The 49,990-nt window shown below is 62.2% G+C and carries 44 protein-coding genes and 4 pseudogenes; 14 read left to right on the top strand and 34 right to left on the bottom strand.

Features of this window, described 5'->3' with window-relative positions; translation table 11 throughout:
• The 3 genes and pseudogenes from CIC12_RS17465 to CIC12_RS17455 form a co-directional block, all read left to right on the top strand.
• A pseudogene (locus tag CIC12_RS17465) lies at nucleotides 1–656 on the top strand (histone deacetylase family protein); the annotation flags it as partial.
• Nucleotides 657–759: 103 nt separating this feature from the next.
• Complete coding sequence (locus CIC12_RS17460; RefSeq protein ID WP_168665335.1) at nucleotides 760–1,863, top strand: porin; 1,104 nt, start codon at nucleotides 760–762, stop codon at nucleotides 1,861–1,863.
• A 91-nt stretch (nucleotides 1,864–1,954) separates the two neighbouring features.
• Nucleotides 1,955–2,128, top strand: a pseudogene (locus CIC12_RS17455) (transposase domain-containing protein); the annotation flags it as partial.
• Between the two features lie 461 nt (nucleotides 2,129–2,589).
• Here CIC12_RS17455 and CIC12_RS17450 read toward each other — a convergent pair.
• A complete protein-coding gene (locus tag CIC12_RS17450; RefSeq protein ID WP_168665333.1) occupies nucleotides 2,590–3,516 on the bottom strand; it encodes a DMT family transporter in 927 nt (308 codons plus the stop codon).
• Nucleotides 3,517–3,668: 152 nt separating this feature from the next.
• Here CIC12_RS17450 and CIC12_RS17445 point away from each other — a divergent pair, with 152 nt between their 5' ends.
• Nucleotides 3,669–4,394 carry an AraC family transcriptional regulator gene (locus CIC12_RS17445; protein WP_168665331.1) on the top strand — a complete coding sequence of 242 codons (726 nt, stop codon included), beginning with the start codon at nucleotides 3,669–3,671 and terminating at the stop codon, nucleotides 4,392–4,394.
• Between the two features lie 279 nt (nucleotides 4,395–4,673).
• On the opposite strand, the gene CIC12_RS17440 is transcribed toward CIC12_RS17445, so the two are convergent.
• The gene (locus tag CIC12_RS17440) at nucleotides 4,674–5,552 is read right to left on the bottom strand and encodes a cupin domain-containing protein (RefSeq protein WP_238812682.1); all 879 of its coding nucleotides are present in this window, start codon (nucleotides 5,550–5,552) and stop codon (nucleotides 4,674–4,676) included.
• A gap of 176 nt (nucleotides 5,553–5,728) precedes the next feature.
• Here CIC12_RS17440 and CIC12_RS17435 point away from each other — a divergent pair, with 176 nt between their 5' ends.
• Complete coding sequence (locus CIC12_RS17435) at nucleotides 5,729–6,214, top strand: MarR family winged helix-turn-helix transcriptional regulator (protein WP_168665327.1); 486 nt, start codon at nucleotides 5,729–5,731, stop codon at nucleotides 6,212–6,214.
• Nucleotides 6,215–6,259: 45 nt separating this feature from the next.
• On the opposite strand, the gene CIC12_RS17430 is transcribed toward CIC12_RS17435, so the two are convergent.
• Entirely contained in the window at nucleotides 6,260–7,048 is a 789-nt protein-coding gene (locus CIC12_RS17430) for an SDR family NAD(P)-dependent oxidoreductase (RefSeq protein WP_168665325.1), read from the bottom strand.
• A gap of 161 nt (nucleotides 7,049–7,209) precedes the next feature.
• Between CIC12_RS17430 and CIC12_RS17425 the strand changes: the two genes are divergently transcribed.
• Both CIC12_RS17425 and CIC12_RS17420 read left to right on the top strand, forming a co-directional pair.
• Entirely contained in the window at nucleotides 7,210–8,526 is a 1,317-nt protein-coding gene (locus CIC12_RS17425; RefSeq protein WP_168665426.1) for an MFS transporter, read from the top strand.
• Nucleotides 8,526–9,323: an SDR family NAD(P)-dependent oxidoreductase gene (locus tag CIC12_RS17420; protein WP_168665323.1), complete on the top strand. Its 798-nt coding sequence runs from the start codon at nucleotides 8,526–8,528 to the stop codon at nucleotides 9,321–9,323. The genes CIC12_RS17425 and CIC12_RS17420 overlap by 1 nt, the downstream gene beginning before the upstream one ends.
• A 541-nt stretch (nucleotides 9,324–9,864) precedes the next feature.
• Here CIC12_RS17420 and CIC12_RS17415 read toward each other — a convergent pair.
• The 6 genes from CIC12_RS17415 to CIC12_RS17390 form a co-directional block, all read right to left on the bottom strand.
• Nucleotides 9,865–11,124, bottom strand: coding sequence for an MFS transporter (locus tag CIC12_RS17415; RefSeq protein ID WP_342030545.1), 1,260 nt, complete (start codon nucleotides 11,122–11,124; stop codon nucleotides 9,865–9,867).
• 114 nt (nucleotides 11,125–11,238) lie between these two features.
• Nucleotides 11,239–12,402, bottom strand: coding sequence for an acetyl-CoA acetyltransferase (locus CIC12_RS17410; RefSeq protein WP_168665322.1), 1,164 nt, complete (start codon nucleotides 12,400–12,402; stop codon nucleotides 11,239–11,241).
• A complete protein-coding gene (locus tag CIC12_RS17405) occupies nucleotides 12,399–12,794 on the bottom strand; it encodes a Zn-ribbon domain-containing OB-fold protein (RefSeq protein WP_168665321.1) in 396 nt (131 codons plus the stop codon). The genes CIC12_RS17410 and CIC12_RS17405 overlap by 4 nt, the downstream gene beginning before the upstream one ends.
• Nucleotides 12,795–12,805: 11 nt before the next feature.
• Nucleotides 12,806–14,062 carry a CaiB/BaiF CoA transferase family protein gene (locus CIC12_RS17400; RefSeq protein WP_168665320.1) on the bottom strand — a complete coding sequence of 419 codons (1,257 nt, stop codon included), beginning with the start codon at nucleotides 14,060–14,062 and terminating at the stop codon, nucleotides 12,806–12,808.
• A 64-nt stretch (nucleotides 14,063–14,126) separates the two neighbouring features.
• A complete protein-coding gene (locus CIC12_RS17395; RefSeq protein ID WP_238812681.1) occupies nucleotides 14,127–14,573 on the bottom strand; it encodes a MaoC family dehydratase in 447 nt (148 codons plus the stop codon).
• Nucleotides 14,574–14,575: 2 nt separating this feature from the next.
• A complete protein-coding gene (locus tag CIC12_RS17390; protein WP_168665319.1) occupies nucleotides 14,576–15,049 on the bottom strand; it encodes a MaoC family dehydratase in 474 nt (157 codons plus the stop codon).
• A gap of 127 nt (nucleotides 15,050–15,176) precedes the next feature.
• Here CIC12_RS17390 and CIC12_RS17385 point away from each other — a divergent pair, with 127 nt between their 5' ends.
• Together CIC12_RS17385 and CIC12_RS33885 are read left to right on the top strand one after the other, a co-directional pair.
• Entirely contained in the window at nucleotides 15,177–15,938 is a 762-nt protein-coding gene (locus CIC12_RS17385) for an IclR family transcriptional regulator domain-containing protein (RefSeq protein WP_168665318.1), read from the top strand.
• A 121-nt stretch (nucleotides 15,939–16,059) separates the two neighbouring features.
• Nucleotides 16,060–16,134, top strand: a pseudogene (locus CIC12_RS33885) (IS6 family transposase); the annotation flags it as partial.
• A 115-nt stretch (nucleotides 16,135–16,249) separates the two neighbouring features.
• Here the strand turns inward: CIC12_RS33885 and CIC12_RS17380 are convergent.
• The 4 genes and pseudogenes from CIC12_RS17380 to guaB all read right to left on the bottom strand — a co-directional run.
• Nucleotides 16,250–16,910: pseudogene (locus CIC12_RS17380) on the bottom strand (tyrosine-type recombinase/integrase); the annotation flags it as partial.
• A 222-nt stretch (nucleotides 16,911–17,132) separates the two neighbouring features.
• The gene (guaA, locus tag CIC12_RS17375; RefSeq protein WP_168665317.1) at nucleotides 17,133–18,716 is read right to left on the bottom strand and encodes a glutamine-hydrolyzing GMP synthase; all 1,584 of its coding nucleotides are present in this window, start codon (nucleotides 18,714–18,716) and stop codon (nucleotides 17,133–17,135) included.
• A 215-nt stretch (nucleotides 18,717–18,931) separates the two neighbouring features.
• The gene (locus CIC12_RS17370) at nucleotides 18,932–19,693 is read right to left on the bottom strand and encodes a hypothetical protein (protein ID WP_168665316.1); all 762 of its coding nucleotides are present in this window, start codon (nucleotides 19,691–19,693) and stop codon (nucleotides 18,932–18,934) included.
• 6 nt (nucleotides 19,694–19,699) lie between these two features.
• The gene (gene guaB / locus CIC12_RS17365; protein ID WP_168665315.1) at nucleotides 19,700–21,160 is read right to left on the bottom strand and encodes an IMP dehydrogenase; all 1,461 of its coding nucleotides are present in this window, start codon (nucleotides 21,158–21,160) and stop codon (nucleotides 19,700–19,702) included.
• Between the two features lie 393 nt (nucleotides 21,161–21,553).
• Between guaB and CIC12_RS17360 the strand changes: the two genes are divergently transcribed.
• On the top strand, nucleotides 21,554–22,531 hold the full coding sequence (locus CIC12_RS17360) for a DMT family transporter (protein WP_168665314.1): 978 nt from the start codon (nucleotides 21,554–21,556) through the stop codon (nucleotides 22,529–22,531).
• A gap of 70 nt (nucleotides 22,532–22,601) precedes the next feature.
• Here the strand turns inward: CIC12_RS17360 and CIC12_RS17355 are convergent, their stop codons facing one another.
• Nucleotides 22,602–22,934, bottom strand: a complete 333-nt coding sequence (locus tag CIC12_RS17355; protein WP_168665313.1) for an RnfH family protein — start codon at nucleotides 22,932–22,934, stop codon at nucleotides 22,602–22,604.
• On the bottom strand, nucleotides 22,931–23,368 hold the full coding sequence (locus CIC12_RS17350; RefSeq protein WP_168665312.1) for a type II toxin-antitoxin system RatA family toxin: 438 nt from the start codon (nucleotides 23,366–23,368) through the stop codon (nucleotides 22,931–22,933). Before CIC12_RS17350 ends, CIC12_RS17355 begins: the two co-directional genes overlap by 4 nt.
• Before the next feature lie 112 nt (nucleotides 23,369–23,480).
• Here CIC12_RS17350 and smpB point away from each other — a divergent pair, with 112 nt between their 5' ends.
• Nucleotides 23,481–23,927, top strand: coding sequence for an SsrA-binding protein SmpB (gene smpB, locus CIC12_RS17345; protein ID WP_042323149.1), 447 nt, complete (start codon nucleotides 23,481–23,483; stop codon nucleotides 23,925–23,927).
• A gap of 119 nt (nucleotides 23,928–24,046) precedes the next feature.
• Here the strand turns inward: smpB and CIC12_RS17340 are convergent, their stop codons facing one another.
• From CIC12_RS17340 to ppsA, 3 genes are all read right to left on the bottom strand, one after another.
• A complete protein-coding gene (locus CIC12_RS17340; RefSeq protein ID WP_168665311.1) occupies nucleotides 24,047–24,985 on the bottom strand; it encodes an SPFH domain-containing protein in 939 nt (312 codons plus the stop codon).
• An 88-nt stretch (nucleotides 24,986–25,073) separates the two neighbouring features.
• A complete protein-coding gene (locus tag CIC12_RS17335) occupies nucleotides 25,074–25,529 on the bottom strand; it encodes an NfeD family protein (RefSeq protein ID WP_168665310.1) in 456 nt (151 codons plus the stop codon).
• 171 nt (nucleotides 25,530–25,700) lie between these two features.
• Nucleotides 25,701–28,106, bottom strand: a complete 2,406-nt coding sequence (ppsA, locus tag CIC12_RS17330; protein ID WP_168665309.1) for a phosphoenolpyruvate synthase — start codon at nucleotides 28,104–28,106, stop codon at nucleotides 25,701–25,703.
• 524 nt (nucleotides 28,107–28,630) lie between these two features.
• On the opposite strand from ppsA, the gene ppsR reads away from it, so the two are divergent.
• The gene (gene ppsR / locus CIC12_RS17325) at nucleotides 28,631–29,446 is read left to right on the top strand and encodes a posphoenolpyruvate synthetase regulatory kinase/phosphorylase PpsR (RefSeq protein WP_168665308.1); all 816 of its coding nucleotides are present in this window, start codon (nucleotides 28,631–28,633) and stop codon (nucleotides 29,444–29,446) included.
• Between the two features lie 156 nt (nucleotides 29,447–29,602).
• Here the strand turns inward: ppsR and CIC12_RS17320 are convergent, their stop codons facing one another.
• The 16 genes from CIC12_RS17320 to rpsB all read right to left on the bottom strand — a co-directional run bounded on the left by CIC12_RS17320 (nucleotide 29,603) and on the right by rpsB (nucleotide 45,900).
• Nucleotides 29,603–30,388 (bottom strand): TrmH family RNA methyltransferase, encoded by a 786-nt coding sequence (locus CIC12_RS17320; RefSeq protein WP_168665307.1) that lies wholly within the window; start codon nucleotides 30,386–30,388, stop codon nucleotides 29,603–29,605.
• A gap of 72 nt (nucleotides 30,389–30,460) precedes the next feature.
• Nucleotides 30,461–31,219 (bottom strand): ribonuclease HII, encoded by a 759-nt coding sequence (rnhB, locus tag CIC12_RS17315; protein ID WP_168665306.1) that lies wholly within the window; start codon nucleotides 31,217–31,219, stop codon nucleotides 30,461–30,463.
• Nucleotides 31,216–32,385: a lipid-A-disaccharide synthase gene (gene lpxB / locus CIC12_RS17310; protein ID WP_168665305.1), complete on the bottom strand. Its 1,170-nt coding sequence runs from the start codon at nucleotides 32,383–32,385 to the stop codon at nucleotides 31,216–31,218. The genes rnhB and lpxB overlap by 4 nt, the downstream gene beginning before the upstream one ends.
• Before the next feature lie 3 nt (nucleotides 32,386–32,388).
• On the bottom strand, nucleotides 32,389–33,177 hold the full coding sequence (gene lpxA, locus CIC12_RS17305) for an acyl-ACP--UDP-N-acetylglucosamine O-acyltransferase (protein WP_168665304.1): 789 nt from the start codon (nucleotides 33,175–33,177) through the stop codon (nucleotides 32,389–32,391).
• A 109-nt stretch (nucleotides 33,178–33,286) separates the two neighbouring features.
• Nucleotides 33,287–33,751 carry a 3-hydroxyacyl-ACP dehydratase FabZ gene (fabZ, locus tag CIC12_RS17300; RefSeq protein ID WP_012433437.1) on the bottom strand — a complete coding sequence of 155 codons (465 nt, stop codon included), beginning with the start codon at nucleotides 33,749–33,751 and terminating at the stop codon, nucleotides 33,287–33,289.
• Between the two features lie 215 nt (nucleotides 33,752–33,966).
• The gene (gene lpxD, locus CIC12_RS17295) at nucleotides 33,967–35,091 is read right to left on the bottom strand and encodes a UDP-3-O-(3-hydroxymyristoyl)glucosamine N-acyltransferase (protein WP_168665303.1); all 1,125 of its coding nucleotides are present in this window, start codon (nucleotides 35,089–35,091) and stop codon (nucleotides 33,967–33,969) included.
• Nucleotides 35,092–35,184: 93 nt separating this feature from the next.
• On the bottom strand, nucleotides 35,185–35,706 hold the full coding sequence (locus tag CIC12_RS17290) for an OmpH family outer membrane protein (protein WP_174772087.1): 522 nt from the start codon (nucleotides 35,704–35,706) through the stop codon (nucleotides 35,185–35,187).
• Between the two features lie 47 nt (nucleotides 35,707–35,753).
• Nucleotides 35,754–38,057, bottom strand: coding sequence for an outer membrane protein assembly factor BamA (gene bamA / locus CIC12_RS17285; protein ID WP_168665302.1), 2,304 nt, complete (start codon nucleotides 38,055–38,057; stop codon nucleotides 35,754–35,756).
• Nucleotides 38,058–38,123: 66 nt separating this feature from the next.
• Nucleotides 38,124–39,518 (bottom strand): RIP metalloprotease RseP, encoded by a 1,395-nt coding sequence (rseP, locus tag CIC12_RS17280; protein ID WP_168665301.1) that lies wholly within the window; start codon nucleotides 39,516–39,518, stop codon nucleotides 38,124–38,126.
• Between the two features lie 7 nt (nucleotides 39,519–39,525).
• Entirely contained in the window at nucleotides 39,526–40,731 is a 1,206-nt protein-coding gene (locus CIC12_RS17275) for a 1-deoxy-D-xylulose-5-phosphate reductoisomerase (protein WP_168665300.1), read from the bottom strand.
• A gap of 10 nt (nucleotides 40,732–40,741) precedes the next feature.
• Complete coding sequence (locus CIC12_RS17270) at nucleotides 40,742–41,563, bottom strand: phosphatidate cytidylyltransferase (RefSeq protein WP_168665299.1); 822 nt, start codon at nucleotides 41,561–41,563, stop codon at nucleotides 40,742–40,744.
• A complete protein-coding gene (gene uppS, locus CIC12_RS17265; protein WP_168665298.1) occupies nucleotides 41,557–42,339 on the bottom strand; it encodes a polyprenyl diphosphate synthase in 783 nt (260 codons plus the stop codon). Before uppS ends, CIC12_RS17270 begins: the two co-directional genes overlap by 7 nt.
• Before the next feature lie 139 nt (nucleotides 42,340–42,478).
• Complete coding sequence (frr, locus tag CIC12_RS17260; protein ID WP_012433445.1) at nucleotides 42,479–43,039, bottom strand: ribosome recycling factor; 561 nt, start codon at nucleotides 43,037–43,039, stop codon at nucleotides 42,479–42,481.
• 100 nt (nucleotides 43,040–43,139) lie between these two features.
• Nucleotides 43,140–43,853 carry a UMP kinase gene (pyrH, locus tag CIC12_RS17255; RefSeq protein ID WP_168665297.1) on the bottom strand — a complete coding sequence of 238 codons (714 nt, stop codon included), beginning with the start codon at nucleotides 43,851–43,853 and terminating at the stop codon, nucleotides 43,140–43,142.
• A 218-nt stretch (nucleotides 43,854–44,071) separates the two neighbouring features.
• Nucleotides 44,072–44,953 carry a translation elongation factor Ts gene (gene tsf / locus CIC12_RS17250; RefSeq protein ID WP_121317542.1) on the bottom strand — a complete coding sequence of 294 codons (882 nt, stop codon included), beginning with the start codon at nucleotides 44,951–44,953 and terminating at the stop codon, nucleotides 44,072–44,074.
• Nucleotides 44,954–45,147: 194 nt separating this feature from the next.
• Entirely contained in the window at nucleotides 45,148–45,900 is a 753-nt protein-coding gene (gene rpsB, locus CIC12_RS17245) for a 30S ribosomal protein S2 (protein ID WP_168665296.1), read from the bottom strand.
• Between the two features lie 539 nt (nucleotides 45,901–46,439).
• On the opposite strand from rpsB, the gene map reads away from it, so the two are divergent.
• Both map and CIC12_RS17235 read left to right on the top strand, forming a co-directional pair.
• Complete coding sequence (gene map, locus CIC12_RS17240) at nucleotides 46,440–47,249, top strand: type I methionyl aminopeptidase (protein ID WP_168665295.1); 810 nt, start codon at nucleotides 46,440–46,442, stop codon at nucleotides 47,247–47,249.
• 30 nt (nucleotides 47,250–47,279) lie between these two features.
• On the top strand, nucleotides 47,280–49,859 hold the full coding sequence (locus tag CIC12_RS17235; RefSeq protein WP_168665294.1) for a [protein-PII] uridylyltransferase: 2,580 nt from the start codon (nucleotides 47,280–47,282) through the stop codon (nucleotides 49,857–49,859).
• The last annotated feature ends 131 nt before the right edge of the window (nucleotides 49,860–49,990 follow it).

The following is a 49,990-nucleotide window of genomic DNA, read 5'->3' as shown; positions in this document are numbered from 1 at the left end:
AAAACACATTCGAAGGCGCGTACTGGTCCGCTCAAACCGCCGCGGCCGCCGCCGATGCCGTGCTTGCTGGCGCACCCAAGGCGCTCGCGTTGTGCCGCCCGCCGGGTCATCACGCGCAACAGGACCGCGCGTCCGGCTTTTGCTTCTTCAACAACTCGGCCATCGCAGCCACGCGGCTACGGCGACGCTACGCTCGCGTAGCGATCATCGACTTCGACATGCATCACGGCGATGGCACGCAGGGCATCTTCTATGCGCGCGGCGACGTCTTCACCGGCTCGACTCACGCCGATCCGCGAGAAACGTTTCCTTTCTTCAGCGGCTCGGCGGCTGAACGCGGCGTCGGTCCCGGCGAAGGCGCAAATCTGAACATACCGCTTACGCGCTGCGCGACCGACGACGACTTCGTCGGCGCCGTCACCGCGCTGATACAACAGGCGCGCGAGTTTCAGGCCGAAGCGCTCGTAATCGCAGCGGGATGGGACGCGCATCGCGACGACCCGCTCTCGCCGTTCGACGTGACGACCGATGCATACGCGCGCATCGCAGACCTGATTAGCGAGCAGCGTTTGCCCACCGTCGTGGTTCAGGAAGGCGGTTACCACCTCCGCGCGATCGAAGACGCGTTGCTGGCATTTCTCATCGCAATGCACTAAGCGACGCTAGCCGCACCCGCCATTTTTCCGTATGAGGCTCGCCGCGCGCGTGCCTCGGGGATGCTCACGACCAATCGTTTTTCAACAACAGCAAGGGGATAACATGAAAGGCAAGATTGCGCTCGCCGCGACCGCGGCGTCGTTAGTATCGCTCGCTCACGCGCAGGGCTCGGTCACGTTGTATGGGATACTCGACGAGGGCATCACGGTCGTCAATAACGAGGGCGGCTCGCACAATGTGAAGATGGAGAGCGGCGTCTATCGCGGAAGCCGCTGGGGTCTCAGCGGAACGGAAGACCTGGGCGGCGGATTCAACGCGGTGTTCAAGCTCGAAAATGGATTCAGCCTCGACAACGGCTCGCTCGGCCAGGGCGGGCTCATGTTCGGCCGGCAAGCGTATGTCGGATTCAGTTCGCCGTACGGCACGCTCACTTTCGGCCGCCAGTACGATGCGACGACCGACTTCGCATGGGACTTCAACGTAGCGGCGGTCGCATCGGGCTACGGGTTCCACCAGGGCGACCTCGATCGTACGCTCGGCGACCGGCTCGACAATTCGGTGAAGTACCGCACGCCCGACTTCCACGGCTTGTCAGCGATCGCGATGTACTCGTTCAGCAATACGCCGAGCGATTTCCACAAAGGCAGCGCGTGGAGCAGCGGCGGCTTCTATGAACACGGGCCATTCAAGGCGGCAGTCACCTATACGTATCTCGCGGGCACCACATTCGATCCGTATGCGGCAATGGGCATGCGCACGTTCATGGGCCGCACCGTCGTGATCCGGCAGGGTGACGATGTCACACCGATCGAAGAGTCATTCGCACTCGATTCGCTCGGCACGCTCGGCGTCGGCGCGAGCTACGCGATCGGTAACGTGACGCTGATCGGCAACCTGACCAACACGCGCCTCAAGTACCAGGGCGATGCCACCGTGATGCAAGTATATGAAGGCGGCGTCACCTGGCAGGCAACGCCCGCGCTGCTGACCGCAGTGGCCTACCAGCACACGCGCTTCGAAGGGAACAAGTGGCATCAGGTCAGCGCGGGCGCCTATTACAGCCTCTCCAAGCGGACCCAGATGTATGCGTCTGTCGACTATCTGAAGGCTTCGCAGGGCGTCGATCCGGTCACCGCGTATGACTTTGCGCCGTCGCATGTGAGCTGGCAAGGCAACGCTCGCGTGGGGATACTCCACAACTTCTGAGCGGCCTGACACGGCCATCGGCGGTGGCCGCCCGCGACACGCCGCGCCCGCTTGCGGACGCGACGTGTGTCGCGGGCTTCGTGTGTTTCGCGTCGCTGGCGCAAATGCCGCCGCCAACCTTTATTCGCTCGTGCAGACCTGCAAAGCCAACGGCATCGAGCCGTACCATTACCTCATCGCGCTGTTCAAGGCTCTGCCGCACGCACACACCGGCGACGACTACGAGGCTTTGCTGCCCTGGCGGTTAAATTCAAACGTGGTCTGACGGATGTTGCATGGCACCGCACACGGGACGCTGTCTATTGCGCGCTTAAGAAAAAGCTCGCTCACTCGGTGAACAGGACGTCTGGTTACTGACAACGACTGCGGAGCGCTTTTTTGAGCGAGCTGGCTATGAGCGGATAAGCCGCGATGAGGTACCTGGCGAAGTGCGGCCGTGCAGGCAGTTTACAGTTTTGTGCCCGTCAACCGCCACGTGCATGCACAAGAGGCTCCTACCGAAACCCTCGCCGGCCGTGGTCGAACGGCCGGTATCAAGCTGATTCCCGTCGCTCGATCCAGATTCGTCAACGGCTCTTTTTGGCCGCGCTCGGCCTCATGCAAATGGCATCGGTTGCTCGAATCTCACCGGGTCGCCACCGACAGCACGCGACCCAGTTGAGCTATCCAGCACGCTAGGCCCGAATGGCTGTTTCGGCCCGGGGAACAGACGCATCCCCGAAACGCTCATCGTCCTGCCGATTTTTGCATCGCTGTGTGCGCTGTGTCGGTGAACAATGGCCGACGCAGAGTCTGGGCCAACAACACCCCAAGGACGGACGCCCCGCCTCCGAGCAGGTGATATACGTGAAGGTGCTCACCAAACCATCCGACGGCAATCGCCGCCGTTGCAACCGGCAGCAGGTTCATGAACATGCTGCATTGATTAGGGCCGAGATGCTTGATCCCCTGCATCCAGAAAAACGGCAAGACAACCGATGCGAGTGTTCCCGCGTAGACAATCAACGGCAAACTCGCCCGGTTTGGAATTGCCGCATGCACCGGCAGTCGCAGTTCAAGAAACAGCATGAAGACCAGTGCGGCGATGGCCTGAAGATACGTCGACTGCCACGACGGCAATCCAACGTGCCAACGGCGTACCAGAATTCCATACAGCGCATAGACAAGTGTTGCCAGCAGCAACAGCAGATCGCCGGCATGCACACCGCCGGCCAAAAGTGCGACCGGGTTTCCCGAACTGATCAGATAGACCAGGCCACCGAATGACAGAACGCCGCCACACAGCATTCCGACGGTTGGCACCGCCCGCAGTAGCGCAACAGAAAGAAGCATCGTCAGCAACGGAACGAGCGAGGTCAAGATCGCCATGTTTGTTGCGGTAGTGGTCTTCGCTGCCTCATATGACAGGCACTGAAACAACGCCATCGCGAGAAAGCCGAGGAATGCGAGCTTCGGTAGTTGCGGCCAGATAGCGGCGCGATTTCGCCATGCTGGTTTAAAGACGAACAGGGTCATCAGTGCAACAGCAAGTACGAGCCGCCAGAACGTAATGGCCGTCGGATCGATCGTATTCGCAGACAGTTTCGATACCATCACATTGCCGGCCCAGAGCAATATCGCGGCAAGCGGAAACAGGAAGTGAAGATCAGGCATGAGGAAGCGCTCCGTGGAAATAAACGAAGCCTGATCATGCCGGTGGGCGTACAGTCCGTCTCACGCTAAAATGACTCAATTTATCGCAAAAATGTCAGCCTATGATTCCGCGTCCGCCTCATGACATCCATGTTCCTTTCGAGCGTACACCGATGCCGGTCGCGGTGCTGGCCGCCGACTATCCGCACGGTGCTTTTGTGGCATCGCATAGGCATCGTCGGGCGCAATTGCTTTATGCGGTCGAAGGAGTGATGTTGATCGAGGCGCAGGCGGGGCGCTGGGTCGTGCCGCCGACGCGTGCCGTGTGGCTAGATCCAGGGCTGGACCATACTGTTCGCATGAGCGGTAACGTCAAGATGCGCACGGTATTCGTCGAGCCCGGTACTGTCGATCATTTGCCGAGCAGCAATTGCGTGGTGGTGGTTCATCCGCTTCTGCGCGAATTGATCCTCGCCGCAGTGGATGTGCCGGTCGATTACGCTCGCGGTAGTCGCCATGAACTGGTGATGCAACTGCTACTCGCCGAGTTGACAGCAATTCCTCGGCTACCGCTCTATCTCGCATGGCCGACCGATCCGAAACTTCGCACGGTATGTGACACGGTCATGGCCTCGCCGGATCAGCGCCATGCCGTCGCGGAGTGGGCCTGGACGCTCGGTATCGCAGAAAAGACCTTGCACCGGATGTTTCATCGCGAAACAGGGATGACGTTCGGGCGCTGGCGCCAGCACGCGCGATTGTTCCTGGCACTGGAGCAATTGGCTCTCGGAGCGAAAGTCGTCGATGTCGCGCTTGAACATGGATATACGAGTCAGAGCGCGTTCGCGGCGATGTTCAAACGACACTTTGGCGTTGCACCTTCGGCGTTTTATAATTAATCCGTTGAGTCAGCACCGACCGGATTCGCATGTACAGCGGACACAGGGCAACGTGACAGGAATGACTCAAATCGGCCGAACTCGGAAATCCGGCCGATGCCATCGAGCGCTTGTAGTACCGCCACGTCGAACTGCCTTAGACAACCCGCTACTGTCGTTCGGACCGGCCGGGGCAATGACTGGTCTCGAGTTTCGACCGGACGCCCGCGGCATCGTTAGCTTTTCAGATGCCTCATCAACGTGCTGAATCATTCCTTTCCCGACGCCTGAATTGCCGGTTCATCGCCCCATGTCAAGCGGGGCCCGGTTGCCGAACCGCAACGGGTCGCCGTGCGCGGAAGTGAATCCGTAGAGTTCCGGACTTGCCGGCCCGTCCTCCCACGTGGACGGCCCGTCCGCCCACACCAGCATGCTCGCGCCGTAACGCGAGGAAAACGTCACCTGCGTGCCAGGTTCCATCACCACGAAATCGCCGGCCTTCGCGTCGGATACCACATCGCGCGCGACGAATGACACATCGCCCGCGAGAACGAACGCATCTACGAGCGAGCTGAGTCGGTGCGCCGGGACCTCGGTGCCCGGCAGCAACATCAGTTGCGTCATGCGGCGCACGACTCGCGTATGCGAGTAATCGTAGACGAGCCGGCGAGTCAGGCCAGCCACGCGAGTCGCGCTGATCTGCACCCTGTCAAGCTCGATGCTCAGATCGGGGAGATGCTCGGGAAACTCGTTTTCAAAGTCGGTGTGCCGGTTGCCGGCATGCAGGGAGTGCTTTACGTCGGGTCCATACGCGACCGGACCTTCCATGCGACCCACGGTCAGCGTGGGCAGATAGGCAATCGCGTCGTGCGTCGAACCGGCGAAATTAACGCCAAGTTGGCCGGCACCCGTCGTTCCCTGAAAGTCGGTCAGCCCGCCCGACAGGAAGTAGCTGAAGGCGGTGCCGAGGTGCTGATGTACCCCCGTACGCGCCATCGTGTCGAACGACATGAAGCCAAACGAATGCCCTGTACGATCGTCGCGCCGCACGATCTTCTGCGCAAGTCCACTCTTACCCACGCCTTGCCATGCGGTCTCCGACACGTCGAAGACGTATACACCGGCTTCACGCAGACCGCTCGACACACCGCTAAGTTCTACTGGACCACCGTTCATCATCGCCTCCGGGGGAGCGCGGCGTCGCAGCGCCGTGCCAACGGCCGCCTATCACCACACTCGGTTTCAATGTATTATCGTTTGATATAATATAGGCCCGGTGCCCGGCTTCGTCAAGGGCTCGTAATCAAGCCAACCCGCTGCCGTAAAATCGTTTCTCTAGAGCGTCAACCACTGACATGCAATTCAAAGAACTCACTGCGTATCGCATCCGCAGGGTCGCCGAATCGATCCTCGACATGGCCGAAGAACTGTTCGAGCGGCATCTGGAAATTCGCGTTCTCGACTGGCGGGTGCTCGTCAAGCTGGCAGACGCACCCGGCAGCATTCCCACCGAAATCGGCCGCGACATGCTGCTCACGCCAGTACAGACGGGGCGCAGCCTGCTCAGGCTGCGCGAACTGAACCTGGTCGTCGCCGTGCCTGACCCGAACGACGGCCGCGCGACGCGCTACTCGCTGACGAAGCCCGGTCGAACCGCTTACGAAGCCGGCATGAAGATCGTGCTCGAAGTGCAAGCCTTTGCGCTGCGCGACCTGAATGCGGTCGAAACCGTCGCGCTCAATGGCTTGCTGGATCAACTGATGAACAGCACCGCCTACTCGTCCGCCGACGTAGACCGGCTTTCGGCAGCGCTGTTCGGTGAGCGGCGTGACCGCGCGTGAGAAAGCCGTTCGGCGCTGAACGCGTCGCCAGCCCGACAAAGACGCTCACTGCCGCGCGCGCTGGTATGACTCGAATGACGCGCCGGTGATCAACGAAAGTCCGCCATCGATGTCAAGCGAGGTGCCGGTGATCATCCTTGCCGCCGGACTGCCGAGAAACAGGATGGCCTGCGCAACGTCGTCCGGGCTCAGCCAGTCGCCCAGCGGTACCATCGCGGCCACCTTTTGCCGCTCCTCTTGCGGGATCGCGCGTTGCGTCATGGCGGTCAGCACGGGACCCGGACACACCGCATTGACGCGGATCTTGTCGCTGGCCAGTTCGAACGCGGCGTGTCGCGTAAGACCCAGTATGCCGGCCTTGGCCGCCGTGTAACTGACGCCGCCCGTGTAGGACACGCGCTTCGCCGCCAGCGACGCCACGTTGACTGCAGCGCGCCCAGTTCCCGCCCTCAGCAGCGGCACCATGTGCTGCAGACAGAAGAAACTGCCAGACAGATTGATGGACAGCACGCGCTGCCATTCCTCGGCGGTCGTTGTCTCGAACATGCCGCGGGACACGATTCCGGCGCTGTTGACGAGCAGATCGACACTGGCGACCGACGCGCCGATCGCCTCGACCGCATCCCGTATCGACGCCTCGCTCCCGATATCGACCTCCACCACCGTCAAAGGCCAGTCGTTGCCGGCGTAGTCCTCACGCATCGTCTCCAGTGCACCCCGGTCACGGTCGAGCGCCACCACCTGCGCGCCTAGGCTGGCCGCAGCCTGCGCCGTCGCCAGTCCGATCCCACTTGCCGCTCCTGTTATTGCGACGGTCTTGCCGCTGAAGTCCATGTCTCCTCCGGAAAAATGTGTCTCTGGCAACGCGTGCCTCGATTAGGGATTGTCCCGACACCACAACCGCGCCATGCCGGCACAACCAGGTATATATTATCAATTGATACTAATCTACGCCGGTGCATGGGCGTATGTCAACGAGATTCAGGGAGACAAAAATGAGCGGAGCCCTCGGAACGACCTTTCCCGCGCCTGTTGACCGGGCGACCGATGCCAGGATTTTCTGGCGGCTGATTCCAATCATTCTGGTCAGCCTCGTCATCAACCAGCTCGACAAGGTCAACGTCGCGTTCGCGAAGCTGCAGATGGCGCCGGATATCGGACTGTCCAATACCGCTTACGGGCTCGGGGCGGGCATCTTCTTCATCGGCTACTGTCTGTTCGAAGTGCCAAGCAATATGCTGTTGCATAAGGTCGGCGCGCGCGCGTGGATTACCCGGATCCTGGTGACCTGGGGCGTGCTGTCCGCCTGCACGATGTTCGTGACGGGGCCGAGGTCTTTCTACCTTGTGCGCTTTTTGCTGGGCATCGCGGAAGCCGGTTTTGCGCCCGGCATCATGCTCTATGTCAGCCAATGGTTCCCCGCCCGCACGCGAGGCCGGATCATCGCGATATTCATGACCGCGCTGCCGATCTCCGGCGTGATTGGCAGTCCGCTGTCAGCGTGGCTGATGACGTCCGCGCCCGACTCATTGGGCTTGCGTGGCTGGCAGTGGATGTTCCTGGTTGAGGGCGTGCCTGCCGTGCTGTGCGGCATCGCTTTCTGGCTTTTGGTGCCCAACACCATCGACGATGCCACCTGGCTCGACGAGTCGGAAAAGACGGCCCTGAAAGCGGAGGTCGGGCAGAGCGCAGACCATGCAGGCAGCTTTGCGCGCGGTTTGTCGGACGCCCGTGTGTGGATGCTGTGCGCTATCTATTTCGCGTTTGTCGCCGCACTGTATGGCGTGAGTTTCTGGCTGCCGACGCTTGTCAAGTCGCTGGGCTTTGTCGGCATCCGGGAGATCGGCGCGATGACGGCGCTTCCTTACGCCGCCGCCATCCTAACGATGCTCGTGCTCGCCTGGAACTCGGACCGTACTGGCGAGCGGCGCAAGCACCTTGCGCTGGCCGGTACGTTCGGCGCCGTGTGTCTGATCCTGAGCGTGATATTGCGGGCGACGCCGATGTGGTCGTTCGCGGCACTCATCGCGGCGATGGCCGGCATTTTGGCGACGATTCCCCTGTTCTGGAACCTGCCCACTGCCTTCCTTAAGGGAGCGACTGCCGCGACCGGCTTCGCGCTAATTACGTCGATCGGCAATCTGTCGGGCTTCGTCGCGCCTTACGTCGTCGGCGTCGTTACCGACGCGACCGGCAACACCGCTTCGGGAATGTATGCGCTGGCGGCTGCCGCGATCGTCGGTGTGCTGCTCGTGTTCACCATCCCGGCTGGCCTGGTGAATCGGACTATATTGCCAAGGGAGAGCAAGTAATGGACTACGTCACCGATAACGCAGACCGTGCGTGCGGCGGTCATGCCACCCGTGTAGCGATGGTCACGGGCGGTGCGAACGGAATTGGCGCGGCCATTTCGCAAAGGCTTGCGAGCGAAGGGTTCACCGTCATCGTCACCGATATCGACCTCGAAGCGGCGCAGCACCTTGCACGTGAAATTACGGCGAATGGCAATCGGGCCGATCCGGTCCGGCTCGACGTATCGGATGCGCATTCGATCGGCAGTGTCTTCGCACAGCTGGAGGGCGAATACGGCCGCTGCGACATACTGGTCAACAACGCGGGCATAGCCGGCGTCGCGTCGTTTCTCGATTGCCCGCTTGAACTCTGGCTGAAGGTTCAGGCGGTCAATGTCACGGCGCCCATGCTGTGTGGTCAGCGCGCGGCACGGCTGATGGCACGCAACGGGTGGGGACGGATCATCAACATTGCGTCGATCAGCGGCGTGCGCGCGGGCATTGGGCGGACCGCGTATGGAACGTCGAAGGCCGCATTGATTGGACTGACGCGGCAGATGGCGATCGAGCTGGCCGAATCCGGCATTACCGCGAATTGTGTCGCCCCAGGTCCTATCGAAACGCCGCTCACGCGCGATCACCACTCGGCCGAGACACGCGATGCCTACCGTAGATCCGTGCCAATGCGACGGTACGGACAGCCCTCAGAAATTGCAGACACTGTCGTGTTTCTCTGCTCGCCCGGCGCGGCCTACATCACGGGGCACACAGTCCCCGTTGACGGTGGATTTCTGGCTGCCGGAATCCTCGACAGCTAACCCCCGGCGGAGGGACGAAACGTGAGCATGTCACGAGAAACTATTATTTTGCCCGGAACGCCAGCAACTGCGATGCTCAGGTAGCCAAGCTATAGCGGTCACTCGGACATATCGCGCCACTGGCCGTTCACGGCCGGCTACTGCCTGATGGCGACCAGCGGCAGCCGACCCTGAACTGCCCGTCGATCCGGGTGACCTCCCCGGCAGCTTTCAAAGTACAACGGCCATTCATTCCTTGGGTTCGCTAGCCGGCGGGCCGGTCACGTCTACCACCTTCGGCGATTCAAAATCATTTGACGAATTCGGTCATATCGGCGCCCATGGAATGTTTCCGGCAGAGTTTGCAGACATCATCCGTCGCGGCGAGTGAGCCCACTATCCCGTCGTGCTGAAAATTCATACCGTTGAACGCGCTCGTTCGTCCCGTGCGATTGACCAACTCTGTAGCTCTGACAGAGCTGGGACTGCTTGAAAGCGAGCGAGGTCTCACGCTCTGCATCGCTTGAGTGAGGTTACGATCTTCATAAGCTACGAGGAAAAGCTACTGCCTTCCCTTGGCAGCGGGAATACAAACCAGCAACGTCACCATCCCAATTGCCAACAGGATCGCTATAACATCGAGGCCAACGTACAAACTACCTGTGTGCACCTTGACCGCTCCGATCATCGCGGGGCTGACCGCACCGCCAAATGAACCGATCGAACTGATCAGCGCGAGGCCGCCCGCTGCTGCGGATTGACTCAGATAGGCACTCGGAATGGTCCAGAACAGGCTAAGCACGCTGAAAATGCCGACAGACGCGATCGTCAATAACGTGACAGTCAGTGCCAGACTACCGACTGCCAGCGGCAGCAAAAAGAAACATGCCGCGGCCGCGAACCCGCACAGCGCGACATGCCAGCGGCGTTCCAGGTACTTATCTGAACTATAGCCAACGACCACCATCCCGATCGTCGAAACAAGGGAAATTGCCCCGCTGGTCCATCCGATCGAACTCACGGTCTGTCCGGCAATGGCCTTCAGCACGGTGGGGCCCCACAACAGGATTGTGTTCAGCGAGCAGAAATAGGCAAAGTAGATGAAAGCTAGCAAATACACTTTCGGATCACGCAACGCATCGCGAAAAGTGCCCTCCGCTGCGGGTCGCGACTGACGGTCTGTCGCCAGGTCCGTCAGGACCCAGTTCTTCTCTTCATCGCTCAACCACCGCGCCTTTGCCGCATTGTCCGAGAGATAGAAGTACGCAACGACTCCGCATACCACTGCGGGCGCGCCTTCCGTGAGAAACAGCCATTGCCAGCCATGAAAACCTCCGACGCCTTGGAACTGTGCCATCACCCATCCCGATAGTGGCCCAGAGATGATGCCGCCGACGGGAACCGCCATGACAAACAGACTGGTCATCCGGCCCCGCAGACGATCCGGAAACCAGTAGGTCAAGTACAGCAGGATTCCCGGGAAAAAGCCGGCCTCTGCAACGCCGAGCAGAAAACGCAGGACGTACAGGTGCAGTGCGCTCTGTGCAAACATGAGCAGACAAGTAACCATGCCCCAGAGCACCATGATCCGTAGCAGCGTGCGCCGTACACCCACGCGTTCGAGCAGAAGGTTGCTTGGCACCTCGAAAGCAACATAGCCGATCGAAAAGACACCCGCAGCTATACCATAGACAGCGTCGTCAAGCTTCAGGTCGTGCAAGAACTGGAGCTTCGCAAAGCCGATGTTGAACCTGTCTATCGTTGCCAGCATGTAGCACAGCAACAGGAACGGTATTAGCCGCCATGCAATCTTTCTGTACACGGCATGCTCCGCGGGTACGACAACAGCTGGCATAGATGACATACCTGGTCTCCAGAGTGGTAGTTATTTGGGCGTTTTGTCGCTCGTGCTATTCATCGCCGGCGGCCTTTGATCTCAGGACACCGTGGCTGCACTGCCAAGGATCACGGTGCTCTGGCTCGACAATGTGCCGCCGTTGCCATGCGCGATCGCGGTCTCGCAGCCAGGGACCTGGCGGCGGCCTGCTTCGCCACGTATCTGACGCACAGCTTCGATGAGAACGAATACGCCGTACATGCCCGGATGACAGTACGAGAGACCGCCGCCATTTGTGTTCACGGGAAGTGCCCCACCCGGTGCGATGGCACCGTCGGCAACGAAGCGGCCACCCTCGCCCTTCGGACAAAACCCGAGGTCTTCCAGGAACAGCAGGGTAGTGATCGTGAAGGCGTCGTAGACTTCAACCACATCAATATCCCGCGACGTGAGCCCGGACATCGTGTACGCGGCGGCACCCGAGCGCGCCGCGCCGGTGATGGTCAGATCCGCCATGCTACTGATGCTGTAGTGGCTCAGATCTTCCCCGACGCCGAGCACATACGCGGGACGCGCTGCGAGATTCGCGGCGCGTTCGGCCGATGTCATGATGAGTGCTCCGCCGCCATCGGTGACGAGACAACAGTCACGCACGGTCAGGGGACTGCTGACCATGCGGGCGCCTAACACCTCGTCGATCGTGAGAGGCTGTTTTTCCCATGCAGACGGGTTGAGGAGAGCCCACTGCCTTGCGGCCACGGCAATATGTGCCAGATGTTCGCGCGTGGTGCCGTACTGATGCATATGGCGGGCTGCCGCCAGTGCGTAAGAACTCGACGTGTAAATCGGCCGGTATGGTGACTCGTACGGATTGGCGTCGGGAGCGGCAACGTTCGCTCGGCCGACACTACGTTGCGTACTGCCGTAGGCGATCAATGCAACCTCACACAGGCCGGACTGGACGGCGGCTTGCGCATGCGCGATCATCGACATGAAGCTGCCCCCTCCGATATTCGTGCCATCGTGATAGCGCGGCTTGACACCGAGGTATTCGCAAAGCGCGAGCGTGGGCATTCGACTTTGCGACGTGGTCGCAAAGACGCCGTCCACATCGCGCAACGACAGGCCGCAGTCCTGCAGGGCACGGTGGGTTGCCTGCGCCATCAGATCAATGGCCGAAAGGCCCGCACCAACCTCGCCGAGATCGGATTCTGCTACGCCCAAAATGGCGCAAGCGCCGCGTTTGAGTATGGATCCGGTCATGCTATCTCCGCATCGAAGACGGGGTACGGTGGTTGTCCATCAGCGGGACGATGTACACGAGCCCGCACCCGCATGCCAATGCGGACCGACTCGGCCGGCAAGCCCTCGACCCGGCTCATCAGGCGAAAGCCCTCGTCCACGTCGATAAGCACGACGTTGTAAGGCGGTTCCCCACGCGGACTGATGACGGTGACGGCATAAACGGTCCCGAGGCCGGTGCTGATACGCCATGTCAGATCCGGGTTGCCAGAACGGGGCCCGACGACGCGCGGATAGAACACAGCCTCGCCCGTTGCGGCGTCGTGCTGGTAGGCCAGTTGCCCCATACCCAGATAGTCACGGAAGACGGCCAATGGCGAAGCGGAAGGGGAAATATTGACGGTGCTGGTCATGAAAACGTCCTTCAGATGACGCAGTTCGCACGGTAGTCGGCGATTTCCTGCTGCGTACAACCGAGCAGTTCCTGAAGCACCGCATCGGTTGAGTCGCCGAGAGTCGGTGGCGCTCGACGGTAGGACGGCGGGGTATCGCAGAGCCGTAGTGGGCTGGCGATGGTGGAGACAGTGCCCCCATCGGCTTGGCGCATATCAACTCGCAGCGCACGATGCTGGACCTGCTCGTCCTCGAACACTTCCCGGTAGTCATTGATAGGACCGCACGGCACGCCGCGTGCATCGAAGCGTTCGATCCATTCCGCCTTGGAGCAAGTCAGCATCGCGCGCGCCAGTTCGGGCACGAGTTCATTGCGTCCGGTGATGCGCCCAGTCACATAACGCCAGCGCGGATCGTCGGCCAGATCCGGACGCTCAATTGCATCGCAATACTGTTGCCATTGGGTGTCGTTGCCGACGGCGACCACCATCTCTCCGTCACCGACGGTGAACACCTGATAAGGAACGAGGCTCGCGTGGGCATTGCCATAACGATGCGGCACCTTGCCGTTGGCGAAGAAGCCGGTCACCTGGTTGCCACCCAATGCGACGATGCAGTCAAGTAACGCCATGTCGATGTACTGCCCCCTGCCCGACACTGTCCGGTACTGAAGCGCTGAAAGGATCGCGATCGTGGCATACATGCCCGTGATGACGTCGGCAATCGCGATGCCGGCCTTCTGCGGTCCACCGCCGGGCAACGCGTCCTGTTCGCCGGTGATGCTCATCAGACCGCCCTTTGCCTGGAATACGAAGTCGTAACCGGGCTTGTTCGCGCTGGGACCGTCCTGACCGTAGCCGGTGATCGAACAGTAGACCAGCCGGGGGTTGACCTCGCGCAAGCACTCGTAGTCGAGGCCATAGCGCTTCAGATCTCCGACCTTGTAATTTTCGATCACCACATCGCTTTTCGCAGCGAGCTGGCGCACCAGCGCCTGACCTTGCGGCGAGGCGATATCGACTGTGATCGACTTCTTGCCGCGGTTAGCCGCGGCATAGTACGTCGAGTTGCGAGTGTCAGCTCCGTTTGCGTCCCGGATCCAGGGCGGCCCCCAGGCGCGAGTGTCGTCGCCGATGCGCGGCCGCTCGACCTTGATGACTTCCGCCCCCATATCGGCCAGGTTCTGGCTGCACCAGGGTCCGGCAAGAATGCGGGAAAGATCAAGCACACGGATGTGCGACAGGGCCTGCGGGCGCCCCTCGGCTACTGGCGTTTCTTCCAATGACATGGTCAGGCTGTCTCAATGTTGTTATCGGGAATGAACGTGGGCGCCCCGGCCTAGGAGGCATCGATCAAAGCACGGCCGGAAACTCCACCATCGCCTCGCCAACCGCAATGGTTTCGCCGCGCTGATTGGACACCTGGACGTCGAGCGTCGCCCAGCGTCCTTTTTTAGTCACCTGCACCACCGTGATCGTGGCGGTCGGCGTGATCGTGTCACCCGGTTTGACCGGCGCCTTCCAGCGGGTTTCCAGCCGGCGCTGAACGCCGCCGCGCGGATAGAGCCAGTCGGTCAGCATCTTCGTGATAACGCCAAAGTTGTTCATGCCGTGCATGATGATTCCACCGAAACTCGTCCGGCCGAAACTGCCCTTCATGTACTCGTCATCAAGGTGCAGCGGATTGAAATCCAGCGATGCTTCGCAAAATTCGCGGATGGTTTCGCGGGTAGGCGAAAAGGGGGTGCCGTCGATCTGCTGCCCCGCCTGCAAGGTGTCAAATGCGTTTGTCATGGTCATCCTCAGAAAGCGCGAATCGTCCAGCCGCGGCCGGAGCAGATCACCTGGTTGTGCTGGTTGAAAAAAACGTTGTCATGAACGACGAACAAACGATCTTTCTTGATGAATTTGTCGAGTGCGCGCGCTTCAAGGCGGATAGTGTCGTCCGGGCGGGCGGGAACGTTGTAGCTCCACGACTGACCAGCGTTGATGGTGCCGGGACTGCGCATCCAGTCGTCGGCAGGCGTGCAGGAGAACATCAGCAGGATGTGAATCGAAGGCGGTGCGATCAACCCTTTGTAGGAACTCTGTTTCGCGTACTCCTCATCGAAGTACAGTGGATGCGTGTCGCCCAACACCCGGCACAGCTTCTGGATTGCTTCCAGCGTGAGCGTGTAAGGCAACGTCTTGCGCGGCTCGCCAGGGATGATGTCGTCCCAGGTCTTGCGCAGTTCGGCGTCCTTCCAGAAATCTGTCTCGAAAATTTCGGCTTTCATGAGGTTTCCATATCGAGTTGATGGATTGCTATTAGTTCGATACAATGTCCGCTAAGCGGATATATATGTCCGCCTAATGGTCATAATCGCAACTTAAATCTGAGATGTCAAGGCTCACGGAGAAAGCATGGCAACGCCTGAGAGTGAATCGTTCGTCCGCACATTCGCGCGTGGTATCGCGGTGATCGAAACGATGGGACGCGGTGCAACGCACCAGACGCTGGGAGAGATTGCCGACGGTGTCGGTCTGCCGCGAACCGCCGTGCGACGATTTCTGATGACTCTGATTGAGCTGTCTTTCGTGAAGTCCGACGGAAAGCAATACTGGCTCACGCCGCGCGTTCTGCGGCTAGGGCTTTCGTATCTGGGCACGCTTCCCTATTGGCGTGAGGCCCAAGTGGCGCTTGAGGAACTTTGCACGCGCATCAAGCAGTCGTGCGCCCTCTCTGTACTCGACGGCGAGGACATCGTTTACATCCAGCGTCAGCATTCAAAACGGATCTTGCCCATGAGTCCGACCCTAGGAAGCCGGTTACCCGCACATGCCGTGTCGATGGGGCGGGTGATGCTTGCCGGTCTCCCTGACGAAGAGTTGAACCATTACCTCGAAATGGCCACGCTCAAGCATCTGACCGGTGCCACCGTGATGGACAAAACAATCTTGCGGGAACGAATTCTTGCCGCACGAAGCGACGGATACTCATGGATTGACGGGGAACTCGATGATTCCATTTGCGGGCTTGCAGTCCCGGTACGCGATAAGGACGGCCTGACCATAGCGGCGGTAAATGTCAGCCTTCCCACGGGGCAATTCGACCAGAAAACCGCGGTTCAGCGGTATCTAGGTGAGTTGCGTCTCGCGGCGTCCCAGTTGAGGGCCGCGAGCTAGCTTCGTCGACGTTTATCCTGACAGGGAGGAGGCGTCCCTGACCGTTCTGCTTGGCGCGACGCCAACGAAGCGACGGGCGTGATCGGCCCGCAAAGAAGTCCGTTGTTCGCGCGGAGGGGCCCTGTCGAGCTTCGGCCTGATCCGGCAACACGTCGAGATCAAACGACATCTGCTTCGCGCTTCGCGCTATCGAAAGTAGCTTGCCGCCCGCCTTTAGGCATGGCATCGGCATACGGGACTCACCCAAGACCCGTCCGCGATTTGAGCAAGGGCTAATCCTATCGCCATCTCGTCGCCGACCTTGACAGCGCCGTCAGCGTCCGATCACGCGGCTTGAAACTAGCGATTGCAGACGGGCGGAAGGCCTCCGCAGGATTTTCGACCTTAGTTCCCGCGCTTGCAAGAAACGGTAGACCTGCAGAACGATGTCACGCGCCTGCACGGCTGGGGCCGCGGCGCCCCTCTGCTTGATCTGCTCGCAGCGCGCCATCAGTCGTGCGGCGTGATCTCTTCCAACTTCAGCCGGCCAAATTCCGACGCGAGATTCCGCTCGTATACCGATTTGCGCATCGCTCGTGTGGAGTCGGCAGGAGCAGTGTCTGCAAAGTATCTCTCCGCCCACTTACCAAACGTTAGTGCCTCGGTCGCCTCGACCCGTTTCTCGACTTTCGCACGTGAAGGACTCTCTCCGCGTTGGATTGCTCCGTAGGCTTGGCCCCGTAGAAGCCGGGCTCCCGGGAGGCTAATAGCCATTCCGAATCCGAGCTCGTCTGGCTTGCGTGGCTTCCGTGCGGAAAGTGATGGATCGTACCGGCCGATAACCAAGGTTTCCCGGCGACCGTTCACCCGGTAGTCGTACCGGAAGCTCACCGCGCCTGCCGGCATCACTGCCGCATAGAGCCCCCGCTGATCGGCAACCTTGTAGATCTTATTGGCCGGCTTCAGCGCTCGCAACTGCATGTCTGTGAGCATAGGGACTCCTCGAACGTATACCGTCAACCGATACCGTCAGACTGATTTGACGGTATCGGACAAGGCCGTCCGAGGGAGAAACGCCTGTACCGTCACCGATACCGACATTTCCATCAGGCATTGCCCAAGTCACAGCAGAACACACCGGACAATAACCCCATGTTTTTAAACGGAAAAACATGGAAAACCGGACCTCTCGGAACGACTGGGGAGCAGTCTCATTTACTCCCACTCGATCGTCGCCGGCGGCTTCCCCGAGATGTCGTACACCACCCGGTTGATCCCGCGCACTTCGTTGATGATCCGGTTCGACACATGCCCCAGCAACTCGTGCGGCAGATGCGCCCAATGCGCGGTCATGAAGTCCAGCGTCTGCACCGCGCGCAGCGCGACGACGTACTCATAGGTCCGGCCGTCACCCATCACGCCCACGCTCTTCACCGGCAGGAACACCGCGAACGCCTGGCTCGTCAGGTCGTACCACGACTTGCCGGTGTCCTTGTCGATGAACGTACGCAGCGTCTCGATGAAGATCGCGTCCGCGCGGCGCAGCAGGTCCGCGAAATCGCGCCGCACTTCGCCGAGAATCCGCACGCCCAGACCCGGGCCCGGGAATGGATGGCGATAGACCATCGCCGGCGGCAAACCGAGCTTCACGCCAAGTTCGCGCACCTCGTCCTTGAACAGTTCGCGCAACGGTTCGAGCAGTTTCAGATTCAGCGTCTCCGGCAGGCCGCCCACGTTGTGGTGGCTCTTGATGGTCTGCGCACCCTTCTTGCCCTTGCCGGCCGATTCGATCACGTCCGGATAGATCGTGCCTTGCGCCAGCCACTTCGCATCGGTCAGCTTGCCGGCTTCGGTCTGGAACACCTCGACGAACTCCGCCCCGATGATCTTGCGCTTCGCTTCCGGATCGGTCACGCCAGCAAGCTTGCGCAGGAACACGTCGCTTGCGTCGACGTGAATCACCTTCACGCCGAGGTGGTCGGCGAAGGTCGCCATCACCTGCTCGGCTTCGTTCAGGCGCAGCAGGCCGTGATCGACGAACACGCAGGTGAGTTGGTCGCCGATCGCGCGATGCAGCAGCGCTGCCGCCACTGACGAATCCACACCGCCCGACAGCCCCAGGATCACGTGCTCGTTACCGACTTGCTCGCGAATTTTCGCGACGGCTTCGTCGATATAGTTGCCCATTTCCCAGTCGGCCCGCGCGCCACAAATCTGCAGCACGAAGCGTTCGAGCATCGCACGGCCTTGCACGGTGTGCGTGACTTCCGGGTGCCATTGCAGGCCATAGAAGCGGCGCTGTTCATCGGCCATAGCCGCGATCGGGCAGGATTCCGTCGACGCCATCAGCGCGAAGCCCGGCGGCATTTCGAGCACCTTGTCGCCGTGGCTCATCCAGACCTTCAGCATGCCGTGACCTTCTGGCGTGGTGAAGTCGCTGATGCCTTCGAGCAGGCTCGTGTGGTTACGCGCGCGCACTTCGGCATAACCGAATTCACGCAGATGGCCGATGTCGACCTTGCCGCCCAGTTGCTCGGCCATCGCCTGCATGCCGTAGCAGATGCCGAGCACCGGCACGCCGAGTTCGAACACCGCTTGCGGCACGCGCGGCGTATCCGTTTCTGTGACCGAGCTCGGGCCGCCGGAAAGGATCACGCCCTTCGGCGCGAAGTCGCGAATGAACGACGCATCGACGTCGTACGGGTGAATTTCCGAATACACGTTGGCTTCGCGAACGCGACGTGCAATCAGTTGGGTGACTTGCGAACCGAAGTCGAGAATCAGGATCTTGTCATGCATGGCAGCGGACGGAGTCAAAAGTGAGCAAATACGGAATGCCGCGCACGAGGCGCGGCGTTGAATTCAAAGCGATCCACGTGGGAACGATCGAGCATGAAACATAACGATGAAGCGTACTGGCGTATGCACCGTGGCAGCCATCTGCCTGCGGCGCGCGCGAATGAACGCGCGAACGGAATCCGGTAGCTTCGGCGGACGGCGTGACGCGCAGCGCGTCAGCCATGAAGCGGCGGCCGGGGCCCGCCAGAGGCATCTGCGGCGGCGTTGCGGGCGTCTTCGCGCGCGGCCCGGGCAGCGCGTTCGGACTCCGTGAGGCCGGCTTCGCCCGTCACAGGATGCACCGGCGTCGTCGAAGCGGCACTCACGGGATTCACCGGGGTGTCCGGATTGACCGGCCGTGTGACCGGCATGACAGGCTCGACGACCGGCTCGGCGCGATAGACCGGAAAGCCCGCGGTGACGCGAGGCTCGCGCTCCAGTTCACGGCGTTTTGCGGCTTCCTTTGCCGCCTCGGCTTCGGCTTCACGGGCAGCGCGCTTTTCAGCACGGCTGGAAGAGCCTTTGACCACGATCCCCTTCTCGCGCCGCCGCACGGCACCCGACAAACGCACCCCACCGAGACCGACGACCACGAGCACGACGCCCGCCAGCACCGCGATGATCTGCCCGAAGCCGGTAAGCGCCGGTGTATGCAACCCAAGCAGCCAGACCAGCATCAGTACACCGGTCAGCCAGTTCACATGACCGACGACCTTGGCGACCGCGGACGTCAGCGCCCCGTCGAACGATGCGTGCAAGGCCAGCCACGCGAGCCCGATCAGCGCCACGCCAAACCCTTGGCCGACCAGCGCCGGCTGGGTTTGCACCAACTGCAGCGCGTCGTACAACGAGGTCCAGGGCGTCAGCAGAAACAGCAGGCCGAACGCAAGCAACAACAAGGCATCGAGGATGAGTACAACGCGCAGCAGTGGCTTCATTGGCGTTTAGTCCACGTGGTAGTTGGGTGCTTCCTTGGTGATCTGCACATCATGCACGTGCGATTCGCGCAGGCCCGCGCCGGTGATCTGCACGAACTCGGCCTTGTCGTTCATCTCCGAGATCGTACGGCAGCCGCAGTAGCCCATGCTCGCGCGCACGCCGCCGATGAGCTGGAACAGGATCGCGTTGACCGAGCCCTTGTAGGCGACGCGGCCTTCGATACCTTCCGGCACCAGCTTGTCGATGTTCGCGGAGTTGTCCTGGAAGTAGCGGTCCGCCGCGCCGTCCTTCATCGCGCCGACCGAACCCATGCCGCGGTACGACTTGTACTGACGGCCCTGATACAGGAACACGTCGCCCGGCGCTTCTTCGGTGCCGGCGAACATGCTGCCCATCATCACGGCATTCGCGCCCGCTGCCAGCGCCTTGCTGACGTCGCCCGAAAAGCGCACGCCGCCGTCGGCGATGACCGGCACGCCCGTGCCCTTGAGCGCTTCGGACACGTTGGAGATCGCAGTGACCTGCGGCACGCCCACGCCGGCGACGATCCGCGTCGTGCAGATCGAACCCGGGCCGATGCCGACCTTCACACCGTCCGCACCGTACTCGACGAGCGCCCTGGCGGCCGCCGCGGTGGCGATGTTGCCGCCGATCACTTCGACGTGCGGGAAGTTCTGCTTGACCCACTTGACGCGCTCGAGCACGCCCTTGCTGTGACCGTGCGCGGTATCGACGACGATCACGTCGACGCCCGCCTGCACCAGAAGCTCGACGCGCTCTTCGTTGTCTGCGCCGACGCCGACCGCCGCGCCCGCGCGCAGCTTGCCGTGTTCGTCCTTACAGGCGTCCGGATGTTCGGTCTGTTTGGTGATGTCCTTGACGGTCATCAGGCCGCGCAGCTCGAACGCGTCGTTGATCACCAGCACGCGTTCGAGGCGGTGGCTGTGCATCAGCGCCTTCGCTTCGGCGAGCGGCGTGCCTTCCTTGACCGTGACGAGGCGCTCGCGCGGCGTCATGATGGTGCGCACCGGCTCATCCAGACGCTCTTCGAAGCGCAGGTCGCGGTTCGTGACGATGCCGATCAACTGCGCGCCTTCGACGACCGGAAAGCCCGAAATGCCATGCTGCTGCGACAGCGCGATCACGTCGCGCACTTTCATCTGCGGCGGCACCGTGATCGGATCGCGCACGACGCCCGACTCGAAACGCTTGACCTTGGCGACTTCGCGCGCCTGCTCGGCCGGCGTGAGGTTCTTGTGGATGATGCCCACGCCACCCATTTGCGCCATCGCGATCGCGAGGCGAGCTTCAGTGACGGTGTCCATGGCGGCGGACACGAGCGGCATATTCAGGGAGATGTTGCGGGTCAGCCGGGTCTTGAGGCTGGTGTCGCGCGGCAAAACATCGGAGAAAGCCGGGACGAGGAGCACGTCATCGAACGTGAGTGCTGTTTGGATCAGACGCATGGCAAATCCTATAGGCGCAAAAGCGAATTATACGCGATACCTCCCCGGTTTTCACTGCACGAACAGCAGCTTAGCGAATTTCGGGCGATTTTTTCGTGTCTTCGCACCGGTCGATTTCGCTTCGCTGTTCGCGCCGGGTTCGATCGGGTTTCGTTTGCGCGTTCGAGGGCAGCGGGACACCGGGTGGTCTGGCCGGGGACCTTTTCACGTGGCGCAGCGCTGGGGGCGGCGAGCGCCGCCCGCCCCGCCGAAGCCCTGCAACACTGCGCAAAAAAGGACGGCTCGGCGCATCGAAACCGCCCAAAAACCGCCCGAATGCAGAATCGAACAAGACGCTTAGCCCGAGGAACGGCTATCCTGCGGGCCATTCCAGTTTTCTTGCAGGGGCGGTCGATGCAACGCGGTGTGGCATATGGGGTAATGGCCGGGGCCTTATGGGGCATGGTTTTTCTGGTGCCGCGCGTGCTGCCCGACTTTTCGCCGCTGCTGCTGAGCGCGGGGCGCTACACGATGTACGGCATCGTCTCGCTGGCCGCCGCGCTGCCGATGGCGCGCTCGCTCGTCAAACGGCTGACACGCGAGGATCTCGGCGCGCTGGTGAAACTGGCGCTGGCCGGCAATCTCATCTATTACCTGCTGCTGACGGCGGCCGTGCATCTGATCGGCATCGCACCCGCGTCGCTGATCGTCGGCGTGCTGCCGGTCACGGTCACACTGCTCGGGCGGCGCGATAACGGCGCAGTGCCGCTCGCTCGCCTCGCGTGGCCGTTGGCGGTGGTGATGGCGGGCATCGTCTGCATCAACGTCGACGTGTTCACGGTAGCGGACAGCGCGCCGGTGAGCGTCGCCACGAAGCTTCTCGGGGTCGCCTGTGCGGTCGGGGCACTGGCCTGCTGGACGTGGTTCGCGGTCGAAAACGCCCGCTATCTGCAGCGCCAGACGCATTTCACCGGCAATGAATGGTCCGTGCTGTGGGGTGTGGTGACGGGCGCGCTCGGCGCGGCGCTATGGCTCGTGATCGCGGTGCTGCCGTCGGGCGGCCCGCAAGGCGAACTGGCCGACGCGCGCTGGCACACGTTCTGGATGCTGAACCTTGGCCTCGCGATCGGCGCGTCGTGGCTCGGCAACGGGCTGTGGAATGCCGCGTCGAAGCGGTTGCCGTTGACGCTGTCCGGTCAGATGATCGTGTTCGAGACGCTCTTCGCACTGTTCTACGCGTTCATGTACGACCAGCGCCTGCCGCGTCCACTGGAACTCGCCGCGATCCTGCTGCTGGTGGCGGGGGTGTGCTGGTCGGTGCGCCAGCATGCGGACGATGATTCGTCGGGGCTCGCGCCCATCAAGAAGAAGGCGCAGGTTTCGGCGCCTTGATGACGACACAACGGTTGGCAACGTTTTGGCGCGAACCCGCCGCGCCACTTCAACGCACGGCGCGCGCCGCCTAACGCGAATCCCGATTCTGCCAACGGCGCCCTTCGATCGAGCCTGCCTTGCGGGTCTTCTCGACGCGGCGTTGGCGCGACAGCTTCGGATCGACCAGCAGCGGACGATAGATCTCGACCCGGTCATGATCGGCAAGCACCGTATCGAGCGGCTTGAGCTTGCCGAACACACCCACCTTCTGCGTGTTCAGATCGATACCCGGAAAGCGCTGCAGGATGCCGCTCGCGTCGAGCGCCTGTTGCAGCGTGGCGCCCTCGGGCAAGTCCACGGCGATCAGCGCCTGCCCGCCGGGCGACGCATAGCACACTTCGATCGACAGGCGCGCGCTCATGCCTTACCGTAGCGCTGGTCGGCGCGCTTCACGAATGACTCGACGAACGTGTTGGCGATGTGATTGAACACCGGCCCAATGATCTTCTCGAGAATGATGTTGGTAAATTCGTAGTGCAGCGCGAATTCGATCTTGCAGGCATCCGCGCGCAGCGGCGTGAAACGCCAGAAACCGGTGAACTTGCGAAACGGGCCGTCCGCGAACTCCATATCGATGCGCGTAGGCCGTTCCATGCTGTTGCGCGTGGCGAAGTGCTGCTTGATGCCCTTGAAGTTGATGTCGATCTTCGCCTCCATGCTGGTTTCGTCCCGGTGGCGGATTTCGACACCCCCGCACCAGGGCAGGAAGTTGGGGTAATCGGCGACGTCGGTAACGAGGTCGAACATCTGTTCCGCCGAATGGCGGATCAACACGGTTTTCTGGACATCTGCCATAAATTGAACAGCGCGTGGCAAGGGTGGACAAGCGGGTTGAAAAGCGCCGCGGGCTTTCCTTGCCCCGCTTTGCTAAAATCGTGATTTTAAACGAGTTGGGCACTTTCCATTCATGAGCATCATCGACAACAGAAAAGCCTTCTACGACTACTCGGTCGAAGAACGCTATGAAGCAGGGCTCGTGCTCGAAGGATGGGAGGTCAAGGCGCTGCGCGCCGGGCGCGGCCAGATCAAGGAAGGTTACGTCGTTATCAAGAATAACGAACTGTTCCTGATCGGCACGCACATCAGCCCGCTGCCCGAAGCCTCGACCCATATCAACCCCGACCCGGTCCGCACGCGCAAGCTGCTGCTGCATAGCGAGGAGATCAGCAAACTGATCGGCAAGGTCGAGCAGCGCGGCTACACGCTCGTGCCGCTGAACTTCCACTACAAGGGCGGCCGCGTCAAATGCGAGATCGGCCTCGCCAAGGGCAAGAAGCAGCACGACAAGCGCGAAACCGAGAAGAAGCGCGATTGGGAACGCGAGAAGGCGCGGTTGATGCGCTCGCCGAGCTGATCGAAGACACGTTTCCGCGTCCCACCACGCGGCAAGCGTTAGGCACTCAATGAAAAATAGCCCGCACGATCTGCGGGCCATCTGTTTTTCGCGGCGGACAAATCCGCGCACCGCGTGGCTCACCGCGCCTCGGTCACGCCCTTGTCCTTGCCTTTGCTCACGATTGTCAAGGCCGACGCGATCATCGAACTCATATCCGCGAGATTGCCCGGCACGATCAGCGTGGTGCCCTGCTTCGCCAGATTGCCGAACGCGTTCACGTACTGTTCGGCCACCTTCAGATTCACCGCTTCCATGCCGCCGGTCGACTGGATCGCGGCCGCGATCTTCTGGATCGCCTGCGCGTTGGCCTCGGCCACCGCCAGAATCGCCGACGCCTGGCCCTGCGCCTGGTTGATCGCCGCTTGCCGCTCGCCCTCGGACTTCTGGATCGCCGCTTCACGGCCGCCCGACGCGATATTGATCTGTTCCTGCTTGCGCCCTTCGGACGCCGCGATCAGCGCGCGCTTCTCGCGCTCCGCGGTGATCTGCGCCTGCATCGCGTGCAGGATTTCCTTGGGCGGCGTCAGATCCTTGATCTCGTAGCGCAGCACCTTCACGCCCCAGTTCGACGCCGCCTCATCGAGCGACGAGACGATGCTGTGGTTGATGAAATCGCGCTCCTCGAAAGTCTTGTCGAGCTCCAGCTTGCCGATCACCGAGCGCAGCGTGGTCTGCGACAGCTGCGTGATCGCGAAGACGAAGTTGCTCGATCCGTACGACGCCTTCATTGGATCGGTGACCTGGAAGTACAGCACGCCGTCCACCTGCAACTGCGTGTTGTCGCGCGTGATACAGACCTGGCTCGGCACTTCGAGCGGAATTTCCTTGAGAATGTGTTTGTACGCGATCCGGTCGACGAACGGAAAAGCGAAGCTCAAGCCCGGCGTCAGCGTACTGTGATAACGGCCAAGACGCTCCAGCACCCACGCGTGCTGCTGGGGCACGATCTTGATGGTCTGTGCCGCGAGCACGATGACGATAATCAGCAGCACGGCCCCGACGATGGTTGAATCCATATTGGTTCTCCGGTCCTTCTGGTTCGAATAGTTGTGCGTGTTTGACGCAAACGCGGATGCAAGCGCAGACCGCAAGCCCGCCAGACACTCAGACCGTGCTTGCGTTGGTCTTCGGCTGCCGGCTCGCCACGACGATCAGACAACTACCGCGCAATTCCGTGATTTCGTAGACCTGCGCATCTTCAGGCTCGCCAGCAGCCAGTTCGACATCCCACGCCGCGCCGCGATAAGTCGCGCGCGCCCGGCGCTCGTGCCACGCCGGCACGCTCAGCGTCTGACCGATGTCGAGATTGACGTCCGGATTGCGCGACGCGTGCGCGCGCTTGCGACGGCCAAAGCGCGAGCGCCTGAGCAGCACGACCGCCGCCAGCGCAACCACGGCGGCCACTGCGAACTGCACATCGGCAGCGGCGCCGGCAATGTGCGCAAGCGCCGCCGCGACGAAGCCCAACGCGATCATCAACAGATAGAAGGTGCCGCTCGTCAACTCCAGCACGACCAGCACGCCCGCCCCGATCCACCAGAACAATCCACCTGGCACCACGTCGACCTCCGCAAAACAAAACACCCCGGATCTACCGGGGTGTTTATAGCACGAAGCGCCTGCGTATTAACGGGCGATGCGGTGCGCTTCAACTCACGCTTGACGGACCGCCTCTCACGTTATGCACGCTGCCGCCTGGGTTCTTCACCCTCAAGCGGCATGCCGCACGCTTTATTTGCTCGCCGACTTCGCCAGTTGCTGCCACGTCTCGATGATCGTGTCCGGGTTCAGCGAGATCGACGCGATGCCTTCGTCCGTCAACCATTGCGCGAAGTCCGGATGATCCGACGGGCCCTGGCCGCAGATACCGACGTACTTGTTCAGACGCAGGCAGGTTTCGATTGCACGCTTGAGCATGAACTTGACCGCCGGATCGCGTTCGTCGAAGTCGACCGCCAGCAGTTCCATGCCGGAGTCGCGGTCGAGGCCGAGTGTGAGCTGCGTCAGGTCGTTCGAACCGATCGAGAAGCCGTCGAAGAATTGCAGGAATTCCTCGGCGAGGATCGCGTTCGACGGCACTTCGCACATCATGATCAGGCGCAGGCCCTTCTCGCCGCGCTTCAGGCCGAACTTCTCCAGCAGCCCGACCACGCGCTCCGCCTGCTTCAACGTACGCACGAACGGCACCATGATCTCGACGTTGTCGAGGCCCATCTCTTCACGCACCCGCTTCAGCGCGATGCATTCCATCTGGAATGCTTCGGCGAAATCTTCGGCGATGTAGCGCGACGCGCCACGGAAACCCAGCATCGGGTTTTCTTCGTCCGGCTCGTAACGCGAGCCGCCGATCAGCTTCTTGTACTCGTTCGACTTGAAGTCCGACAGACGCACGATCACGGGCTTCGGATAAAACGCCGCGGCGATCGTCGCGATCCCTTCGGTCAGCTTGTCGACGTAGAACGCGCGCGGCGATGCATGACCGCGAGCGACGCTCTCGACCGCCTTCTTCAGGTCCTGATCGATGTTCGGGTACTCGAGAATCGCCTTCGGGTGAACGCCGATGTTGTTGTTGATGATGAACTCGAGCCGCGCGAGACCCACGCCTGCGTTCGGCAGTTGCGAGAAGTCGAACGCGAGTTGCGGGTTGCCGACGTTCATCATGATTTTCACCGGAATCGGCGGCAGTTCGCCGCGCTGCACTTCGGTGATTTCGGTTTCGAGCAGACCGTCGTAGATCTTGCCTTCGTCGCCTTCCGCGCACGACACGGTGACCAGCGCGCCTTCCTTCAGTACGTCGGTTGCGTCGCCGCAGCCGACCACCGCCGGCACGCCCAGCTCACGCGCGATGATCGCCGCGTGGCAGGTGCGGCCGCCGCGATTCGTGACGATCGCCGACGCGCGCTTCATCACCGGCTCCCAGTTCGGGTCGGTCATGTCGGCGACCAGCACGTCGCCCGGCTGCACACGGTCCATTTCCGACGGATCATGAATCACGCGCACCGGCCCCGCGCCGATTTTCTGGCCGATCGCGCGGCCGGTGGCCAGCACGTTCGACTGACCCTTCAGCTTGAAGCGCTGCTCGGCCTTGCCCGATGCCTGGCTCTTCACCGTTTCCGGACGCGCCTGCAGAATGAAGATCTTGCCGTCGCGGCCGTCCTTGCCCCACTCGATGTCCATCGGACGCTCGTAGTGCTTCTCGATGATGACCGCGTATTTCGCCAGTTCGATCACGTCTTCGTCGGTGATCGAGAAGCGGTTGCGCTGCTCGTGCGGAACGTCGACGGTCTTCACACGGCCCTGCTCGCCGGGCTTCGTGAATTCCATCTTGATCAGCTTCGAGCCGATCGAGCGGCGGATGATCGGATACTTGCCCTGCGCGAGCGTGGTCTTGAAGACGTAAAACTCGTCCGGATTCACCGCGCCTTGTACGACGGTTTCGCCGAGACCGTAGCTCGACGTGATGAACACGGCGTCCTTGAAGCCCGATTCGGTGTCCAGCGTGAACATCACGCCTGCCGCGCCGACATCCGAGCGCACCATGCGCTGCACGCCCGCCGACAACGCGACTTCAGCATGCGTGAAGCCTTTGTGGACGCGATAGGAGATAGCGCGGTCGTTATACAGCGACGCGAACACGTGCTTCATGCGATCAAGCACGTCGTCGATGCCGACCACGTTGAGGTAGCTTTCCTGCTGACCCGCGAAGGACGCGTCCGGCAAGTCTTCAGCCGTCGCCGACGAACGCACGGCAAACGACAGCTCTTCAGGCGAGCTGTTCTGCAGCGTGTCGAAGCCGGCACGGATGTCGGCCTCGAGTTGCGGCTGCATCGGCGCGTCGACGATCCATTGACGGATTTCCTTGCCCGCTTCCGCGAGCGCCTTCACGTCGTCGACGTCGAGCGTTTCGAGACGTTTGGCGATGCGTTCGGTCAGATTGTTGTGATGCAGGAAGTCGCGGAAAGCCAGCGCCGTGGTGGCGAAACCGGTCGGCACTCGCACGCCGGCTTCAGCGAGCTGACTGATCATCTCGCCCAACGACGCGTTCTTGCCACCGACGATTTCCACGTCGGTCATCCGCAACTGCTCGAACGGAACTACATACGCCTTATCCTTTGCGACGGTAACTGCGTTAGTCATACAAGCCCCTAAGTGTGAAAGAAATTCACGGCTGTGCAAGTGGGCTTGAACACGGAACGCCCATTGGGAGCGTGAGCCCGTGTCTTGCACAACCTGTTGGAGAAACAATCGCGGTAAAGGCCACCCGCAGCCTCAATGCCCGAAGCGCGACGAAAGGAGCGAATCGCCGAATTTACCGGCCAATCCAGCCCATAGAGCATCAGTTACCGACCGAAAGCGCCGCGTTGAGCGGCCGTTCGCAGCGAGTTAGATGCCAATCGCCTGCAATTGCTTATCCAACAGGTTGCCGCTATTCTACCGTGCCGACTCCTGAAATGTGGCAGTCGGACGAGAATTGCGCCTCGAAACGCGCCCCGGACGCCCGACGGGCTTTGACGAGGCTCCTCTGCCATCCAGGCGCGGTTGTGGTGCCCACGGCGCGCTGCCTCGACGCCGCTGTCTCGGCGGTTGGTCGCCGGGCGGCGTGCTCACCGCAGCGATGTTTGATTCGAGCGCGTTTGCCGCTCACGTTCCTAGTTCCACTGATGCCGCCCACCGTATTCATCGTCTCCGACGGTACCGGGATTACTGCCGAAACCTTCGCGCATTCAATCCTGTCCCAGTTCGACCAGAAATTCCGTCTGGTCCGCGTGCCCTTCGTCGACTCGACGGAGAAAGCCTATGCGACGCTCGAAAAGATCAACGAGGCGATCGTGCAGGACGGTCGCCGTCCGATCGTCTTCACCACGCTGGTGGACAGCGCGTCGAATCAGATCGTCAAAGGCTCGAATGCGCTCGTGCTGGACATGTTTCAGACCTTCGTCGAGCCGCTCGAACAGGAACTGGAGCTGAAGTCGAGTCACGCGATGGGCCGCGGCCACCAGAACGCGGACACCGAGGAGTACAAGAACCGGATCGAGGCGATCAACTTCTCGCTCGCCCACGACGACGGCCAGTCGAACCGCAATCTCGCCGACGCCGACGTAATCCTGGTCGGCGTGTCACGCAGCGGCAAAACGCCGACGAGCCTTTATCTGGCGATGCAGTACGGCGTGAAGGCAGCCAACTATCCATTGATTCCGGAAGACTTCGAGCGCGGCAAACTGCCGACGCCGCTGCTAGCACATCGGCAGAAGATGTTTGGTTTGTCGATCGATCCGCAGCGTCTATCGGAAATCCGCAACGAGCGTCGACCGGGCAGCAAGTATGCGGCGCCCGAGAATTGCCGCTACGAAATCAATGAAGCTGAAACGATGATGCGGCGTGAGGGGATCAAGTGGCTGTCGTCGACGCACAAGTCGATCGAAGAGATCGCGACGACGATCCTGCAGGAGATCAAGCTGGACCGGCCGGCCTATTGAGGGCGGCCTGAGATTGCAAATGACATGACGCGGGGCGGTGTTGCGTGTGGCGCGCAGCCGCTTAAGCGAGGGCTACACGACGTAGCGTTGCGTCGTGGCATGTGCAAGCAGCGCTGCGAAACACCTCGCGGCACAGTGCGCCGCGAATCTTTGCGGTCAAACCCGCCCCCGCTGCTGACGACATTGCTCGAACACACAGACAGCTGCCGCAGCCGCCACGTTCAGCGACTCCATCCCGCCCGGCTGCGGAATCGTCACCCGCAGCGAAACCGCATCGCGCCAGAGCTGCGACACGCCCGCGCCTTCGTTGCCGAACACCCACGCGAGCGGCCCGCTCAGATCGCAATCGTAAATCGCCTCGGCGCCGTGCGAATCGGTGATGACGATCGGCACCGCCAGGCGCTCGATCAACGCCTGCGCGTCGACATCCTCATGAATCTGCAGCAGGAAGTGCGCGCCCATGCCCGAGCGCAGCACCTTCGACGACCACGCGTAAGCTGTCCCCGGCGCGCAGAACACGTGCTGAATTCCGGCCGCAGCCGCGCTGCGCAGAATCGAACCGACGTTGCCCGCGTCCTGCACGCCGTCGAGCACGAGGCAGGTTTGTCGGACCGTCTCGGGCAGCGGCGTAGCGAACTTCTCGACCAGCAGCAGAATCCCGACACCGTGCACAACATTCGACAACTGTCCGAACAGCGCGTCCGGCAACGTCACAATGCGATGATCCTCGATGCGCGACACGATCGCCTGCGCTTCGTCGTGACGCAGCGCGCCATCGGTGACGACGCACATTTCTGGCTGCCCGGCGACGTCGAGATACGCGCTCGCGAGATGGAATCCTTCGAGCAGCGCGTGGCCGCTGCGGCGCTGTTGATGCGTCGAGCCGGCCAATGCTTTCAGGCGTTTGTAGAGCGGATTGTCCCGCGAGGTGATGGCTTTCACAGGCAGCGAAGACGGTGAGAATGGGAGAAGAGCGAGCGGCGCGCTTGAGAGCGCGCGTCGCCTGGAGGATGTTCAGATGCCGATGCGTTCGCCGAAGGCGTCGTCGTCGAGCATCGCGTCGCCCAGCGTGGCCGGCACGATGACGACGTCCGCCGCCGGCAACGGCACGGCCGTGCCGAATCGCAGATGCGCTTCGCGCACCGGCGCGAACGAGCGCCGATGGTGCTCGCACGGCCCATGCTCGCGCAGCGCCGCGAGGTGCTGCGGCGTGCCATAGCCGGCATGCGCATTGAAACCGTACACGGGATGGCGCTGATGCAGTTCGAGCAGCATCCGGTCGCGCGTGACCTTCGCGAGAATCGACGCCGCTGAAATGCTCTTCACGAGCGCATCGCCGCCGATCACCGCTTCGCTGCGAATGCTTAGCGTAGGACAGCGATTGCCATCGACCTTGACGAGCGTGGGCACGACCGACAGGCCCTCCACGGCGCGCTTCATCGCCAGCATCGTGGCGTGCAGGATGTTCAGCGAGTCGATTTCTTCGACCGTCGCGGACGCGATGCAGTACGCGAGCGCGCGGTCGACAATCTTGTCGTACAGCTCGTCACGCTTTTTGGCGCTGAGCACCTTCGAATCGTCGAGCCCGCGAATCATCGGCCTGGCCGGATCGAAAATCACCGCAGCCGCGACGACGGGCCCGGCCAGCGGACCGCGCCCCGCTTCGTCGACGCCGCAGACGATGTCTTGCGCCGTCTCGAAGTTCAGGCCAGCCTGCGCGGCCGTTCCAGCGACGGCCACAGCCTTGCGGCGGGGTGCGCGTGTGATGGTCACAGCCGCCCCGTGCGCTTTTCGATGACGCTCGCCACGACTTCCGCCGCACGCTGCGCAGTGTTCTGCTTCAGCACGTGATGCATCTCCGTGAAGATTTCCGTCAGCGTGCGCCGGTTGGCTTCGTCGCGCAACTGTTTCAGCGTGGCTTCGGCGAGCGCCTGCGGCGTCGCGAAATGCTGCAGGATTTCCGGCACCACGAAGCGTCCAGCCAGAATGTTCGGCAGGCCGACGTACGGCAGATAGCCCTGCCGCCGCATGATCTGACCGGTCAACCAGGGCACCTTGTACGAAATGACCATCGGCTTTTTCAGCAGCGCGGCTTCGAGCGTCACGGTGCCGCTCTTCACGAGGATCGCGTCGGCGGCGGTCATCGCGAGTTGCGACTGGCCGTCGGTAATCGTCAGCGCGAGCCCCGGATGCGCGTCGACCAGCGGCCGCAGCATGTCGCGCAAGGCCGGCGTGGCCGCCGGCATCACGAAACGCAGAGCGGGCTCCTGGTGCTGCATCATCTCCATTGCGGCGAAAAACGTCGGGCCGATCAGATCGATTTCCGAGCGCCGGCTACCCGGCAGCACCGCGATGATGGGCCCGCTTTCCGCGAGACCGAGCGCACGGCGAGCGCCGAGTGTGTCGGGTTCGAGCGGAATCTCGTCGGCGAGCGGATGACCCACGTACGAGGCCGCGACGCCCGCCTTTTCCAGCAGCGCCGTTTCGAACGGGAACACGCACAGCATGTGATCGACCGCTTTGGCGATCTTCTTGATGCGCCCGCCGCGCCACGCCCAGATGGACGGACAGACGAAGTGAATAGTCGGAATGCCCGCGTCGCGCAGCGCGTGCTCGAGCCCGAAATTGAAATCGGGCGCATCCACGCCGACGAACACCGACGGCGGCTCGGCCAGCAGCTGGCGCTTGAGCTCGTTGCGAATGCCGAGAATCTCGGGGATGTGCCGCAACGCTTCGACATAGCCGCGCACCGTGAGCTTCTCCATCGGCCAGTGGGCGTCGAAACCCGTGGCGATCATGCGCGGACCGCCGATCCCATAGTATTGGGTGCCGACGGGCAGACGGCTCGCGAGGCCGTCCAGCAGCGACGCCGCCAGCAGATCGCCGGACGGCTCGCCGGCCACCATCGCGACGCGTAGCGGACTGGGTTGTAATGCCATCGGTTAGCGGATGATGCCGCGTTGCGACGCTTCGACGAACGCGAGCAGCGTCTGCACCGGTGCATCGCCATCACCGCCGGCGGACGCGAGTTCGCGCAATTGCACCTTCGCCTCTTCCAGCGACAGACCGTTCTTGTACAGCACGCGATACGCCGTGCGCAGCGCCGAAATCGCATCCGGCGAGAAGCCGCGGCGGCGCAGGCCTTCGACGTTGATGCCGTGCGGCTCGGCCTTGTTGCCGGCTGCGATCACGAACGGCGGGATGTCCTGCACGAGCGCCGAGGCGCCGCCCAGCATCGAATGCGCGCCGATGCGCACGAACTGATGCACGCCCGACATGCCGCCGATAATCGCGTGGTCGCCGATCGTCACGTGGCCCGCCATCTGCGCGTTGCTCGACAGAATGACGTTGCTGCCGACGTGGCAGTCGTGCCCGATGTGCACGTAGGCCATGATCCAGTTGTCGTCGCCTAGCGTGGTGACGCCAGCGTCCTGCGTCGTGCCGGTGTGGATCGTCGTGAATTCGCGGATCGTGTTGCGGTTGCCGATCACGAGCCGGGTCGGCTCGTCCTTGTACTTCATGTCCTGCGGACGGCCGCCGACCGATGCGTAGTGGCCGATCCGGTTGTCTTCGCCGATCGTGGTGTAGCCTTCAATCACGCTATGCGAACCGACCGTGCTCCGTGCACCGATCGTCACGTGTGCGCCGATTACCGCGTACGGACCGACTTCGACCGATTCGTCGAGTTGTGCGCCCGGTTCGACGATCGCAGTGGGATGAATCCTGCTCATGCGTCCTCGCTTCTGATTCTGTTGCGTTGTCTGGATGGGCTTCTGGCGGGACCGGCTGCGCCGCTGTCAAAACGACCGCCGCCCGCTCCCTGATTGCCTTGACGCTCGCTTAAGCGTCTTTGTCCGTGTGCCGCACCGCGCACATCAGGTCGGCTTCCGCCGCCACGACGCCATCCACTTCGGCACGCGCCTTGAACTTCCAGATGCCGCGCATATGACGCTCGAACGTGCAGTTCAGGATCAGCTGATCGCCCGGCTCCACCACGCGCTTGAAACGCGCATTGTCGATACCCACGAACAGATAGAGCGTGTTTGACGGATCGCTCGGCTCTTCCGAAAACGTCAGCAAAGCCGCGGTTTGCGCGAGCGCTTCGAGAATCAGCACGCCGGGCATCACCGGGCGGGTCGGGAAGTGCCCCTGGAAATACGGCTCGTTGATCGACACGTTCTTCAACGCTTTGATGCACTTGTGCGGCTCGAGTTCGAGCACCCGATCGACCAGCAGGATCGGGTAACGATGGGGCAGCAGCGTGAGAATCTTATGAATGTCGAGATTGATTTTTTCGGTGCTCATGGTGTTTCTGCTCACGCATTGACTGCGCGATGATGACTGCGGATGCTGGTGCAGGTGGGTTGAAAACGCGTGCTGCAGGCGCCCGCCGTGATCCGGCGGCCGCGCCACCCGGTCACGGCAACCGACTTTGCTTCTTGATGCTTGCCCGCTATTTTACGCGGTGCCGGCAAGCTTACGCGATGCCGACGAACCGCCTTGATATCCGAAGGCCTATCTCAAGCCTTCTCGCCTGCGGAATTGCTTGCCGCGTTGCCCGCCGCATGGGGCTCCGCGTTGCCCGAGCCGTCGGCTGCGGCGCTTTCGAGCGCCCGGATACGATCGCGTAGTTTGTCGATATTGCGCAGCAGGGCCGCGCTTTTGTTCCAGTCCGCATGGTTCACGGCCGGGAACGCGCTAGTGTACATACCGGGCTTCAGGAGCGACTTCGACACCCCTGACTTCGCCGTGACGATCACATAATCGGCCAGCGTGACGTGCCCGGCAATGCCGACTGCCCCGCCGATCATGCAATGACGGCCGATCGTCGTGCTGCCCGCGATGCCCGCGCAACCGGCGATCACCGTGTACGCGCCGACCTTGCAGTTGTGGCCGATCTGCACGAGGTTGTCGATCTTCACGCACTCTTCGATGATCGTATCGGCCATTGCGCCACGGTCGATCGTGGTGTTCGCGCCGATTTCGACGTCCGCCGCGATCGACACGCCGCCGACCTGCGGAATCTTGACCCAGCTGCCGGTACGCGCGTCGCCCTCGCCGACGAAATCCGGCGCAAAGCCGAAACCGTCCGAGCCGATCACCGCGCCCGCGTGCACGATCACGCGCTCGCCGAGCTTGCAGCCGTGATACACGGCGACATTAGGATACAGATGAGAGTCCGCGCCAATGCGCGTGCCCCGGCCGATCACGACATTGGCGTCCAGCCGGACGTTCTCGCCGATGACGGCGCCCGCTTCCACCGTGACGTGCGGCCCGACCACCGCGCTCGCTGCCACTTGCGCCGACGGATCGATGGTGGCGCTCGGATGCACGCCAGGTGCAGCCTTCGGCGCGGCGAGGTCGATGAAGGTCTGCGCGACGCGCGCAAAATAAGCGTACGGGTTCGGCGTGACGATGAAGTTACGGCCCTCACGCGAAGCCAGCTTCGCGAGGTCGTCGGCGTTGATCAACACCGCGCCCGCGCGGGTGGTTTCTACCTGCGACAGGTACTTCGGATTGGCGAGGAACGCCAGTTGGTTCGGGTCTGCCTGGTCGAGCGGCGCCAGACTGCCGACGCGCTGCGAACCGTTTCCGACTACCGTACCGCCGAACCGCTGGACGATGTCCTCGAGCGTAAAAGCCATGCCTGTCCTGTCTCCTGCTGTTCAATCCAACCTGTTATTGCGTCCGCGCGCGGCGGCGTGCCGGTGTGGGCCTGCCATGCCCTCCGGCCTCCCTCAGTTGCCCGACGCCGCCAGCGCCTTGAGCACCTGATCGGTGATGTCGATGCGCGGGCTCACGTACACCGCTTCCTGCACGATCAGATCGTAGTGCTGCGCCTCGGCGATCTGCTTGATGACCTTGTTGGCGCGGTCGAGCACCGCCGCCAGTTCCTCGTTGCGGCGCTGATTCAGATCTTCGCGGAATTCGCGTTGCTTGCGCTGGAAGTCTGTGTCCAGTTGCGACAGATCGCGCTGCTTCTGCGCACGATCGGCGGCCGACATCGACGCGCCGTTCTTGTCGAGCGAATCCGACATCGACTTCAGCTTCTGCGCCATGTCGGCGAGATCCTTGTCACGCTTTGCGAATTCGGCTTCGAGCTTGACCTGGGCAGCTTTCGCCGCCGCCGATTCGCGCAGGATGCGGTCGGAATTCACCGCGGCGATCTTCGCCTCCTGCGCGTGCGCTACTCCGACGCCCAAGGTCATTGCCAGCGCCATTGCGCACGCTACACGTTTCGAAAACATACCGGTTAGCAAAGTCATCCTCTCGATACTGTAGTTTGGCTGGCAGCCTGCGGCCGTGATCAGAACGCCGTCCCGATCTGGAACTGGAATTTCTGATACTGGTCGCCGGTGTGCTTCGTCAGCGGGAAGCCCAAGCTGAGCTTGAGCGGGCCGATCGGCGAAATCCACGCGAGACCGACACCGTAGCCGTAACGCAGGCCGTTCGCGCCGACGCTGTTGCCTTCCGTGCCCCAGACGTTACCGGCGTCGAGGAAGGTGAACACACGCAGCGTGCGGTCGTAACCCGTACCCGGCAGCGGGAACGTCAATTCGACGTTACCCACCAGCAGCTTCGAGCCGCCGATCGGGTCGCCCGTCTTCGCGTCGCGCGGTCCCAGCGAGCTCGGCTCGTAGCCCCGCACGGAACCGATACCGCCCGCGTAGTAGTTCTTGAAAATCGGATAAGGCTTGCCGCCCAGGCCGTTACCGTAGCCGCCCTGGAAGTTGAAGCCCAGCACGAACCCGCGCGCGAACGAATAATAGTACTGCGCGTTGATGTCGGCCTTGTAATACTGCGTGCCGCCGATCGGCGTGCCGTATTCAGCGTTCGCCTGCGTGAAGTAACCGCGGCTCGGCACCAGTGCGCTGTCACGCGCGTCGCGCGACCAGCCCACCGTGATCGGCACGTTGTTCGACACGCGGCCGAACTCATGCACGTAGTCGATGTAGCTTTGCGGCGTGTTCGAGTCGATGTCCAACTGGTTCTGCTCGAGACCCGCGCCGAAATACACCGTGTCGACTTCGGAGAACGGAATGCCGAACTTCAGGTCGCCACCGATCGTGACGATCTTGAAGCTCGAATCCGTCGAGTAGTACAGCGGCTGGTACGTGCGGTAGTAGACGTCGGTAATACGCTTGATGCCGTCGACCGTGAAATACGGATCGACCTGCGTGACCGTCAACGTGCGGTACGTCTTGGCGGTATTGACGTTCACCGCGAGACTCGTGCCCGAACCGAACACGTTGTCCTGCGACACACCGGCCGACAACACCACCTTGTCGGTCGACGAGAAACCCGCGCCCAGCGTAATCGCGCCGGTCGGCTTTTCGGCCACCTTGACGTCCACATCGACCTGGTCCGGCGTGCCTTCGACCGGCACCGTGGTCACGTCGACGTCGGTGAAGTAGCCCAGACGGTTGATCCGGTCCTTCGACAGCGCGAGGCGGTTCGAATCGAACCACGAGCTTTCGAGCTGGCGCATTTCACGGCGCACCACTTCGTCGCGGGTGCGCGTGTTGCCGACCACGTTGATGCGGCGCACGTAGACGCGGCGGCTCGGGTCCACCTGCAGCGTCAGGTCGACCTTGTGGTTGGTCTGATCGATCTGCGGCTGCGCATTGACGGTCGCGAACGCGTAACCGTATTCGCCGAGCTTGTCGACGATCGCCTTCGTGGTGGCCTGCAGCTTTTCAGCCGAGAAACGGTCGCCCGGTTTGATCTTGATCAGCCTGGTCAGCTCCGCTTCGCGATCGAGCAGATTGCCGGCCAGCTTGATGTTGGAAATCGTGTACGGCTCGCCTTCGTGAAGCGTGACCGTCAGATACATGTCCTTCTTGTCCGGCGTGATCGACACCTGGGTCGACTCGATGTTGAACTCGAGATAGCCGCGATTCAGGTAATACGAGCGGACGTTTTCGAGGTCGCCGGTGAGCTTGTCTTTCGCGTAAAGGTCGTTCTTCGTGTACCACGAGAACCAGTTCGGCGTGGACAGCTGCATTTCGTCGCGCAGCGTACCCGTGCTGAACGCCTTGTTGCCGATGAAGTTGATCTGGCGGATCTTCGCGCTCGGACCTTCGGCGACCGAGAAGAGCACCGACACGCGATTGCGGTCAATCGGCGTCACCGTGGTGGTCACTTCAGCGGCGTAATAACCGCGCGTCAGATACTGGCGCTTGAGCTCCTGCTCGGCGCGATCGACCAGCGCCTTGTCGTAATAACGGCCTTGCGACAAGCCGACCGCGCGCAGCGCCTTGGTCAGGTTTTCCTTGTCGAATTCATGAATGCCGGCGAAGTCGATCGTGCCGATGGCCGGACGTTCCAGCACCTGCACGATGACGACATTGCCTTCGGTCGCGATCTTGACGTCGTTGAAGAAGCCCGTGGCGTACAGCGCGCGAATCGCTTCGGACGCCTTGTCGTCGCTAAACGTGTCGCCTTGCTTGATGGGCAGATACGCGAACACGGTACCGGGTTCGACGCGTTGCAATCCCTCAATGCGGATGTCTTGCACCACGAAGGGCGACGTTGCGTGAGCAACCAGCCCATGCGCGGCAAAAGCCGCGGCTATAACCGTTTTTGGAACAAAGCGATGAGGTTTAAACAACGTGCTTCCCCAGTGTATATAGCTGCATCAGGTCAGGCGGTCGCCATCGTGAACGCCGCCGACACTTTAAAAATGGATTAAACGAGCCAGATCGTTGAACAGCGCGATCGCCGACAATGCGACGATGCAGGCGAGACCCGCCCTCTGAAAAACGAGTTGCCAGCGATCGGAGACAACTTTACCGGTCACAGCTTCAACCAAATAATATAACAGATGACCCCCGTCCAATACCGGAATTGGTAGCAGGTTCAGTACGCCAAGACTAATACTGACAAGGGCCAGGAACGACAGGAATGCAGAAGGACCCAGACGTGCGCTCTTTCCTGCGTAGTCCGCGATCGTCACCGGGCCGGAAAGATTTTTCAACGATGCTTCGCCGACGATCATCCTGCCGAACATACGTACCGAATAGACCGCGAGATCCCACGTGCGGCGCGCGCCCAGTTGCAGACTCTCGATCGGCCCGTAACGCACGTCGATCGACGGCACCTGGGTCGCCAGTTCCGCGCCGATGCGGCCGATCTGCTGACCGGTCGCTGGATCACGCTGCGATTGCGGAACGATGCTGATGTCTTCGAGCTTGCCCGCCGCCTGAGCGCCACGGCCGCCGCGCTCCACCTGCAACGTGACCGGCTGGCCGGCGTGCGCTTTTACATAAGCGATGAAAGTCGTGGCATTGTCGGTCGGCGTGCCGTTGATGGCGCGCAAACGGTCTCCCGCGACGAGGCCCGCTCGCTGCGCCGCGCTGCCCGACTGCACGCCGGCCACCATCAGCTTGCCCCCGCCCGGCTCGAAACCGAGGCGCGACATGAAGTCATCGTCGACGTCTTTCTCGCTGATACCACGCAAGTCGAGCGGGAAATCGGAAACGCCGTGCGCGTCTTTCGCGCTCAGCACGATGTGCTTCTGATCGAATGCCGCACCGAGCAATTTCCAGCGCAGGTCCGACCACGAGCGGACCGGCTCCGAATCGTCGGCCGTGCCGACCCGCACCGCGACGATGGTCTCGCCACCCTCGAAGCCGGCCACCGCCGCCGGCGTATTTGGCGCGGGCGCCGCGACCACCGCCGCGGGCTCGGTGACGCCACTGGCGAATACGAGCGCGAACAGGACGATGGCCAACAGGAAGTTCGCGACCGGGCCGGCCGCGACGATCGCAAAGCGCCGCCACACCGACTGCCGGTTGAACGCATGCGGCAACTCGTCGGCGGGAATCGGCGCGGTGCCGGTTTCGCGCTCGTCGAGCATCTTCACGTAGCCGCCGAGAGGCAGCGCGGCAATGGTCCATTCGGTGCCCGTCTTCGGGCTCACCCACTGAAACAGCGGCTTGCCGAAGCCGATCGAGAAGCGCAGCACCTTTACGCCGCATAGTCGCGCGACGCTGTAATGACCATACTCGTGGACGACCACGAGTACGCCGATCGCGACCGCGAAGGCGAGCAGTTCAATCAGCAGATTCATAAGCGCCTCACTGGACGGCGCGTTCCGTACGACGGGCGCCGTCGGGCAGACGCGCGATGAATTCAGCAGCGGCGCGACGCGCGGCGGCATCCGCTTCGATTACGTCTTCGAGCGCGTGCGCGCTGCGGCTCGGCAAAGCGTTGAGTACCGAGTCGACCACCTGCGCGATCGTCATGAAACCGATCCGGCGCGACAGGAACGCCTCGACCGCAATTTCGTTCGCGGCGTTCAGCGCCGCGCTGGCGATGCCGCCTTCGGCCAGCGCCTTCATCGCCAGCGCGAGACACGGGAAGCGCGTGTAATCCGGCTTCTCGAACGACAGCGAGGCAATTTCCGCGAGATCGAGTTGCGCGACGCCCGAATCCACCCGATCCGGGAATGCCAGCGCGTGAGCAATCGGCGTACGCATGTCTGGGTTGCCAAGCTGCGCGAGCACCGAACCGTCGGCGTACGAAACCAGCGAGTGGATCACGCTTTGCGGGTGAATCAGCACGTCGATACGCTCACCCGGCAAACCGAACAGCCAGTGCGCCTCGATCACTTCGAGGCCCTTGTTCATCATCGTCGCGGAGTCGACCGAAATCTTGCGGCCCATGACCCAGTTCGGATGCTTGCAGGCTTCGTCCGGCGTGACGTCGACGAGCGTGGCCGGTTCGCGGGTGCGAAACGGGCCGCCCGATGCGGTCAAAATGATCTTGGAGACGCCGCCATGCAGCGCGGCTTCGCGCGGCAGGCATTGGAAAATCGCGTTGTGTTCGCTGTCGACCGGCAGCAGCACCGCGCCGTTGTCGCGCACCGCGTCCATGAAGATCGCGCCGGACATCACCAGCGCTTCCTTGTTGGCGAGCAGGATGCGTTTGCCGGCGCGTGCGGCCGCGAGGCCCGGTGCGAGACCGGCTGCGCCGACGATCGCCGCCACCACCGTATCGCAACCGTCGCTCTTCGACACGTCGACGAGCGCTTGCGGCCCGTAGGTGACCTCGGTCTTGCTACCCGCATCGCGCAGTTTCACCGCGACGCGCGCGGCGGTGTCGGCGTCGCCGACCACCGCGACATCAGGCTTAAAGCGCAGGCATTGCTCGACGAGCTTGTCGCCGTTGCGATGCGCGGAGAGCGCATAAACCGAAAAACGCTCGGGATGACGCGCGACGACGTCGAGCGTGCTGTCTCCAATCGAGCCCGTGGAACCGAGCAATGTCAGACGTTTTTGCATATCTCTTTCTCTAGCCGAGCAGCAGCATGGCAAGCGGCAGCACCGGCAATAATGCGTCGATGCGGTCGAGCACGCCGCCGTGGCCCGGCAACAGGCCGCTTGAATCTTTCACCCCGGCCTGGCGTTTCATCATCGATTCGAACAGGTCGCCCACCACGCTGAAGGCCACCAGCAAGGTCAGTGCGAGCAGTGTGCGCGCGGCGCCCCATTGCGCCAGCAACGCAGAATACAGGGTCGGCTCGAACGCGTGCAAAAAGACCGCCGCAGCAGCGACGATCATCACCACCAGCCAGCCGCCGATCGCGCCCTCCCAAGTCTTACCCGGACTGATGGCAGGCGCCAGCTTGTGTTTTCCGAACGCTTTTCCGGAGAAGTATGCGCCGATATCGGCCAGCCATACCAATAGCAGCAGCGACAGCACGAAGGGCACGCCCTGCATGCGGGCGGCGACGAGAGCATGCCAGCACGCGACGAATACCACAATGCCGGCAAGAAACAGAAAGATGCGCCATGCCCCCTGCGCGAGCGTAGGCTTGCGCAGCAACACGAACGGCCCGACGATCACCCAGAAGATCGCCGCGGCCTTGAAGAGCGAGCGGCCCTCCATAACGCCTGTGCCGAGCCGCGTGCTGGCGACCAGCGCGACCGCCGCCACCAGCGCGTAGATGACCGGACCGGCGCCGCCCAGCTTGAGCAGGCGTGCCCACTCCCATGCGGCGAACACGACGACGAAGGCGATCAGCGCACCGAACGCGCCAACCGGCGCAAACAGCGTGACCGGCAGGAACACAGCCAGCAGGATGATCGCCGTGATGACACGGGTTTTTAGCATGGAAGCGAATCGACGTTTTGCGATTGCGGCTCGAGTTGAGCACTGGTGCGGCCGAAACGGCGTTCGCGCTCCGCGTACGAAGCGATCGCGTGGCCGAGCGCGTCGGCATCGAAATCCGGCCAGAAGGTGTCGGTGAAGTAGAACTCGGTGTAGGCGAGCTGCCACAGCAGGAAGTTGCTGACGCGGCGCTCACCGCCGGTGCGGATAAAGAGGTCCGGCTCCGGCGCATAAGCCATGGACAGGTGCTCGGCGAACGAATCCTCGTTGACCTCGACTGCCTTGCCCGCTGCCGCCGACTGCTCGGCAAGCTTGCGGGTGGCCTGCATGATGTCCCAGCGACCGCCGTAATTCGCGGCGATGGTCAGCGTGAGACGGGTGTTGCGTGCGGTTTTGGTTTCCGCGCGCCTGATCAGGTCGCGGATGCGCGTATCGAAACGGTCCAGATCGCCGACCACACGCAAACGGATGCCGTTCGCGTGCAGCTTGCCGATCTCGCGCTCCAGCGCGGTGACGAACAGGCGCATCAGGAACGACACTTCCTCGTTCGGACGGCGCCAGTTTTCGGAACTGAAGGCGAACAGCGTCAGGTATTCGACGCCTTGCCGGGCGCACGCCTCGACGGCTGCACGCACCGCGTCGACGCCGCGCGTATGGCCCGCCACGCGCGGCAAGCGCCGCTGGGTGGCCCAACGGCCGTTGCCATCCATGATGATCGCGATATGTCGCGGCACCGCGGCGACATCAGGCACGCGCACGGTTGAGCTGGTATAGGTCATGGCCGTTGGACAGTGACTGCAAATGAAGAAGTGAAAATCGTGAAGGTGCTGAGTGGCTCCCCGCCCGGCTTTCGAGCCGAGCCTCCGAGGGACCGGGAAAACGTCGGACACCCGGCGCTTTCCCAAGAGTCGGCCGATCTCAGACCGTCATGATCTCGGCTTCTTTCGTCACGACGAGCTTGTCGATTTCAGCGACGAACTTGTCTGTCAGCTTCTGAACGTCGTCGCCTGCGCGACGCTCGTCGTCTTCCGAAATTTCCTTGTCTTTCACGAGCTTCTTCAGCTGCTCGTTGGCGTCGCGACGCAGGTTGCGAACCGCGACCTTGGCCGTTTCCGCTTCGCTCTTGACCACCTTGGTCAGTTCGCGACGACGTTCCTCGGTCAGCGCGGGCATCGGCACGCGGATGACGTCGCCTTGCGTGGCCGGGTTCAGCCCGAGGTCCGACTCGCGGATCGCCTTTTCGACGACCTGAACCATCTTCTTTTCCCACGGCTGCACGCCGATCGTGCGTGCGTCGATCAGCGTCAGATTCGCGACCTGCGAAATCGGCACGGGCGAACCGTAGTAATCGCACTGGATGTGATCGAGCAGACCGGTGTGCGCACGGCCCGTGCGGATCTTCGACAGGTCGTTCTTGAACGCGTCGATGGAGCGCTGCATTTTTTGTTCAGCGCCCTTCCTGATATCAGCCACAGACATTTTTAAACCTCCGAACCTTCAAAACGGTGCGAGCCGGCCTGCGCGCGCAATAGGCGGCGGCCTGGGCCCGCGTCAAAGCCCACGTTATGTGAACGAGAGTTTACACGTGGACGAGCGTGCCTTCGTCCTCGCCTTGTACGATGCGCTTGAGCGCGCCCGCCTTGACGATCGAAAAAACGCGGATCGGCAGCTTCTGGTCGCGGCACAGCGCGAAAGCCGTGGCGTCCATCACCTGCAGATTGCGGCCGATTGCTTCGTCGAAGCTGATCGTCGTGTAGCGGGTCGCGCTCGGATCTTTCTTGGGATCGGCCGAATACACGCCGTCCACCTTGGTTGCCTTCAACACGACTTCCGCGCCGATTTCCGAGCCGCGCAGTGCGGCGGCCGTGTCGGTCGTGAAGAAAGGGTTGCCGGTGCCGGCGGCGAAAATCACGACTTTGCCTTCTTCGAGCTGGCGAATCGCGCGGGGCCGGATGTAAGGCTCGACCACCTGGTCCATGCGCAGCGCCGATTGCACGCGCGCTTCGATACCGGCGTGGCGCATCGCGTCCTGCAGCGCCAGCGCGTTCATCATCGTGGCCAGCATGCCCATATAGTCGGCCGTGGCGCGATCCATGCCGGCCGCGCCGCCCGCGACGCCGCGGAAAATATTGCCGCCGCCGATCACCACGGCCAGCTGCGTTCCGAGACGGACCACTTCGGCCACGTCCGCCACCATTCGTTCGATGGTCGCGCGATTGATGCCAAAGGCATCGTCGCCCATCAGAGCTTCACCGGAGAGTTTGAGCAGGACGCGTTTGTAGGCAGTGGGCATAGGGGTATCCAGATCGCGCAGAACAGGGCAACAACAAGGGACTAATGTAGGGGTGAAATGCTGATTCGGGCAAGCACCGCCAAATTGACGGACCCGCGGGTCCGCCCGCGGCTGCGCTGCGAGGGCCAACCCGCGTGCAGCCTTGCGGCGCTGCCGACCGCGGCAGAGTCTTGCTCCGCCGCGGGTCCAACGGTACTACCGTGAATCTTCGGTGAGACTTATTGTTGCTTTGCAGCAGCGACTTGCGCGGCCACTTCTGCTGCGAAGTCGTCCTGCTTCTTCTCGATGCCTTCGCCGACCACGAACAGCGCGAACTTCTGCACGCTCGCGTTGCCCGCCTTCAGCATCTGTTCGATCGTCTGCTTGTCGTTCTTAACGAACGTCTGGTTCAGCAGCGACACTTCCTTCAAGTACTTCTGCACGCTGCCGTCGACCATCTTCGCGACGATCTCAGCCGGCTTGCCCGATTCGGCGGCCTTCTGTTCTGCGATGCTGCGTTCCTTGGCGATCAGGTCCGCCGGCACGTCGTCCGAGGACAGAGAAACCGGCTTCATTGCGGCGATGTGCATTGCCACGTCCTTGCCGACCTGCTCGTCCGCACCGGTGTACTCGACCAGCACGCCGATACGCGTGCCGTGCAGGTACGCTGCCAGCTTGTTAGCCGTGTCGAAGCGCACGAAACGACGAATCGACAGGTTTTCGCCGATCTTGCCGACCAGTGCGAGGCGCACCGCGTCGACCGTCGAGCCGTCCAGCGGCAGCGCCGACAGCGCAGCGACGTCAGCCGGGTTTTGCGTAGCGACCAGCTCGGCGATCTGCTTCGAGAAAGCGAGGAAGTCGTCGTTCTTCGAAACGAAGTCGGTTTCGCAGTTCAGCTCGACCAGCGAACCCGCGTTGCCGCCGATAAACGATGCGACCACGCCTTCAGCCGTCACGCGAGACGCTGCCTTGCTGGCCTTGTTGCCCAGCTTCACGCGCAGCAGCTCTTCAGCGCGCGCCATGTCGCCGTCGGCTTCCGTGAGCGCCTTCTTGCATTCCATCATCGGCGCGTCGGTCTTTGCGCGCAGTTCTGCAACCATGCTTGCGGTAATTGCCGCCATCATTTGCTCCTTGAGTTCCGTCTGTCACACGCCGCCCGCACTTCGATACCGGCGGCAAGAATTCGTTTCAGCGTTCCACGTAATTTTTTACGGACAACGCGTTGGGCACCGCCTGCAACGTCCCATTACATTGTCGCGGCTTAAAAAAAGGGGGCCTGTAGAAAGCCCCCTTTTTTGCCGGACACGGGGCAGCTTTACGCTTCCGAGTTGACCTCGACGAACTCGTCGCCGTTGTCGCCACGGGCAGCCTGCACCACTTCGTTGACCGCGTTCGCACGGCCTTCGAGGATCGCATCAGCCACGCCAGCCGTGTACAGAGCGACAGCCTTCGAGGCGTCGTCGTTACCCGGGATCACGTAGTCGATGCCTTCCGGCGAGTGGTTCGTATCGACCACTGCGATGACCGGAATGCCGAGCTTGTTCGCTTCGGTGACGGCAATCTTGTGGTAGCCGACGTCGACCACGAAAATTGCGTCCGGAATGCCGCCCATGTCCTTCACGCCGCCGATCGACTTGACCAGCTTGGCCATTTCGCGTTCGAACAGCAGCGCTTCCTTCTTGCTCATGCGTTCGGTTTCGCCTGCTTCCAGCGCCGCTTCCATGTCCTTCAGGCGCTTGATCGACACCTTCAGCGTCTTGAAGTTGGTCAGCATACCGCCGAGCCAGCGTGCGTTGACAAACGGCATACCAGCGCGTTGCGCTTCTTCAGCGATCGTGTCGCGCGATTGACGTTTCGTGCCGACGAACAGGATCGTGCCGCGGTTCGCTGCCAGTTGACGCGCGTACTTCAGCGCGTCGTTGTACATCGGCAGCGTCTTTTCGAGGTTGATGATGTGAATCTTGTTGCGATGACCGAAGATGAAGGGGGCCATCTTCGGGTTCCAGAAGCGCGTTTGGTGACCGAAGTGGACACCGGCTTCCAGCATTTGACGCATGGTAACTGCCATGAAAATCTCCGCGAGGGTTGGGTCTTAAGCCGGTTGCTGTATCGGCCGCGCCCGCCTTCTTCTTTGGCTGGAACGCGACGGACACCCTGGGTGCACCGGCTTGCGAGTTTGCTGCCTGTACCGCCTCTACCTCATAACGCAGGCAACGGCGTTATGAGAAGCCTTTCTGCCCGCAACGCTCCTTATGAGACACTCATACGGAGCAAAAAACCGGACATCGATCGACTTAGCCAAACAGTATAGCACGCGCCTATGAACCGACTCAACCTGCCTGGTCGCTCCCCTTTGCCGCGACCGGTACGCAGCGCGAGTGCGTCCTCGCCGCGACGCGCAACGTAAAGCGAGGCATAACATTAGGTGAAGCGTGACGCCCGCAGCGTCCGCAGCCAGTCCCCGATCTCCCCCCGCAGACCTTTGGGCCGCCCCTCGGGCAGCCCGCAAAAACATCCACCAAAACGCGCCAGCCCCGCCGCAAAAGCCTACGGCAGCGAGAATATGATGCGATAATCTCGCAATAAATCGCATTTCGGGCCCGACTCATGGCTATTACGCTCAAAAACGAACACGATATCGCGCAGATGCGCGTCGCCTGCAAACTCGCAAGCGAAGTGCTCGACTACATTACCCCGTTCGTCAAGGCCGGCGTCACGACTGGCGAACTCGACCGTCTGTGTCACGAATACATGCTGAAAGAACAGGGCGCGGTTCCCGCGCCGCTGAATTATCAGCCGCCCGGTTACCCGCCCTACCCGAAGGCCACCTGCATTTCCGTCAACGACGTGATCTGCCACGGCATCCCCGGCGACAAGACACTGAAGAACGGCGATGCGCTGAACATCGACATCACCGTGATCAAGGAAGGTTATTTCGGCGACACCAGCCGCATGTTCATCGTCGGCGAAGGCTCGATTCTGGCCAAACGGCTCGTGCAGACCACCTTCGAATGCATGTGGCTCGGCATCGACCAGGTGCGCCCCGGCGCGCATCTCGGCGACATCGGCCATGCAATCCAGAAACACGCGGAAGGCCAAGGCTACAGCGTGGTGCGCGAATATTGCGGCCACGGCATCGGCACGGTATTCCACGAAGACCCGCAGATCCTGCACTACGGCCGCCCCGGCACCGGGCTCGAACTGCAGGCCGGCATGATCTTCACGATCGAGCCGATGATCAATGCCGGCCGCCGCGACATCCGCACCATGCCGGACCAGTGGACCGTCAAGACCAAGGACCGCAGCCTGTCGGCGCAGTGGGAACACACGGTGCTCGTCACGGAAACCGGTTACGACGTCCTGACCGTGTCCGCGGGCACCCCGGCGCGTCCGCCGATCGTCGCGGCCACCGCCTGACCGCCCTCCGACCTTACCGTCCACCTGCCAATGAGTAGTGTTCCAGTCGTCGCCCAATCCCATGCCACGTCGCTGAAGGCAGACTACAAAGTGGCCAAAGCCCAATTGCTGGAACGCTTCAAAACGGCCACCAACGTCGATGCGTTGATGGCCGCCCTCGCGCGCACCACGGACGACTCGCTGCGCGCCGCCTGGGACACCTGCGAACTGCCGGGCGAACTGGCGCTGCTGGCGGTCGGCGGGTACGGGCGCGGCGAACTGGCGCCGCACTCCGATATCGACATCCTCGTGCTGCTGCCCGATGCGCCGATCGAGCATCTGGAAGCGCGCATCGAGCGCTTTATCAGCCTTGCGTGGGATTTGGGGCTGGAACTCGGCAGCAGCGTGCGCAGCGTGTCGCAATGTCTCGAAGAAGCCGCCAACGACGTCACCGTGCGCACCTCGCTGCTCGAAGCGCGGCGTATCACGGGCAGCGCCGCCCTGTTCGACGACTTCGCGAAACACTACCGTGCGGCGCTCGACCCGAAGGCGTTCTTTCAGGCGAAAGTGCTGGAAATGCGCCAGCGCCACGCCAAGTTCCAGGACACGCCCTATGCGCTCGAACCCAACATCAAGGAAAGCCCGGGCGGCCTGCGCGATCTCCAGCTGATTCTCTGGATCACCCAGGCGGCCGGTTTTGGGAGCAGCTGGCGCGAACTCGAGGCGCGCGAGCTGATTACCGAGCGCGAAGCGCGTGAACTGCGCCACAACGAAAGTTTCCTGAAGTCGCTGCGCGCACGGTTGCACGTGATCGCCGGGCGCCGTCAGGACATCATGGTGTTCGACCTGCAGACGCCCGTGGCCGAGAGCTTCGGCTACAAGCCGACCGTCACGAAGCGCGCCAGCGAACAGCTGATGCGCCGCTACTACTGGGCCGCCAAGGCCGTCACACAGCTCGCCACGATCCTGATCCAGAACATCGAGGCGCAGCTCTTTCCCAGCACGAGCGGCATTACGCGGGTGCTGTCGGCGCGCTTCGTCGAAAAGCAGGGGATGCTGGAAATCGCCAGCGACGATGTCTTCGAGCGCGAGCCTAACGCGATCCTCGAAGCCTTCCTGCTGTACGAGCAGACGCCGGGCGTCAAAGGTCTGTCGGCCCGCACGCTGCGCGCGATCTACAACGCCCGCGACGTGATGGACCAGCACTGGCGGCGTGATCCGGAAAACCGGCGCCTCTTCATGGACATCCTGAAGCAGCCGGCCGGCATCACGCACGCGTTGCGCCTGATGAACCAGACGAGCGTGCTCGGGCGCTACCTGCTGAATTTCCGGCGCATCGTGGGGCAGATGCAGCACGACCTGTATCACGTCTACACCGTCGACCAGCACATCCTGATGGTGCTGCGCAATCTACGCCGCTTTGCGGTGGCCGAGCACGCGCACGAGTATCCGTTCTGCAGCCAGTTGATCGCCAACCTCGAAAGGCCGTGGGTGCTGTACGTGGCGGCGCTGTTTCACGACATCGCCAAGGGCCGCGGCGGCGATCATTCGACGCTTGGCATGGTCGACGCGCGGCGCTTTTGCCGCCATCACGGCATCGAGGGCGAGGACGGCGACCTGGTCGTCTGGCTGGTGCAACAGCATCTGACCATGAGCCAGGTCGCACAGAAGCAGGATACGAGCGATCCGGAAGTCATCAAGCGCTTTGCCGAACTCGTCGGCACCGAGCGCCGTCTGACCGCGCTTTATCTGCTGACCGTGGCTGACATTCGCGGCACCAGCCCGAAAGTCTGGAACACGTGGAAAGGCAAGCTGCTCGAAGATCTGTATCGCGCCACGCTGGCTGTCCTCGGCGGCGCGCGGCCGGATGCGCATTCGGAGCTGAAGTCCCGCCAGGAGGAGGCGCTTGCGCTGCTGCGCCTCGAAACCGTGCCGGAAGGCGCGCAAAAGGCGCTGTGGGACAAGCTCGACATCGGCTATTTCCTGCGCCACGACGCAGCGGACATCGCGTGGCAAACGCGCGTGCTGTACCGCCATGTCGAAGCGCCGACGCCGATCGTGCGGGCTCGCCCGTCGCCGATCGGCGAAGCGTTGCAGGTGCTCGTGTACGTGAAGGATCAGCCCGATCTGTTCGCCGGCATTTGCGCGTATTTCGACCGCAATGGCCTGTCGGTGCTGGATGCCCGGGTCAGCACGACCCGTCACGGCTATGCGCTCGATAATTTCCTCGTCGCGCATACCGAAGAAGACGTGCATTATCGCGATATTGCCAATCTCGTCGAACAGGAACTGACCGCCCGCCTCACCGGCCACGGAACCCTTTTGCCGGGCCCGTCCAAAGGCCGTTTGTCGCGGCTGTCGCGGACCTTCCCTGTTACGCCGCGCGTCGATCTTCGGGCCGACGAGCGCGGCCAATACTACATCCTGTCCGTGTCGGCGAACGACCGGCCAGGCCTTCTTTATTCGATCGCGCGCGTGCTGGCCGAGCACCGGGTCGGCGTCGCGTCGGCGCGGATCAATACGCTCGGCGAACGCGTCGAAGACGTGTTCCTGCTGGATGGCCACGGTCTGTCGGACAACCGCCTGCAAATTCAGGTCGAGACCGAACTGCTGCGCGCGATTGCAGTGTGAGATTTCATGCGAGTCAAATTAACAGCCAAGCACCCGCGGCCGGCTTCGTCCGAACGCGCCCCTGTCCGCACCGGTAGCACGTCGGCACGTAAGCCGACGCGCCCGGTGGCACCGAAGCCGTCGGTGGCGGG

The organism is Paraburkholderia sp. SG-MS1 (assembly GCF_012275575.1).
Classification (GTDB): domain Bacteria; phylum Pseudomonadota; class Gammaproteobacteria; order Burkholderiales; family Burkholderiaceae; genus Paraburkholderia.
The sequence above is the reverse complement of the archived record's forward strand: the minus strand, read 5'-3'. Positions and strand labels throughout refer to the sequence as shown.

Coding starts and splice junctions, on each gene's coding strand:
- CIC12_RS17460 (WP_168665335.1), top strand. CDS start 760: ATGAAAGGCAAGATTGCGCTCGCCGCGACCGCGGCGTCGTTAGTATCG.
- CIC12_RS17450 (WP_168665333.1), bottom strand. CDS start 3,516: ATGCCTGATCTTCACTTCCTGTTTCCGCTTGCCGCGATATTGCTCTGG.
- CIC12_RS17445 (WP_168665331.1), top strand. CDS start 3,669: ATGCCGGTCGCGGTGCTGGCCGCCGACTATCCGCACGGTGCTTTTGTG.
- CIC12_RS17440 (WP_238812682.1), bottom strand. CDS start 5,552: ATGATGAACGGTGGTCCAGTAGAACTTAGCGGTGTGTCGAGCGGTCTG.
- CIC12_RS17435 (WP_168665327.1), top strand. CDS start 5,729: ATGCAATTCAAAGAACTCACTGCGTATCGCATCCGCAGGGTCGCCGAA.
- CIC12_RS17430 (WP_168665325.1), bottom strand. CDS start 7,048: ATGGACTTCAGCGGCAAGACCGTCGCAATAACAGGAGCGGCAAGTGGG.
- CIC12_RS17425 (WP_168665426.1), top strand. CDS start 7,210: ATGAGCGGAGCCCTCGGAACGACCTTTCCCGCGCCTGTTGACCGGGCG.
- CIC12_RS17420 (WP_168665323.1), top strand. CDS start 8,526: ATGGACTACGTCACCGATAACGCAGACCGTGCGTGCGGCGGTCATGCC.
- CIC12_RS17410 (WP_168665322.1), bottom strand. CDS start 12,402: ATGACCGGATCCATACTCAAACGCGGCGCTTGCGCCATTTTGGGCGTA.
- CIC12_RS17405 (WP_168665321.1), bottom strand. CDS start 12,794: ATGACCAGCACCGTCAATATTTCCCCTTCCGCTTCGCCATTGGCCGTC.
- CIC12_RS17400 (WP_168665320.1), bottom strand. CDS start 14,062: ATGTCATTGGAAGAAACGCCAGTAGCCGAGGGGCGCCCGCAGGCCCTG.
- CIC12_RS17395 (WP_238812681.1), bottom strand. CDS start 14,573: ATGACCATGACAAACGCATTTGACACCTTGCAGGCGGGGCAGCAGATC.
- CIC12_RS17390 (WP_168665319.1), bottom strand. CDS start 15,049: ATGAAAGCCGAAATTTTCGAGACAGATTTCTGGAAGGACGCCGAACTG.
- CIC12_RS17385 (WP_168665318.1), top strand. CDS start 15,177: ATGGCAACGCCTGAGAGTGAATCGTTCGTCCGCACATTCGCGCGTGGT.
- guaA (WP_168665317.1), bottom strand. CDS start 18,716: ATGCATGACAAGATCCTGATTCTCGACTTCGGTTCGCAAGTCACCCAA.
- CIC12_RS17370 (WP_168665316.1), bottom strand. CDS start 19,693: ATGAAGCCACTGCTGCGCGTTGTACTCATCCTCGATGCCTTGTTGTTG.
- guaB (WP_168665315.1), bottom strand. CDS start 21,160: ATGCGTCTGATCCAAACAGCACTCACGTTCGATGACGTGCTCCTCGTC.
- CIC12_RS17360 (WP_168665314.1), top strand. CDS start 21,554: ATGCAACGCGGTGTGGCATATGGGGTAATGGCCGGGGCCTTATGGGGC.
- CIC12_RS17355 (WP_168665313.1), bottom strand. CDS start 22,934: ATGAGCGCGCGCCTGTCGATCGAAGTGTGCTATGCGTCGCCCGGCGGG.
- CIC12_RS17350 (WP_168665312.1), bottom strand. CDS start 23,368: ATGGCAGATGTCCAGAAAACCGTGTTGATCCGCCATTCGGCGGAACAG.
- smpB (WP_042323149.1), top strand. CDS start 23,481: ATGAGCATCATCGACAACAGAAAAGCCTTCTACGACTACTCGGTCGAA.
- CIC12_RS17340 (WP_168665311.1), bottom strand. CDS start 24,985: ATGGATTCAACCATCGTCGGGGCCGTGCTGCTGATTATCGTCATCGTG.
- ppsA (WP_168665309.1), bottom strand. CDS start 28,106: ATGACTAACGCAGTTACCGTCGCAAAGGATAAGGCGTATGTAGTTCCG.
- ppsR (WP_168665308.1), top strand. CDS start 28,631: ATGCCGCCCACCGTATTCATCGTCTCCGACGGTACCGGGATTACTGCC.
- lpxB (WP_168665305.1), bottom strand. CDS start 32,385: ATGGCATTACAACCCAGTCCGCTACGCGTCGCGATGGTGGCCGGCGAG.
- lpxA (WP_168665304.1), bottom strand. CDS start 33,177: ATGAGCAGGATTCATCCCACTGCGATCGTCGAACCGGGCGCACAACTC.
- fabZ (WP_012433437.1), bottom strand. CDS start 33,751: ATGAGCACCGAAAAAATCAATCTCGACATTCATAAGATTCTCACGCTG.
- lpxD (WP_168665303.1), bottom strand. CDS start 35,091: ATGGCTTTTACGCTCGAGGACATCGTCCAGCGGTTCGGCGGTACGGTA.
- rseP (WP_168665301.1), bottom strand. CDS start 39,518: ATGAATCTGCTGATTGAACTGCTCGCCTTCGCGGTCGCGATCGGCGTA.
- CIC12_RS17275 (WP_168665300.1), bottom strand. CDS start 40,731: ATGCAAAAACGTCTGACATTGCTCGGTTCCACGGGCTCGATTGGAGAC.
- CIC12_RS17270 (WP_168665299.1), bottom strand. CDS start 41,563: ATGCTAAAAACCCGTGTCATCACGGCGATCATCCTGCTGGCTGTGTTC.
- uppS (WP_168665298.1), bottom strand. CDS start 42,339: ATGACCTATACCAGCTCAACCGTGCGCGTGCCTGATGTCGCCGCGGTG.
- frr (WP_012433445.1), bottom strand. CDS start 43,039: ATGTCTGTGGCTGATATCAGGAAGGGCGCTGAACAAAAAATGCAGCGC.
- pyrH (WP_168665297.1), bottom strand. CDS start 43,853: ATGCCCACTGCCTACAAACGCGTCCTGCTCAAACTCTCCGGTGAAGCT.
- tsf (WP_121317542.1), bottom strand. CDS start 44,953: ATGGCGGCAATTACCGCAAGCATGGTTGCAGAACTGCGCGCAAAGACC.
- rpsB (WP_168665296.1), bottom strand. CDS start 45,900: ATGGCAGTTACCATGCGTCAAATGCTGGAAGCCGGTGTCCACTTCGGT.
- map (WP_168665295.1), top strand. CDS start 46,440: ATGGCTATTACGCTCAAAAACGAACACGATATCGCGCAGATGCGCGTC.
- CIC12_RS17235 (WP_168665294.1), top strand. CDS start 47,280: ATGAGTAGTGTTCCAGTCGTCGCCCAATCCCATGCCACGTCGCTGAAG.